A 57,671-nucleotide genomic window follows, 5' to 3' on the forward strand; every position below is an offset into this window, starting at 1 on the left:
AGATATTGATAAGCATCTAGAGCAGCATTGGCTGTCCCTTGAATGTGAACCAAGAAAACCTATTTGCTTTATTGATACCGAAGCATTGCCACCGAAAGAAACTTACCCTCGACACAAGAATTCTTCGATAGTACTGTTCTGGACAAAACTGCTGAGAGTAACGAGGAAGTTGGGAAGGCAGCCTCCGATTGTTATCAAGTATGCATAGTCACAACACACCACTACGCATTATACCCATAGTGTTAAATACAAAACGTCCAATTCTTATCCTGTTTTTCAACCCACTCACCTCCCAACTCTCGTCCAACTGCTCAATCCCTCACCAGCACACTAAAAAAGGAAACGGATTCCGCATTTACCCTAAGAAAAACAACGAAAAACGTTGCATTTTTCGGCGCTGAGAATAGCATCCAGACATTGATTATTTGCTGGGTTTTCGCGGCGTTTTTGCCTTGAAGATTGCGACTATCCAAGCCTCCTATTCCTATAAGAAGTATTCAACTCCGATGACAAGAAAAGCGCTCGTTTTGCTTTCAGCAGTCCTTTTGTCTGCTTGTTCGTCCGCGCCGGAAACACCACCGTGCGATTGCTCAACCCCACAGCCCCCGATTACCACCACCTCGCCAGACAAAGACCAAAAAGCGATTGCGGCGTTGTTTGCGTATTTGGCGAAAGAAGCCAAGAAAGAATGGGGAGACGATGAATATGTGGAATCAGGTAAGCACCGCTATGTGAAATACCTTGATGGGTATGCAACACGCGCACACATTGATTTTGATGCCGGTAAAATTTATGTGTCCACCATTTCCCAGCATCAGCCAAAAGAGAAACTGCAAAAGGCCATTGTTCAAACCTTGTTGATGCCTGCTGATGCAAAGTATGACGATTTATTTACTGACAAGAACATTGCCCTAAAAGGGAAGCCGTTCTTTCTTGGGCAAGTGGTCGATCAAGAGGGTAAAGCGATTGAATGGGAATGGCGTGCGAACCGTTTTGCCGACCATTTGATTGGTAACAAACTACAATCTAAAGCCATGAAGAAAGGCACGGCGTATTACGTGCAAATTGACATGGTCAAAGATCACCTTGAGCAGCGCGAATACCAATACGCGCACATCGTGCGTGATGCCGCGAAACGCTACAACATTCCTGAAGATCTGATTTACGCGGTGATCAAAACCGAAAGCAGCTTTAACCCTTATGCGGTAAGCCATGCGGGTGCGTATGGATTGATGCAGGTGATTCCTAAAACGGCGGGTGCCGATGTGTTTAATCTGGTGAAGAAGAAACCCGGCATTCCCACCAAGGAATACCTGTTTGATCCTGCGAACAACATCGACACTGGCGCGGCGTATTTACACATTCTGAAAACCCGTTACCTGCGCGAAGTCACCAACCCTTCTTCTCGCCATTTCAGCATGATTTCGGCGTATAACGGTGGCACGGGCGGTGTATTGGCCACCTTCCATTCAGATCGCAAACGCGCAATGGTAGAGCTAAACCGCAAATCGCCGAAACAGGTGTACGACGCACTGACAACCCAACACCCGAAAGGGGAAGCACGCCGTTACTTGCAGAAAGTGCTCTACTTCCAGAAAGACTTTAAGGAAGGCAAGATTTAAACGAAAACGCCCCAGACAATGCTGGGGCGTTTCTTTTGATGGGTAGCGTGTCTTCGCTATGCTGCTGGCATGGACACTTTCACGCCTAGGCCGGGTGACGCATGATGCAAGCTGATCGTCCCGTGGTGTAGCCCTGCAACGGCTTTTGCCAAAGAGAGCCCTAGCCCTAAGCCGCCGTCAGTGCGGCTTTTGTCTACGCGATATAAGCGCTCGAACACACGCTCCATCTCCGCCTCTGGAATGCCAGGGCCGTTGTCTTCCACGCGCAGCCACACGTCGTTACTTTCGTTATCCAAACCACAGCTTAATGTGATTTTGCTGCCCGCAGGGCAATACCTCAGGGCGTTTTCAATCAAGTTAGCCACTTGTTGAATTAGCAACTCTCGGTCGCCTTGAATCATCAAGGGTTGCGACGGTTTTTCTACCACCAGTTGCATCTCGGCATCTTCGGCAACATCGACATAAATTTCTGCCACCGTATCGACGATTTGCGTCAGATCGGTGTCAGTAAATCGGCTGCGTCGTGCGCCAGACTCAATCTGGGTGATGCGCAGCAAGGCATCAAAAATAGACGCTAACCGTTGCGAGTCCACCAGCGCCTGATCTAACTCTGCGATCAAGCTTTCATCCATGCCGTTTTCCGAATCGTCTACGTCTTGACGGAGCGTCAGCAGGTTATGGCGAAGGCGGGTGATCGGGGTTTTGAGTTCATGAGCGATGTTGGCAGAAATGTCGCTCATGGCGGCTACTGAGCCTTCAAGGCGAGACAGCATCTCATCGACAGACACGGAAATACGCGCCAAATCGTTATAGGTGTGCATCTCGCCCGTTCGAGCGGAAAGATCCCCTTCTGCTGCCGCGCTGAGTACCCGCTCAATGCGAGAGATGCGCTGCTGACTCAAGCGACTCATGCCGATGACGATCGCGGTGGTGAAAATGGACACCAAGACACCCGCCAGAATAAAGCCCGACGTTAACACTGCAAGAATCTCATCATCTTCGATGGGATCTTCATCGATATCATGTTCAACACCAATCGCGAGTTGCTTGGATTCTTTGACGATTTCTCGGTTTTGTTTGCTCAGTTCATAATCCACGTAAAGAATGGTCACGGTCGCCATCAACACGAGGCTAAACACAGAGACAAGGCCAAACATGATGCCCTGTTGAATGGCCGAGCTTTTCAATTTGGTAGGAAGGCGATTCAGCAAGTAATGCATTGAGAACTTGCGCTGCCATGCGTCTCTCAGCATTTGCTTCATTTAGCGCCCTCACTGGTGCGGTGTTCAAGTTTGTAGCCCGCGCCGCGAACGGTTTGGATCAGGGAGTCGCCGAACGGCTTTTCTACTTTGTTTCGAAGGCGGCTGATGTGCGTTTCTACCACGCTGGTTTGGGGATCGAAATGAATATCCCACACATGCTCAAGCAACATAGTACGTGTAATCACACGGCCAGGGTGGCGCAAAAAGAGCTCAAGAATACGAAATTCCTTGGGCTGTAAATCGAGGAGTTGCCCTTGTCGGGTGGCGGTGTGCTCAAACAAATTCAATACCAAATCGCCAAACGATAATTCCGGTTTCGTTTCGGTGGAGGTCAGCACAGCGCGGCGAGAAAGCGCCGTTACGCGGGCAATCAATTCAGAAAATGCAAAGGGCTTGGTGAGATAATCGTCGCCCCCCGCTTCTAGGCCTTCCACGCGATCATCAACACCGCCGAGGGAGGTAAGAAACAAAATAGGTGTACCAATTTGTGCAGCGCGTAGTGCCTTCACTAACGACAAGCCATCAAGGCCGGGCAGCATGCGATCGACGATCGCCACATCAAATTGTTCCGTCATGCAAAGTGTCAACGCGTACTTGCCGTCGTCGGCGACTTCGACCTGATGCCCCGCTTCTCGCAGGCCTTTTTCAACAAAACTGCTCAGACTGACATCATCTTCAACCAGTAACACGCGCATGTCGGTTCTCTCTTCTAAAAAAACGCTGCGGCTTACGCCGCAACGATTGGATCATTTGGTGCGCTTTCTTCCGTTGGGTTAGCAACATCATTTTGCGCCGCTTTGCGTTGTTGCCATTTCATCATGATGATCGCGGCAACACCGGCAAGTAAACATGCTCCTAGTGTAACCAGTCCCATCATAAAAAACAGAGAGAAAGCAACAACACCGCCTAAGGCTTGCAATCCATTTTCACGCACGTTTTTAGATAGGTTTTTTGCACGTTTCCACATATTCGAATACATACTTGATTCACTCATGGTCTTCTCCTTAATGGGGTGTTTGAAAGCACACCCCGTTTTATTGACTTGGGTCGTTCGCATTTACTCAAACAACGGGGGATTATTTCGCCACCGCCATTGCATCAATTTCAGTTTCTACCGTGCGACCGTTCGCCGTCACCAGTTTCACTTCGTACACGTAGTTGCCGCGGTGCTCGTCGATTTCAACGCTGTAAGCTTTGCCGCTCAGTTCTGCTTCCGCTTGTTTAACCACGTCTTCTAGCGATTGGTATTGGCCGCTGTTCAGCCCAGACAACCACAATGCATTTTCAAGCTGGTCATCGCTGTCATGGTGATCATCATCGTGCTTGCGGCGGTTGTTACTGTTCAATATCACTTCGCCAGTGTTGCTGTTGATCACGGTGTAGAAGGATTCGCCATTCTTACCCGCCAGTTCAATCTCATAGAAAGATTGGCCCATTTCGACATCACGCTCGACTTCCATTGGGACGCCGCCTGTGTTGGTTTTTGCCAACTCAACCGCTTGCAGCAAGGTGACGGAATCTTCGGTCATGGATTTTGGTGCGTCGTCACCGGCATACGCAGTGCCCATGACCATTAGGGTGCTCACACCAAGTAGGGTAGACATTGCAGCAGGCTTAAACATTGATGACTTTTTCATGGTGGTTTCCTCGTTATTGGTATTAACCAGACAAGGTGATGTCCCTGTCGATGTGTTCACTTTACTCAAGTCATCTTGCGAGGAGTTTTCCTGAACTATACATTTTTGTAAGGTTGGCAGCGGTCTGTCATTTTCAGACAAACGTGGTAGTTTGGTGGCATCACGATCACGCGTCTTAACCGCGCGATTTACATTGTAAAAACTGCTTTTTAAACACAAACGGAGCCATCAAATGCACCCGGTCACCCTCTCGCCCCTTTCCATGGATGATTGTGATGCGTTGTTGGATTTTGAATGCCGCAATAAGGGGTGGTTTGAACAACATATTCCGCCCCGACCATCGCGCTATTTCGACCGCGTAGGGCTCACCGCTGCAACGCAAAAGCTCGTGCAAACCCAAGGTGACGAGTCCCATTTAATGTATGTGGTCTACCAAGGCACGGAGATTGTCGCGCGGGCGAACATTCATACAATCCGCCCTGATTTTGTCGAAATCGGCTATCGCGTTTGCCAATCGCACATTGGCAAAGGCATCGCTACACAAGCTGTCGCAGCATTGCTGACTATCTGCAGACGTCAATTGGCGACGCCTTACGTGCTTGCCAAAGTCACCACAGAAAATCATGCCTCTCACGTTGTATTGAAGAAAACCGGATTCACCCTCACTCGCAAAGAGAAAAACGGCACTGTCGTAAAGGGGAAGCATCTTTCGCTTTGTCACTATGAATACCATTTTGAATGACCATGTTTTTGACCAAAGGCAGGCCGCTTTAAAACGTTTAACCTCAACAAACTAGACATCGACATGCTATGTGTTGACGACATTCGCAAGCTTGCACCTCAAATTCGTCTCTCAGCGCGTAAACCGTTACCCTCGTTTACTTCTACATACACACGCATGTCGCAAGGAGCACAAACATGGGTAGCGAATTTTTCATCGCCTCTGTCCTTAACCTTTCCATCAACCTGATTTACACCATCATTTCCCTGCTCGTGGGCGTTTACGCTCTGCTGTGGGTCGACAAAAAGCTGCTGAAAAGCGTGGATATCGAAGAGGAAATGAAAAAAGGCAATGTGGCTGTGGCCATTTTTGCTTCGACCATTTTGATCTTCGTTGCCGTGATTGTGGCCTTCGGCTTTCGCTCTTAAACCATGGGAATGGTCAAAGTCTTTCCCCTCGTCGCCGGACTGATTTTTCTCTCGGGTTATCTGCAAGAGAAGAAAGATGCGATCAGCGAAGAAACCAAGAAGTTGATGGCGAAATCTCAGAGCACATTGACTGAAAAAGACGTGGCGTTTTCTGGCGAGCGAGGCGAGCTAAAGGTGATCCCGAGTAATCGGTACATCACGCAATATCAAATTCAGAAATGGAAAAACGAGCTTAAAGGCAAGTACGCGATTTACAGCTACCGTGAACGGGGAATTGGTGAATTTACGTCGCTCGCGCCCGACATCAACGGCGACTTTCACCTGACGCACAGTTACCTCGAAGGTTATCTTCCCTTCAAGGTAGATAACCCGCTCATCCCCATGCTCACCATTGCGCGTAAAAAGAAATACCAATATGACCATGAGCAGTACAAAGGGAAGATGGAAATCTGGCAAACAAGCAAGCAGTCGTATTTCTACCCCTCGGGGGATTGCGAAGATCATGCGATTTTGTTGGCCGACTGGCTGATTGAATTGGGGTATGACGCACGCGTTGCCATTGGCGATTATGATGGCGGAGGCCATGCCTGGGTAGTCATGCTGTATAAGGGAAAACAGTATGTGCTGGAGGCAACGCAAAAAAGCGGTTTTGGGCGACAATATCCTTTAGCGTCAACCCTGCCGAAATATCACCCTACGGCGATGTTTAACCGTGAGCATTACTGGGTCAACCAAGGCTCTGCCTTAACCACGAATTACGAATCATCGTCATGGCGATTGATGAGTCGATACACACCGATATCACCATGAGTTCAGACGGCTTGTTGTAGCTGACCATGGTTTGGTGCTCAGTGAAAAAGGTAAAACGCCAGCACGTTGAAGTTGCTGGCGTTTTTTGTCGGTTCCAGACATGAAAATGAACAGACAAATCTTTTTAGTGCATAACACAAAGCATGTGTCACGCACCCTATTTGGTTAAGGGCGCATTGATGCGAAATCTAGCACCTTGCCCTCTTTTTTCAGCGCAAAGAAGAAGGTCTCGCCGCTGCTGTCATCCACACCGTCATTATCTGTCACAGCAAACGCACGACCGTCTTTGGTGATGGCAAAACCTTCAATCTTGTCGGTAACGTAACCGCCTTGCGCTTTCAAATCGGGTAAGAAGTCATACACCAAGTCTTTGCGTACCGTCGGCAGCTCGCCGCCCAAAGGTGCAGGCGTTGCATCGGCTAAAATCACACGCGTCAGTTGCTTCACTTTCGCCGCATCGCCAATCTGGTTATCGCGTTCGATGATGTAAAGCGCCCCTTCATGAGCGGTGATTTCAGATAACCCAACCCAACCTGTTTCCGCTTTCTCGGTTGGGTAACGCACAGCGCCCCACGCGCCTGATTGGGTGTTGTACTGCACCAGTTTCACCATGTTTTCAGGGTCATCTTTCCAACCACGCTGAATCGCAATCCACAGATTATCGCCAACACGGGTAATGCCTTCCGCACCATAGCGTTTTTCAACGGCCATTAACTCAGCAGGGAAGTTGACCGTCTCAATGATGTTGCCGTTTGCATCAGTGCGGTAAAGCGCATGGGCGATGCCTTTGTCAGCGCGACCTTCAGACGCGAGCCAAAAGCCGCCTTTGCCGTCTGTCGTGATGCCTTCAAGATCGAGTTTCTTCGCCGATTCACCGTCTTTCATCACAGGAATGCGTTTCGTGATTTTTGCTGGCGTCGACGCTGCATCAATCACAAAGATGGAAGGCTGTGCTTTGTAGAAACTGTCGTTCACTGCGTAAAGCGTGTTTGCCTTGTTTGGATCTGCCACCAAACCCGACAACGCGCCCCAACCGATAGGTTTGCCGTCGACCATCACAGATTCAATCTGCGGGTAAGCAGGTGCTTCATTGCTGATTTCATACAGCATGACGTGCGCACGCGCGCCGCCATCTTCAATCAAATCTTTCTCATTCGCCGTGGCTAACAAACCTCGGCTTGGCATCGCTGCCGCAGATTCTGGTGAAATGCCCGATGGCAGCAGCTGAACAAATTCTGGTGCTGCGCCTGTATCACGATAAACGCCCACCACTGAGCCACGTTCTGACATCACGAAGATATAGCGCTGACCGTTATAGGTCGCCACTTCCAAGCCTTCAGGTTCTGCGCCTTTGTTGCCGGAGCGTTTTTCAGGGTAATGTCCCGCCAATGCCACGCGGTATTCAAAATCAAGGCCGGATTCAAACAGCACTTTGCCGCGCTTGTCGAAGATCGTAAAGCCGCGAGATCCGCCTTCGTAATCCCCTTCATTGGCGGTAACAAAACGCGCATCGTCGAGCCATTTCACAGCATCCGGTTCGCGTTTTACCGCCAGTTTCGTGCCCGCGAACGTCAGTGCGCGTTCTTCGTCTAGATCCACATTCTTAAGGTCTACTGCGCCAGCACTGAAGTCAGCCATCACTTCGCCTTTCATGCCGTCCACGAGGACGATGTGGTTGTTCTCTTGCAGCGTTACCACCACTTCCCCAAGGCTGTTTATGTCAACAAACTCTGGCTCTGGGTCGTTCGGTGCAATGTCCGACAGGCCAGTCATTGCCACACGCGTTAGGTTGTCACAATCCAGCACGCCGTTTTTCAATGGCACCAAAGACAAATGCCCCGCTGGGAATTGCGGCAACACACCGTCGTTTAAGTCTTCATCGCGTTCGTTTTCAATCGCCACGGCCACAAAACTGCCGTCTTTTGCCACGGCCACGGAATCAGGTTGCCCGCCCAAATCACATGTCGCGAGTGATTGGCTGTTGTTTACGTCACGCTGAGTAAGGTAGCCCGACGGTTGGGTATAGCTTTCAGAGGTGTTGATGGCGGTAACAAAGGTGTTGCCAACAACATCGATGGATGTCGGTTCGCCGTCAAAGGTAATGAAACCCTTACCTTGCGGTTTTTTCGGGTTGGTGATGTCGATAATCCCAACGCCTTTCAGCGGGCTGTCTGAGTAAACAAGCGTGTTGCCATCTTCACTCGCGGCAATAATTTCTGCCGAGCTTTCATGCGTTTTTTCAAGATGGGGAGGAATGTTGTTTGCCGTCGAAAATGCACTTATACGATGAAACGACGCCGCGTCAGTAGCATGAACACCTGCGCTGACAGATACCGCCAGCAATGAAAATAGTAGAGAGCGTTGTGTACGCATGAGGTTACTCCATTAACTTCCGTTGAGGGTCGCTACTTTTCCGATTCAAGGTGACATTGGCATGACATAAACATGGCAGTTCCGTTATGGCATTGAATTGTGGATTCAATGAAGCATTCAGCATGGATAAAACCGCGCTTTTTCCCTATCTCGATACGCAATAACGGCTTTTCACCCAGAAATCACTGTATTTCAAAGCAGACACATAACAACAAAAGTCGTCTAATTTTCTCAACGAAACGCAACACACGAAGTAAAAAAATCATCATTCCTCATGAAGAAAAGTACTTTTCTACACCGCTTTTATTCACTCTTGCCTTTTTTTGTACTTTCATTGTTGCACAGATGTTAATTACCCCTAGTCAACATCTTCTTAACCATGAGGAACTAAAAATGCTGTCTACAAGGAAAACGTTAACTGCCTTTGCTGCATGCTGTACCGCCCTCTCTATGTCTGCCAATGCGGCAACAGAATTGACCATTGCCACGGTCAATAATGGTCACATGATCGAAATGCAGAAGTTTAGCGAAGTATTTGAAAAGCAAAACCCTGACATCACGCTCAACTGGGTGACTCTAGAGGAAGGAGTTCTTCGCCAACGTGTAACCACAGACATCGCCACCAAAGGCGGCCAATTTGATGTCATGACAATTGGCATGTACGAAACCCCCATTTGGGGCAAAAAAGGCTGGTTGAACGAAATCAAGACCGATGCTGCCTATGATGCAGATGACTTACTCCCAGCGATGCGTGCAGGCTTGTCTGTGGATGGCAAACTCTACGCCGTGCCTTTCTACGGTGAAAGCTCCATGGTCATGTACCGTAAAGATCTCGTAGACAAAGCCGGTATGACCGTGCCTGATCGCGCAACATGGGGACACATTCGCGATGTTGCGGCTGCCATTCACGATCCTGACAACGGCGTTTACGGCATTTGTTTACGTGGTAAACCCGGTTGGGGTGACAACACGGCGTTCGTGACCACCATGGCAAACTCGTTCGGTGCCCAATGGTTCGACGAAGATTGGAAACCACAACTTAACTCGCCAGAGTGGAACCATGCTGTGAGCTTCTATGTTGACCTTCTTAACAGCTACGGCCCTCCAGGCTCAAGTTCAAACAGCTTTAACGAAATCCTCGCCCTGTTTAACGAAGGCAAGTGTGGCATGTGGATTGATGCCACGATCGCTGCTTCGTTCATTACCGATCCTAAGCAGAGCAAAGTGCATGACAAAGTGGCGTTCGCGCAATCGCCAGTGGCCGTGACTGACCGCGGTGCTAACTGGTTGTGGGCGTGGGCACTCGCCGTTCCGTCTGCTTCCAAAAATTCAGAAGCCGCTGAGAAATTCGTGAAATGGGCAACGTCAAAAGAATACATCCAGCTGGTAGCTGAAAACAACGGTTGGGCAAGCGTACCAACAGGCACCCGTCAATCCACTTACGCAACACAAGCCTTCCTGGATGCTGCATCCTTCGCAGAAGCAGAACTTGCTGCGATTAACTCTGCCGATCCAAGCAACAGCACCCAGAACCCAAGCCCTTACATCGGTGTTCAGTTTGCTGCCATCCCTGAGTTCCAAGCCATCGGTATTGCCACCGGTCAGCAGCTTTCCTCTGCACTGGCAGGCAAAACAACCGTAGAAAAAGCACTGCAAAGTGCCAACAAGTCTGCAGACCGCGAAATGCGTAAATCAGGCTACTACAAGTAAATCCCTATCGCCGGACAGTGCGCTGTCCGGCTTCTTATCTTCCGTTATTGGTAGTCGCTCATGCAAAAATGGTTACCTCGACTGTTGGTTGCGCCCTCCTTTGTCAGCTTGCTGCTCTGGATGATCGTTCCTCTCTCCATGACGATCTATTTTTCAACCATCAGATATAACCTGCTGTATCCCGGAGAGAACGATTTTATCGGGTCAATGAACTTTGAGTTCTTTTACACCGACGATGCATTTTGGCCCGCATTGATCAACACACTGACGCTCGTTGGCATGGTGTTGGTTGTCACCGTGGTTGGTGCCTTGCTGATTGCTATTGCATTAGACAAACCGTTTTTGGGTCGCGGCATCGCACGCGTCTTGTTGATTTCACCCTTTTTCATCATGCCCACCGTCAACGCATTGATTTGGAAAAACATGATGATGCACCCCGTTTATGGCGTATTGGCGGCGTTGTGGGAAAGTGTAGGGTTGGAACCCATAGATTGGCTTACCGCCTTCCCGCTCGGCTCGATCATTACCATGGTGAGTTGGCAATGGATGCCCTTCGCCTTGCTGATATTTATCACGTCATTGCAATCGATGGACCACGAACAGAAAGAAGCAGCGCTGCTTGATGGCGCGACCGGATGGCAAGTGTTTCGTTATCTCACCCTGCCCCATTTGGCGCGCCCGATTGCGGTGGTGATGATGATTGAAACCATCTTCATGTTATCGATCTTTGCTGAAATCTTCGTGACCACGGGCGGTGGCCCGGGCTACGAATCGACCAACTTAGCTTTCCTCATCTTTGCGCAAGCGTTAATGCAATTTGATGTGGGTGTGGCTTCCGCCGGTGGCTTAATTGCCGTCATTCTCGCCAACATCGTTGCGTTCTTCTTGATACGTGCGATTGGCAAAAACTTGGTGGCATAGGGAGGCATCATGGCTAAAGACGTTTCACTTATCGATCAAACAGGTTGGTTGCGCCCCATCATTTGCTGGGCCATTGCGCTGATTGTGTTCTTTCCCATTTTGATGATGCTGATCACCGCGTTCAAAACCGAACAGCAGGCGATCTCCGTGCCACCGAGCTTTATCTTCGAACCGACCGTGGAAAACTTCGGCATTGTGCAAGAGCGCAGTGACTACCTGAAGTTTGCGATTAACTCGGTGATCACCGCATTTGGCTCGACCATTTTGGCGCTGATCATCGCCATTCCTGCGGCCTATTCCATGGCGTTTTACCCCGCCAAACGCACGAAAGACATGCTGCTGTGGATGCTGTCCACCAAGATGCTGCCTGCGGTTGGGGTGTTGGTCCCCATCTATGTGCTTTGCCAGAAAACAGGATTACTCGACACCACCTTAGCGCTGACCATCATTTACACGCTGATCAATCTGCCGATTGTGGTGTGGATGTTGTTCTCTTACTTCAAAGATATCCCGCGTGACATCTTAGAAGCTGTCCGTCTTGATGGCGCAGATACCTTGGGAGAAATCCGACATGTGCTTATTCCTCTGTCTTTGGGAGGTATCGCATCCACCGCGCTGCTCTCAATTGTGCTGAGCTGGAACGAAGCATTTTGGTCAATCAACCTGACCTCTGCCAATGCGGGTACGCTCGCGACGATGATTTCGACTTACTCAAGCCCGGAAGGCTTGTTCTGGGCAAAACTGTCCGCCGCATCGACGCTAGCCTGCGCACCTATCATCATTCTCGGTTGGTTCTGTCAGAAACAACTGGTTCAGGGATTAACCTTTGGGGCTGTTAAATGAGCTACTTACAAGTCAAACATTTATATAAAAAGTACGGTGACGTCCTTGCACTCAAGGACATCGATTTTGAGATTAAAAAAGGCGAATTCGTTGTCTTTGTCGGCCCATCCGGTTGTGGGAAATCCACGTTACTTAGAACGATTGCAGGCTTAGAGTCATCCTCAGAGGGCGACATTCAATTGGACGGTGAGTCGATCATAGAAACCCACCCGTCCAAGCGCGACGTGGCAATGGTGTTCCAAAGCTACGCGCTTTATCCGCACATGTCGGTGAAAGACAACATGTCTTTCGCGCTAAAGCTGGCAAAACGCCCGCAAGACGAAATAGAACAAAAGGTCGCAAAAGTATCGAAAGCACTCAAGCTGGATGCGCTGTTAGATCGCAAGCCCAAGGCGTTGTCAGGCGGTCAGCGCCAGCGTGTTGCCATTGGACGTGCGATTGTGCGTAACCCGAAAGTGTTCCTGTTTGATGAGCCTCTCTCAAACCTTGATGCCGCGCTTCGTGTTGAAATGCGCATTGAGCTCTCGCGTCTACACCAAGAGCTTCAAAGCACCATGATTTACGTCACCCACGATCAGATTGAAGCCATGACGCTGGCGGATAAAGTGGTGATCATGAGCCAAGGTGAAGTCGCACAAATTGGCACACCACTCGAGCTCTACCACCAGCCTGCGAACCGCTTTGTGGCGACCTTTATCGGCACACCAAAAATGAACGTATTGCCCGTCAACAAGGTGGTGGCGTCGGGCGAAAACGTAGAAATAACCTTCAACGAAGATGCGCGCACTACGCTGCCAGCAGCCATGTTTGATGAGCGCGCAACCGCATCGGCGTCTATCGGTTTCCGCCCGGAATCCCTCTCTTTCTGCAGCGCAGATGAAGGCGATGTGAAAGGCGATGTCGAGGTCATCGAGCAGTTGGGCAGTGAAACTCTCACGTATATCCGAACCCTGAGCGGTGAAACAGTGGTGGTGCGTGCCGATCCTAAACACACGCCCGAGTTGCGACAAACTATCGGCGTGAAACTGGATACACAGCGTGTCTATTTGTTTGATGACCAAGAACAAGCATCTAACATTTACGGTGAGGTAAGCCATGTCTGACCATAAACGACTTGTTCATTTTGGCATTGGTGCATTTCACCGAGGCCATCAAGCCTATTACCTTCAGTTACTTAACGACACGCTGCCAGAAAGCGATCGTTGGTATTACACAGACGTGAATTTACGCAAAGAGACACGCGTCATTCCGGATGCGCTGCGGGCTCAAAATGGTCAGTATCACTTCAAACGCATTGCCCCGAATGGGGATGCCGAATACATCAAAATTAGCAGTATTGACCGTGTAGAGGACGCGTCTGCAGACCCTTCAGTGATTAGGCGTATCTTCAATGACGACAAGGTAAAAGCGTTAACGATTACCGTAACGGAAGGGGGGTATTATCTTAACGACAATGACGACGTTAACCTCTCACACCCGGAAGTGGCGCATGATGTTGGCGTGATCCAACAACAAAACGGACAGCCAAAAACGCTGTACGGTTTTCTCGCGCTTGCATTGATTGCACGCCAGAACATGGATGGTGGAGCCATCACCGTCGCGACGTGCGATAACCTTCGCAACAATGGCAATCGCCTCGCATCCGCATTTGGTCAGTTTATTGAGGCCGCTCAACTCACCACGCTCAAACAATGGATGGCAACGAACGTCACTTTTCCGTGCTCCATGGTTGATAGGATCACGCCAGTGCCGCCATCAACCTTGTCTGACGAGGTAAAACAGCAACTTGGGGTTGATGATGCGTGTCCCATTTTGGGCGAAGATTTCGAACAATGGGTCATAGAAGACCAATTAGCCAACGAATTTCCGGCACTCGATACGGTAGGCGTGACGTTCACCAAGAACGTTCATGCTTTTGAAGAAGCAAAGATCCGCATCTTAAACGGCGGGCATTTTATGTTGTCTTACGTTGGCGCACTGCGCGGTTACCAAACGTTTGACCAAAACATTCATGATGACGAACTCAACGGATGGCTAAAGGCTTACCATCAAAAAGATGTCATTCCGACCATCGACGATCGCCCGTTCGATTTAGAAGCCTACCGACAAATTATTATTTCCCGATTCAGCAATGGCTACATCGCCGATTCCATAGAGCGGATCGCCATGGATAGCATCAGCAAGTTTCCACAGTTTATTTTGCCCACGGTTAGGCTCAACCTCGAACGTGGACACTTCCCAGTGTCAGCAATCATATTGATTGCGCATTGGTACTGTTTTTTATCCCTGAAAATTAGGGGGCGTATCGCGTTTAACTATAAAGATCCTTATCTATCAACCGCCGAAATGTGGATGCATCAACAAGATCCTGTTGGCGCTTTTCTCCATGAGCCTGATATCTGGCAAGGTCTCAATAAACAATATCCAGAATTTGGCGAATCCCTTAAAAAGCAAATCACCATCACGATGGACGCATATCAGGAGCGTTACAGATGACAATGTCACTAGAGCTTCACGGCAAGCCAACACTCGAAGGTAAAGTCGCATTATTGACCGGCGCAAATGGCGGCATTGGGCTTGCCGTCGCTTATGCATATCTCGCCAGTGGCGCACGGTGTGTCATTGCTGACCTGCCTGTTGAACCTTCTGTGGGTATATCCGCTCTTCTTGATAAGTTTGGCGATAACGTAACTTACCAACATGGTGACATCACAGACGCAGAGACACGCAGACGCTTAGTGTCCTCAACACTCACGCAATTCGGCAGTATTGATGTCCTGTTCAACAACGCCGCTATTTTTAATATGGCCCCAATATTGGACGCCTCAGAAGAAGAATTTGATCGCGTGTTTTCCGTGAACGTCAAAGCCATGTTCTTTTTGATGCAAGATGTCGCGAAAGCCATGATAGAAACAGGGAAAGGCGGAAAAATCATCAATATGGCGTCTCAAGCAGGCCGTCGAGGAGAAGCGTTAGTTGCGCATTACTGCGCCACAAAAGCCGCCGTCATCAGCTATACCCAATCAGCAGCGCTCGCTCTGGCTGAGCATGGCATCACGGTGAACGGGATCTCCCCCGGCGTCGTGGATACTCCGATGTGGGACAGTGTCGATGCCTTGTTTGCCAAATACGAAAATCGCCAACTTGGCGAGAAGAAAAAATTGGTTGGCGAAGAAGTGCCATTAGGCCGTATGGGTGTGCCGAATGATATTGCGGGCATGGCGCTTTTCCTTGCCTCTCCCCTTTCTGACTATATTACCGCACAGACGTATAACGTCGATGGCGGCAATGTGATGAGTTAACCCATGAATACCTATCTAGGTATTGATATCGGGACGTCTGCCGTCAAAGTCCTATTGGTCAACATTGATGGCGACGTACTGGATAGCCAGTCGGTGTCTTACGGTACCGACTCCCCTCAAGCGCTATGGAACGAACAAAACCCATCTGTCTGGTGGCAAAGCACGCTCAATTGTTTTGAAGCGCTCCGTGAACGCAATCAATCCCATTGGCAGCGAGTGGCCGCCATCGGGCTATCTGGTCAAATGCACGGCGCGGTTTGCCTTGATGAGGAACGAGAGCCTGTCTACCCCGCCATTTTATGGAACGACGGACGTGCCCACAAAGAAAGCGCCGATCTCAACCGTTTATGCCCCGACATTGGCTACAGCGCGGGGGTGCCAGCCATGCCAGGCTTTACTGCCCCAAAGCTACTGTGGCTGCACGACAACGAGCCGGATATCTTCGCGCGAATAGATAAAATTATGTTGCCCAAAGATTACGTGCGCTTAATGCTAACAGGAGAGTGTTGCACTGACGTCAGCGATGCAGCAGGCACCTTGTGGCTAAATGAAGCAGCGCGTGATTGGGATGATGATCTGCTCAGCGCCTGTCACCTCAAGCGCAAGCACATGCCAACCCTGCTTGAAGGCAATCAAATCAGTGGCACGCTGTTGGCGGAAATTGCAGATCGTTTGATGCTTCCTGATGGCATTCTCGTCGCAGGCGGTGCGGGTGATGCTTCTGCGGGCGGCATTGGTATTGGAGCCGTCAATGAAGGTGACGCGTTCCTCTCCCTCGGCACGTCAGGGCAAATCTTTGTCGCCAAAGAACAGCACAGTGCCAATCCTCAAGGGTACATTCATGCTTTCGCACATGCCTTGCCTGATCGCTGGTGCCATATGGCCTGTTTGCTCAATGGTGCCAGTCCCTTGCTCTGGTTCTCATCCATCACATCAACCCCTATCGACGTGTTACTTTCAGAAGCAGAGGCGGCAAACGACCAGCACCGTGGGGTATTTTTTATGCCCTATCTAAACGGTGAGCGCACCCCTCATAACAACCCCTTTGCAACGGGCAGTTTTCAAGGGCTGACGGCCCATACATCGCGAAATGAAATGACACAGGCAATACTAGAAGGGATTGCATTCAGTTTTCGCGATTGCTTACTCGCCTTAGAAAGCGCCAATACGTATTTATCTTCATTGGGCGCGATTGGCGGAGGCGTGAAAAGTGATTACTGGCTACAAATGCTTTCAGACGTATTAAATCTGGTGATCCATAAGTACGACGGAGCAGAAACAGGACCGGCGTTGGGTGCAACTCGGCTGGCCATACTCTGCCATACAGAACGCTCGATTGAAGCGGTGTGTCAGTCGCCAGCAATCGAAAAAACATTCATGCCCAATGCAGAAAGGCATGCGTTCTACGCCGATAAACACGCGCAATTTTCGTCACTATTTAAGGTACTAGAGCCAACATATGGATAATAACCGTACGATGTATAAGCCCCTACCCGAGGAGCATCTAATGTCAGAGCCGAGTACGAAAGACCCCGTTTGGGAGTTCATTCAAATCAATGATGAGTCGGTATACTACAAAGAACATGGGGTTCCTCATCACAGTATCCATTGGCATGTCCATGAGCAGTATGAACTTCATTTGATTGTGAAGACAAATGGTAAGGCCATGATTGGTAACCATTTAGGGCCTTTTTCACCCGGCCAGCTCACGCTTGTTGGCCCTTGGCTTCCTCACAATTGGGAGAGCACGCTGCAACCCGGTGAAACCCATGAGTTACGCGATATGGTGATTCTGTTTAAACCTGACCTTTTTTATACGGCGGCAAAATCGTTTCCTGAACTGGCGCAATTCGCGCGCATTTTAGAGCAGGCCAAAATGGGGATTGAGTTTCTTGATGTTCCTTTTGACAGTGCCGTGGATTATTTTCGTAAAGTAAGAGAAAGTGAGGGCGTGACTAAGCTTGTGCATTTTCTTTCTTTTATCGACTACCTCAGCAAGCGCAATACCCGCGTGCTCTCGAACATGCCTGCATCTGAAATCAAAGAACCAGGCACAGTGCAAAGCCGAATTAACGAGGTGGTCGATTACGTCATGCAAAACTACCAACACCCCATTCGACTCAAAACGTTATCAGACAAACTGGGTATGACTGAATCGTACTTCTCACGGTTTTTCCATCAGGCGTCAGGCCATAGATTTACTGACTTTGTAAACCGCGTGCGTATTCAACGCGCTTGCGTCTTGCTGAGTGATACCAGCGATACTATCGCCGACATCAGTCAAACGGTGGGGTTTCATAACCTCGCGAATTTCAGCCGCCATTTTCGGAGAATTAACGGATTAAGCCCTCTCGCCTACCGCAAGAAACATGCATCGCAAACCTCAATGACCTGAATCGTTGAGTGAGACAAAAATGAGAAAACCCATAAAACAGGGGGACTCACAAGTGTCAAACGCGAATCTAGCAGACAATATGTTGCTAGAATTCTGAAATAGAGTGGTTTTTATCTACCTTCATTCCCAATTCCGACTGCAAATTGATGTTGTATCACTGACACCTTCGATTGATTTCACGTGATGAAGGTTTAACCACAATTTTGACAAGTGTATTTTTTAGAAAGCGCCTTTGATCTCAATGAAATAGCGCGCGTTCCATTAAGATGGATTCAGTCAATTAGCAGAGGCATTGCGGTTGCCAGTTCGGGCACTTGGACGCACCGCATTGGCCATATCACCGGAGTGCACCGATGCATCAACACGGCAAGATCAATTACGTTGAGTTTCCAGCCCGCGATTTACTCGCTACCAAATCCTTTTTCTCTGAAGCCTTTGGCTGGACATTCACCGACTATGGTCCAGATTACACCGCCTTTTCTGATGAAGGTCTTGATGGGGGCTTTTACCGCGCAGACATGCACTCAGAACCAAGCCAAGGCGGCGCATTGATCGTGTTTTATAGTGATTCCCTAGAACAAACGGAAATCAACGTTCGCCAAACCGGCGGCAAAATTGTGCAAGCAATCTTCGATTTTCCCGGTGGAAGACGCTTCCATTTCGTCGAGCCAAGCGGCAACGAATTTGCAGTGTGGTCAGATAAATAGTGGCCAGATAAATAACAGTCAGTCATGGACCATAGGTGCCCTCTCGGTCGAAGGCACCTTCTTTTTTATGCGTGACGTTGCTGTTCATGACTTTCATGCATTCACTCCTCACTCTCCAATCACCGCTTCTATCAAGGGCATATTCCATGCGATAAAGCCTTTTATGAATGATTAAGAAACACCCTACCCTCGCAATATTCCCCGACATTTTCTTCATTACATTTATATCTTTAAATTAAAGCCAAGCATTTAACCCTGTTCTTTTTCCATGCTGTTATAGCGCATATTCCATATCCGATTTGTGTATTAGATACACCTCAATAATAATTTCACCATATTGATTGAGAACAAAAGGGTGAAGTCATGATCAATTTAGATTCGTTAGTATCTGTTGTGCATTTAAGCGTGGCTAATGCTAATCAGAAATTACAAGATCAAAACCAAGAACTGTTTCAGCATTTTTTTGATCAGATCCCAAATGAAAATGGAAATTTACAAGACAGCGGAAACCCTAACGCAAACCAAACTGATAACCGCACATTATATCGACCTAAATATGTGACGATTGAATACCCTTATGAAACATCGGATGGCATTAAAACAGTGGGGGTCGATGTTCCTCTTCTTACTATTGTCCCTGTTACTGCGCCAAGAATAAGCGAAGTGAGATTTAAAACAGAATTAGAAGTGGGCGTAAAAGAAGATAACTCATTGGAAATTGCCTTCCCAAGCACTAAAAAATCCGGATTATTTAATGCCGATAAATCTTCCCATTCATTGGCTGAATTAGAAATTGTCATTAACGCCGATGAACCACCAGAAGGCCTCAAGAAATTAATTGAAGGCTATGACAGAGCACTCAGAGCACAGATCCCAGGATAGAGGATTTTTGCTGGCGTTACCCCTAGACACTAAACCACAATCAGGAGCAATATTATGCCAGAAGTAAGCAACGGCCCAGCCCTCGTCTCAATGGCCCAACAATTTGCCGGCCTTCCTATGCGTTCATTGATTGGCGGCCCGCTGAATGCGGCGGCTCAAGCCAACAGTATGATGGCCGTCACCCAGACGAAATTCATGTTAGATACTTGCTTTAATAAGAACACGGACACGAAAGATGAAACCTCTCTCACCCCTATTATGGTGACAATGCAAATTACCCGTGGGGTTATTGCTGAAGGGGAAGCCAAAGACGGTGAAAAACCTGATGTGAGTATCGAACAAGTCACGACTCAATTTGATGTGCCACTCCTTACCATTATTCCATTAAATTCTTTGGGTGTGGAAACAGTGCAAGTTGATTTCGAAATGGAAGTGAAATCTAGCTATTCTGATGAATCTTCTCAATCGTCATCAAGCAGCACCAGTGAACAAGGAAGTTTCGACGCTAAACTCGGTGAAGGCTGGTGGTCGGTTGAAGTAAAAGGCAGTATTAGTCATGACAGTCAATCGGCTTCAAGTCAAAAGTCCACGTATCAAAAAAGCAATAATGCAAAATATACTGTGAGTGTTGGTGCAGGGCAATTACCATTACCACAAGGTGTCACCACCATTATTCAAGCTTTCTCGAACAGTATTAGTCCAATTACACTCGGCTCCTCAAAAAAAGCTGAAGATGCATAATAAACAGGTCAAATTTATCTATTCAACTTTATAAAAATATATTGCCCGATTTAATAACAAAAACGTCAAAACAACGTTATTAATTCGGGCTGTTTTTAAGGAATATTATCATGAAGAATCAAATACCTTGCCCAGATTGCAACGTGAGCATTTATTTTGATTTGAATTTACTATTGGCTGGCCGCGCATTTAGTTGTCCACGGTGCAATGCATCTATCAGTTTGCATCCCGCAAGTCAGCCTCAATTAAGTAAAGCCGTTGAAGGGTTCGCTGAGTTACAAAAGCTGAATGAAAAAGCGAATGCCGCGTCGGCGAATGCATTAGGAGAACAGTAAGATGACACACTTCAATCATTCGATGCTGAAAAAAGCCCTTATCCCCACTCTCATTCTTTCTATTTTGGGCTGTAACGGCCAAACCGGGTCATCCGTGTCCGCCGACGATGCGCTTTTGGGCGCGACATTAAAAACCGGATTAGTGATCCGAGCAGGCCAATGCAGCGCAACCGCGTTTAAAAACGGGAGTGGTGTGCATGTTGCCGGTGATGGCGACACCATTTCAGGACTGAGTGTTAACTGCACCACGGTGACCAGTGATAAAGCGAAATACGGCAATTACCTCACGGGCATCGGTGGATACGGTCAGTATTGTGTTTCTACCGTCGTGGGGCTCAACAAAATTGGGGCGAAAGTGGTCACGGACCCTCTTCCCAACAATGCAGACCACTGTTTACTCTCAGGGAAAGCGAGCAAAATTGCAGGCAAGTTGGCAAAGTATCCTTAGTCTTCATACCAAAGCGACAAGCCACTTGAATCTTATAAGATTCAAGTGGCTTGTTTGTTTTTAGACGCCATCAACATACCGTGTTAACAAGAACCCGCAATCGCCGCCCAGCTCATTAATACGCTGTTAAAGCTGCTGTAAAACCCACAACGGCTGTAAACAATCCCAGACCAATTACCGCGTACGGATTCAGGAATGGGCTCTCCTGAAGCAGTGTGTGTTGCCACTATGGGGTCAGAAACATTGCGGATAAACGCATACTCAAGGCCCGCGCTTTCTGCTTGATGGGCAATCACCGCATCATCCATCTCCAGAAAGCAATAAGGGCTGCTGCGTTCGGTTTCTTCTATGTAGTAAAAATCAGTGGTCAGCAGAGGTTGGTCCTTAGCCACTTTGATTTGAGCTTGGGTGAGATTGTCAGGAGAAAGCGGTGCGTTGATCAAATCCGCATAGTGGTAGGCGACATTCGATGCGCTTGTGTTGCTCGTATCTGGCGCTTCATCCGCGTCATCATTCTGGCCCTGATTGAGTTCCTCAATGGCGTCGGCAATAGTGTCTGTATTCCAAACTTGGTCCATCGCAAACATCAAGGATTGCTGCGTTGAGGGGTAAAGCGCCTCTGAAGGGAACCAGGTCTCACAGCGAAACGTTTGATGGTTATACCCACAGGTGTCATTTTCAGGTTTCTCTAAATCAATCTTGGCCATGTTCGTCACGATGGCCGCCCCTAACATGTCAGTGATAGAGCCGCCTCCCGCCGTCCCTGTTGACACAATACGTTTCGCGCCCGAGTGCGCGAACAAGGTATCAAGCATGGATTCCAACCCTGCAATCCAAGGGGGATGCGCCAAATGCACCTGCGATTTCACCAACAACACCCGTTGTTGTTCACCCAGCGCGTTGGTAATGCCAACCAGTTGAAAGTGAAACAGCGGATCGCTGGTTGAATCTTCACTGTATGCATTAATCGTGTTGTCATTGAAATAGCTAAACCATTTCTGACGCCATGCAACATCGTCGGAAGCACGTGGCGTAGCGCTGTTTAGCATGACATGATCAAGTGCTGACCATTCAGCCGATGTCCAAGTGACAAGAATCATATCGGCGTGAGGGAGACCATTAGTAGATAAAGAATGGGTATCGATGTCACCCTCAAGCGGCGTTGGCGCGGTTTGACCAATCGCTTGCCAGTTCACCGCAGGTAAAGGGATCTCAGCGCAGGCTGAAGGCGGCGTCGAAGCAACAGTCGGGGCTTTAACAGGGGTAATATTGGTATCAGTGTAACGAGACAACATAGACGCTCCTTATTTGTTTTGACACAGCAAGATCAGCACTCTTTCGGGCAGTTGAACCGTATGACGCAGAGAACTGTCCGCAGCCTGTTGGCAAGTGAGTGCCACTTTCCAGCCGTCACAATCACCATCAAATCGATTAAACGTCATGCTTCCATCAGGCTGGTAGGTATAGAAATACGGGGCATTGTTAGTGTCATAGAAGGTCTGTACATCCGTTAGCCCTAACATGAGTGGCGTGGCCGATTCATTCAGCACGGGATGAGAACCCAGATTGATGCTGTCCATGAAATGATCGATGTTCACCTTGCTGTATTTTTCGTTGGTTTTAATGAAGAAGTTTTCTCCCCCTAAACGAAAGAAGGCAAACCGCGTCCAGCCTTGCGCCCAAGTAGCAGACCAACTCACCTGACAATAAAGCGGTGAATAGGCTGGCGACATCATTTGATACTTCGCCACGGCACCCGTGTTTTTGTTGTAGGCCACAAAAAACACGTCGTTGCGATAGTAAAGCGGGGCGATGGTCGTGAACCCTGTCCCTACGCGCGTCGCGACCACTTTCTCTAACGTCAGATCTGCTGTGTTGATTCGGTAACATTGCGAATATTCAAAGTCCGAGTGATAGCAGATAAGCCAGGGTTGGTCGCCAAAATAAAAGCCTTTTAACGTTTCAACGGGGTGCTCAAGCGTGATCGTCCTGTCTTCGACAAAATAGGCATCAGAGGAAGCATCATAGCTTTTACAGAGAGTAAGGCTGACTGCATCCTCTTGAATAAATATTGAATATGACTGTCCATTGATACCAATACTGGTGCTCGCGATGGCATTATTACAAAAAGCGGGGATGTGTACATCGGACAAAGATTTCAAAGAAATTGAAGTATCAGGTAATACCGTCACATCAACCAGTGTGCTTTTACTCATAATTAACTCCTATTCATCATGACATTAAAGAACGATTAAGGGGATTACGCACTGTGATATTTCTTAATTGGCCATCATTAAATCCGAAATCAATATGAAACAATATTAAGATCGGAATTTAATAACATTAAAATAAAACGATCGTGTTTTTTATTACGTGTTAAAAACCATTACGGTGATAAGCGAACATCGAGCGCTTGACCTGAAGTAACATTTATTCCTGGATCGTTTTTGCAAAAAAGTGTGTCAACGAAAGTGAGGTGATGAAACGTTTTCAACGCCAATGTGCTTTGCATTCGCGTTAGCATTTGAACAATATCGTGTGGAAACTCTGCCGCACTCGCGGCGAACCAGAGCACCCCATATTGACGCCGAAGCACGGTGATGATTTCAACGGTGTTCGCGTCATTTTTTAGGGTGTCAGCACATAACCCCAGCAGTTCTGTCGCATTGAGCGAGTTATCCCCTTCCGCCCATTCCCAAATCATCACCCCTACATTTAATATTTTCCAATCAATGGCTTGACCAGAAAAATAAAAGGGGACGTTCCATTTAAAAGAGGCATTCCCTTGATAAATAATGGGAAAATCAGACGTACTCGCAGGGATGTCTGTTGCGGAAAAATTGAAGACGGTACTGTGAAGCGCACCGTAAGATCGCCCCGCAACGGAACCTTTGCTGGCTGCTGTATAAACATCTTGGGAAGGATAACCGACCAATGCCACTTCGTCAGGCAAGGCAGACAAACGGGATGACCCAGCGTGCGGAACAATGGACGGATAGTACATATTCAGACCCATAGGGGTCATCAGTTGCACGGTGATAGGAATAAATATATCCCCAAGTTTTTTCAAGAAGCCATTAATATCGTTGCGGTACAGTTCATTGCGATAACCTTGCCATATACGAATTCCATCCGGTGTTATTTTATTACTCATGGTTACCATCAATCCGACATAACAGTGTATGCTTGAGTATGGAGAGCATAAGTAAAAGTGACAAGTCGACTTTGTTATAGCCCTTATAACAAATTAGATTTTCAATTTTCCATTAAAAGAACAAACATTAAACTCCCTGCGAAAACGTATTGATAGGGGGTAAAATGTTCAAAAAAACCATTATAAACAACACAGAGTGGTGCATTATTGTCACGTTACTTCTTGGCAGTGACAGTGAAAAAAGACCACAAGTATCAGAAACAAAAACATTTACTGTAAAGGCATTCAATTCGGTTCAAATAGAATATGGGAATCTAAAAAATGGCTTTATTAATGGCATTCGAATTCTGAGCGATATCGGTGATCGAAAAGTGGACATCACTCAAACCATTCGCGATGAAAATCAGGAACTTGATGACATGCTGAATAACAGCTTTGCCTTAGAAGTGAATTCATTGAACCCATTGAAAATCCAAAAGATCAGCTAGGCAACTTTCTTACATTCAAGAAAAGGCGGTATTACCATGATGCATTTGGATCCGAAGCTGTTTAGGGCATTTAAGGCTGTCGCGGAATCACGAAGTTTCAATGATGCCGCTGACATTGCCGCCATGACACAAGCCAACATCAGCAAACACATCAAAAGCTTAGAAGAGCAAGTGGGCTATGAGCTGTTTGTTCGCACCCCCAAATGCCCCATCATCACGGATGCGGGCAAAAAATTACTGCAACACATCAAAAACCTCGAAGATTTGAACAGCGATTTTTCTCTGGAAGTGAAGAACGACTACCACCAGATAGAAGGCATCGTGTCCTACGCCATGCCGCCCTCTTGCTTGCTGTCGCCGCACTTTCCCATGCTTTTAGAACGTCGGCTCAACTACCCCGAGCTCGAAATAGACCTCACGCTCACACACAACAAACAGGTCTTTGAGAAAGTGTTATCTGGGCAGGTTGATTTTGGGTTCGTCACCGAGAAGGTGGATCACCCACGTCTGAAATACTACGAATTCTGTCAGGAGGAGTATGTCATGGTGGGCGCGCCAATCACCGACGTATCTGGCTTAAATGAAAAAAGCATGCTCAATTACAACTACATCGAATACCCCGGCATGGGGGTGTATTTCAATTATTGGCGTCAGCATTTCTTCCCGCAACTCGATTCAGTCAACGACCTCTCCGTTCACTTTGCAGGCCGTATCAACAGCATCGAAGGCGCTATTTTGATGGTTCTGGGTGGCCTTGGTATCTCCATTTTCCCCCGGCACTGCATACAGCAATACCTCGACAGTGGGCAAATGAACGAGTGGCATGTTAACGCTGAGGACTCGAAGCCATTATTCAACGACATTTACATTGTAAAACTGAATCCGGGCAGCGAGCCAAAACGCGTTGAGAAGGTCATTTCTTGGTTTATGGCGATATCTCAGGGAAAGCATTAACGCTTATCACAGCATCGCTTTTTGCTTGAGAAAGCATCACACGCCCTCGTTAGATAATCAGCCATGAATGCAGTAATCGGCCCGGCATGAACGCGAACGATCCAGCAACCACCAGCGCCATCACGTAAAGGATCACCATCGCATTACGGTGTTTCTTGATATCGCCTCGTCTTATCGCAAAGAACGCTTCTGGTACTGTGTACAAGGTAACGAGGCTGAGAATGTGAATATAGCCAAAATGGTAAAACACTTGTGGGCCAACTTGAGCGGGAATAAACAACGCTGACATGGCCGTTGCCAACATTAACAGCATGTATACCTTCCCCAATTGCTTGTGGTTTTGACTCCCTTTTCGCCTGATAAGCAAAAACGACCCAATACAAAACGATGCAACTGCCGTCATTAAGTGAAAGTAAACCAACCCCATGTTTTCCATTTCCGTCTCCGTCCCTCTTCGCCAGGTTTCTTCATCACCGTAACAAACGGGCCACAATCAACGAAAAGCAGCACCATATTTTTCGACAGATATCTGAAACGCACTTAGCAATAGCGGGGATTTAACGAAAATCACCGACGTCCAAGTTCGAGACGAGGGTTCTTAAATCGGCTGGTTGTTACTGGCAGGAAAGTGCTTCGGAGCAAAATACGTTTGCGTGTGCCTTTGCGTCGCTGAAACAATAAAAAAGGGCACCCATTAGGCACCCTCTCTTTCTGGTATTGCTCTGGCTTGCGCCACTCACATCATGCGTTCATTTGTGCATTCATTGAGGCATCAACCTGTATTGGCGCAGGTACGCGGAACAAGCGGCGACAGCGCTCTAGGAACACCCCGTAGAACATACCGAGTACACCAGACAGCAATGCGTTACTGGCAACAGCGGTCAGAATCTGGCTTGGGTCTGCACCCACCGTGAGCAAGATCGCCGCGTAAACCGGGGATTGAAAGGTCACGTAAGCGAAGAAATCAGCCACGCGCTTGGTTAAACGAGAGGCGAAACTGCGCTGTGCAAATTTGATCACGCTGTCGCGGAAAACACCATAAGGCCACGCGATCAGAATGTTGACGGGAATAGACAACAGACGCGATGCTAACGACTGTTCTAACGTCATACCAGACACGAAAATCTCGATCATCATGCCAGTAACAAAACAAAACACTACCATGGCAAACATGTCAGCCACGACACTCCGAACGCGGGAAGCGCCTTTCATCTATCTCACACCCTCAAAATCGCAATCAAAACAGTGGCAAAGGGGCCACGAAATCGATCACTATTAAAACAAAACATGGGTGGAGTTAGGCGCTATATTTTAAAATATATCCAGTTATTTATTCTTATTTGAACCCAAAAAATAGCCTCATGAACTATTAGAATTATCACAATTAAAGACACTGATTATGAATTGTTCAATCCTGCTTTCTATTGAGGTCTCTTGCCATGATAAGCGCGAGGCCAAAGACTTGAAGGAACAATGCGAGATTTCGATAGGCAGAGATTTTGCGGTTAAATTCGTACTGATTTTCCGCCATTTGGAGGTTATCCAGATATAGCGTGTCTATCTTATTTCTTAGGAGATCCTGCTGGTCATTAATTTTAGCCATGATGGACGGCATATTTTCACGGGTGAGCGGGGTGTCATTCATGTCCGTGAAGGCATCTAACAGTGTGACAGCCACAGACTCGGACACTCGGATGTCGGCAGGGGTTAACGCGAGTACAACCAAGATCGCCTCTCTGCGTCGCTCTAAGGCGTCTGCTTGTTGCCAACTGAGCTGAATGAGTTGGTTGTTATTGGTTTGACGCTCCGCCACCGCAGTCGCTTTCTCGCCTAAATCATCAATCACAAAGTTTGTCATGAGTGCCGCTGCCACGTTCAGCACTAAGCCTGTTGCCACAATAGCCCATGTGGGTATTGGTAATCGCATGTCCTTCATCCTCTCAACGTCCCTTCACACCGCTTTTTAAAAGTGGCATGCACAATGACCCGACATTCGACCCTTTTCTTCATTGCTTACTTACATTTATAGCTCAACATCACATTCCACTTGGCTTCGTGAAAGAAAACGCGGTGCCTGAGATACCCAAGTCACCGGAAGAGATTAGGCTCCAAAGACAAAAAAGCCCGCGAGGGCGGGCTTTTGGATTGGATATCGCGTCGTGAGTTATGCGCTTTCAGCAACCGGAACGACATGAGCGATTTTGAGGTAGGCATGCAGCTCGCCATTTTTATATTCGATCGCGGAGTGAATGTTCACGGCTTTGTTGGCAATCACTCGACTGCGATACGTGTTTTCGCCTTTGGTGATGTCGAGATCAAGCACACCTTGTTCAAGTTTCCATGACCCTTTGGTCGGCAGTCGATTAAAGAGTGTGAATTCTTCGAGGGTGCCATCGTGGTGCAGGAACAATTCGGTGACATACCCTGCACTGCAGGATTTTATCCAACGTTGTCCGCTCACTTCTTGATGAGTAAAAGGGCGTTTTCCAGACATCCAGTCAAACAACGCAATGGCGTCGACATCAGACATGTCAGGAAGTTGTTCAATATCGAGCAAAGCTGCCGTGCTCGACTCGCGCATGAAAAGCTGTAAATACGAACTATTGACCTGTTTTTGCATAAGTTGTGTCGTTGTCATTCCCTGAAAGAGATGAAGATAACGCCTACTTTTTCTGTCATCACCTCTCTTTTCGCAGGAATGTTAACCAACGCTGACTTTGTAACCAGTTTCGTGACCTTCTCAAAAATTGAACGGGTTCGACAATGAGAATGCAGTCTCAGTTGAGAGGCGGTAAACCGTAGACTATCTTTAAACATACGGTCACTACGCTAGGTCAAGATTATGCGCTACCCCCTTGTAAAATCGATAGTATTTGGCATCGCGCTTCTTCCAGGAATGGCCTCAGCAGAAAAAACTGAGCTTGGGGAAGTCGTCACTGAACGCAACGAGTCTATTTGTAAGCAAAAATTCACACAGGAACTGTTCACGCAGCAGCGTATTTTCAGTTCAACCCGAAACGGACCTGATAAACGACGCATTGCAGAGCGAAAGATTGCGGCATCACGTGAGAAATACAGCCTCACTGCAAGCTATTGCGATGCCTACGACGTGATCATTACGTTTGAACCTGAAACACTTGATCGCCGCCCAGGGGATGCGCAATTCGATTAATTGCCACCGCGAGCCCTCTTTGTCAAAGCATGACGCACGCCCAACTCCACCGGCGTGCGTTTTCATTCTCTACACTTTTATCGCCTGTTAGTGCGGCAAAATGTGTGCTCGGTGCGTACCCGCATCGAAGAAATCTTTGCCTTATCACTCACTTTTCGGTGACTCAGACTTCCACTGTGCAGTCTTTGTTTTTCCGATGGATGGTTTTTGTCGAATCATTGTGAAAATTGAAAGAGATATGACAACTTAAGCCACCACTGTTACAGTGCATTGTTACTTCATTTCGATAGGTTTTTAAGGTTATGTTGCCACGCTCAATGATTGATTCATTCAAAACTTATGCGCGCCCTGTTTTTGCGGCTACCGTTATCGCTTTGACTGTCTCGGCTTGTTCCGACGATGAAGTGGGTGACGTAAGCTTGGGCTTGTTCACCACCAAAGACATCAAGATCCAAATTTTCAACGATCCTGAGGTGCCAGGGGTGACCTGTCACATTAGCCATGTGAAAGCAGATTTGGATTTTTCAGACCCTTCTGACATGGGCATTTCATGCCGTCAGACCGGTGAAATTACCGACGAGATGATCGCGAACGTTGACCGTTCAAAATCAGGTGAAGTGGTGTTTACGGCTTCGAAAAGTATCTTGTTCAAATCGATGAAGATCCGCCGTATTTTCGATGCTCAAAACCAAACGCTGATGTATTTGTCTTACTCAACCAAAGAAACACAAGGCAGCCATAAACACAGCTTGTCTACTGTGCCACTTTGGGGAACCAAGGCGTGGAAAGCGCCAACCGAGGTTGAGTAATACCCCTTTTCGCGCCTTTCATGAAGAACCTCCTGTCTTCGTGAGAGGCGCGAATCCTCTCTGAAAACCCCGCCAACATTTCACCTAGCACGGTAATTTTCGCTCGTATCTGCCCACGATATAGGTGACGTAACCCACTTTAAACACGCCAGCCAATACGATGGTCATGATGTGTGCAATGGTTTGATGGGTGATGGAAAATGCATCTGCAAAGGGAAAACTCACCAGCAGAGAACCAATCATCATCAGCGCTGACAAAAACATGAGCACACCACCGACCTGCGTTACTCGCTTAAAATCAATACCTTGAGGGTTGTCTAACATCACTTGTGTCGTCATTATGCTTTTCCTTTTAAAGATGCATTTAAAATACACTTTAAAAGATCAAATGACGTTATTCAAGAGAAATGCGAATGATTTTCAACCAGCGCGGTTTCAATACATCAGATGCGAGAGGCGATTTTTAAGGAAAAACAGTCACTTCGTTACCCCAAAATAAACGAAGAATAAACACGAGGTAATCGTTGGGTTTCCCAGGTTACGCCGTTAAGATACCCTGTCTCAACAATTCAGGATCTACCCATGACATCCACACACACTGCTTCTCTTCAAGACGTAGAAGCGCAAACAACAGAATGGCTAGAAAACGTCGTTATCGGCTTGAACCTCTGCCCTTTCGCTGCAAAACCACAGCGCAATAAACAGATCAAAATCGAAGTGTGTGAAGGAAACACTGATGAAGCGGTCATGGAGAGCTTGCTGACGGAACTGAATCTGCTAGAAAGCAGCGACGTGGCCAATCTTGAAACCACCTTGGTCGTGACACCGAATTACTTTCAAGACTTTGATGACTACAACCAGTTTTTGGATGTCGCAGACATGATCATCGAGCAATTCGGCTGGCGCGGGATTTATCAGATTGCCAGCTTCCACCCCGATTATTGCTTTGCGGATGTCGAGCCTGAAGATGAAAGTAACCTGACCAACCGATCTCCGTATCCGGTGTTTCACCTGATCCGTGAAGCCAGCATTGAAAAGGCATTGAAGTATTACGGCGGCGATGCCGATGCCATTCCTGACATTAACATCGACCGCGTCTGTTCTTTGTCGAATGACGAGAAGAAAGCATTATTCCCGTATCTGTTCCGCGCACACGGGTAATTTCTCACTCACCATTGCACGACATAGCGATTTACGCAGACACTTCACAGCGACACTGCGCTAAAACGTCACCCGATAAGGTTAAGGTCAGCACATCGCCATCATTGAGCTGACCAACGCCTTTTGGCGTGCCTGTTAACACGATATCTCCCGGTAGCAAGGTAAAGTACTGACTCACATGACTGAGCAGAGTCAGCACTGGCGTGATCATTAAGGCGGTATCCCCGCGCTGACGCGCTGCGCCATTGATGTCTAGCCCATACTCCGTGCCCGCGAGATCGTGCTGATACGGTACGAAAGGGCTTTGTACGCAGCTACCATCAAACGCTTTTGCCAACTCCCATGGCAGCCCTTTGGCTTTCAGTTCACTCTGTGCTTCTCGCCGCGTTAAATCGAGCGCAACGCCGATGCCCGCAATGGCATCTTCCGCTTGTTCAGCAGTAGCCTTCGTTAACGGTTTTCCGATGAGAATCGACAACTCCGCTTCATAGTGAATAGGCGCTAACTGTTCACGGAGTAACAGAGGAGCATCGGCACTGACCAAGGCTGTTGACGGTTTCAAAAACAACACAGGCTCATCAGGGATTGGGTTGTTCAGTTCTTTCGCATGTTCTGCGTAGTTGCGCCCAATGCACACCACTTTTCCTACTAACAACAGTGCGTTATCACCTGTCTTCCACGTATGTTGGTACATGTGCCACTCCTTGTGCGCTAACCCTTTGTTTCACTTTTGATAAAACTCGATCTGAGATCGGTTTTTTCGTTCCTAAAGGGAAGATGGTAAGACCTAGATAGCAAATTGCCAAATGCCCCGTTGTTGTAATTGCTAGTCAGGTTAAGGATTACAGTATCCCACTCTGCTAATAAGGTTGGCTGAACGCAAATGAATGCCTTTGACTACGACGCCCCCCTTTCCTGCGTGATCTTCGATTGCGACGGTACACTTGTGGATAGTGAAGTGCTTAGCCAAATGGCGATCGTTGAGGTGTTTGCACACTACGGGGTTGTTCTTGATTTACAAGAATGTATGGACAATTTCCAAGGCGGAAAACTGGCAGATGTCTTACTGCAAACGTGTGAGCGTCACCAACTGTCCATATCCCTCGATGAGCTAGAGCCACTCTACCGTGAAAAGAGTGCCGCCTTGTTTGAACATCACCTCAAACCCATTGAAGGCGTGCCTGATTTATTGCACATGCTTGAAGGTGAAGGCGTGGATGTCTGTGTCGCATCAAATGGCCCTGTCAGTAAGATGAAATTGACCCTCGAAATGACAGGTTTACTTCCTCATTTTATCGGACGCCTATTCAGTGCGTTTGACACCAACAGTTGGAAACCTGCGCCCGATCTTATCCATTACTCAGCCATGAACATGGCAACGCCTCTCGACCAGTGTTTATTTGTGGATGACACCAGTCTCGGCGTTCAAGCGGGCATCAATGCAGGTATTCGCACAATTTATTTCAACACAGGCAACAAGGCGAATATCGATCACCCTTTGGTGTTATCCGTCTCGTCGATGCAGGAACTTCGCTCCTTGATGAAACAACTGCCGCTGTCGAACGGATGGATGTAGCAGACGCTAACGCGTTTTTGAGGAATGAAAAAAGGGACGCCATGGCGTCCCTTTTACGTTCTGTTTTATGCTTTCAGCATGCAGTGCCCAGCATGATGGGTTAGACGTTTACGGCAGTGTTTTTAGGCTCTGCTCGTAGTCGTCGAATGTCGTCATCACGCGCTCGCTCGCACCGCCCGTCAGCTTGCTCACAAGGATGATTGAAACACCTGCCAAGATAAAGCCAGGGACGATTTCGTAGATATCGAAAATGCCACCTGTCAGCTGTTTCCAAACCACCACGGTAATGCCGCCCACTAACACACCCGCCAGTGCGCCGTTGCGGTTCATGTCTTTCCAGAAAAGGCTCAAAAGCAATGCTGGGCCAAATGCCGCACCAAAACCTGCCCACGCGTAAGACACAAGGCCAAGCACGCTGCTGTCAGGGTTCATTGCCAGCATGAGTGCCAGAATTGAAATACCGATAACTGCCACACGGCCGACCATCACCACTTCGCCCGTTGATGCTTCTGGACGGAAAACTTGCTTATAGAAATCTTCGGCCAACGCGGAAGAAGACACCAACAGTTGCGAATCGGCTGTACTCATGACTGCCGCCAAAATCGCCGCCAGCAAAATACCTGCGATGATCGGGTGGAATGCCGCGTTAACCAAGATCATGAAAATGGTCTCGCCATCCGCCAGCTCGCCACTCAAGTGGGTATCCACGTACAAAATACCGACCAAACCGATCATCACCGCGCCAGCCATGGAGATTGCACTCCAGCACACGGCGATGCGACGTGCCGTGGTGATGTCTTTGTTGCTGCGGGTTGCTTTAAAACGCGCCAAGATATGAGGCTGACCAAAGTAACCCAAGCCCCACGCCACCAGCGAAATGATCGCAATCGCTGAAAGCGGCTCGCCTTTCGCGTCATTCCAAAGCGTCAGCAATTCCGGATTTTTCGCTTCCAGTGCCATAGCAACATCAGAGAACGACCCTTCCATGGTGGCAATGGGCACGATCAACAGCGCTGCCGCCATCAACAAGCCTTGCACCAAATCCGTCCAAGAAACCGCAAGAAAACCACCGAATAGGGTGTAAGACACCACACACACGGTGCCGATAATCACGGCGGTGCTGTAATCCAAACCGAACACAGCCTCAAACAATTTACCGCCTGCAACCAAACCTGAACTGGTATAGAAAAGGAAGAAAAGCAAAATGAAGAAAGCAGAAATCGTTTGTAATGCTTTTGACTTGTCATCAAAACGGCGCGACAAGAATTCAGGCAAGGTCAGTGCGTTATCCACTTCGATACTGAACGTACGAAGCCTTTTTGCACAGATTAACCAGTTTAAGTAAGTACCCGCTAACAAACCTGCTGCTAGCCAAAGCGATTCAATACCGGCCGCATACGCATAACCCGGCAAACCAAGGAGGAGCCAACCACTCATATCAGATGCACCTGCTGATATTGCGGCAGGCCAGGGGCCTAAAGAGCGTCCACCTAAAAAGTAATCTTCTGAATTGGCGGTTCGCTTATAGGCGTACACACCAATGCCTAGCATCAGTACCAAATACACGATAAACGTGGCGCTGATAGCAAAGCTATTCTCAATCATTCATTTTCCCTCAAAAAAAAACTGAGCACCGCTCTCGGTGCTCATATCCGGATTGTTTTAATGTTCACCACTGCCGAGTTCCAGAAGTGTGGCATTGCCACCCACTGCAGTGATGTTGATGGTTCTCGTTCGCTCCGTAATGAAACGAAGTTGGTACGCTGGCGAAGCAAGTAGCGGTAAGTGAATGCCGTCGCTCTCCGCGACAAATTGCACCAACACGCCGTCTCTTTCGGCCAATTTTCGGTTCATTGCCACTAGCACATCGGCCTCGGCAACGGCTGCAACGCCTTTCAACGGTGCAGTTTCAATCACATCGTTAAGCGCATTTTCATCTAATCTCTGAGCCAAGCGGCTTGGGGCGCTGGCTTTTACAAGATCAGACAACAGGGCATCTGCGGTGTCGTTTAGCCCAGAAGGCACAACAACCAAGGCAGCATTGCCCGCCACTAAAGACGCAGTAAGCTGACCCGCTAATGACACGGCAGACAAACTGTCATCGCCCGTCACCAAAAACAGTCCGCGCCCTGCGATATACAATTCATTCGTTTCGCCCGTCGGCCCCGGCATCAGGTGCACAGGTGCAAGCACCTCACCGGCTTGCTTAACCTGATAACGGATCATGTTTGCAGCAGCGTTAAACTCTCCGCCCCGTGCCGCAACGATATCGGCCCACAGAGACAGCACAGCTTGACGCCCTTCCACCCCTGCGCCGTTCCATTCTTCCCACACCGCTACACACTGAGAAGCAACACGCTCAACCTGCGTCATTTGATTGTTACCGTGATTGAAGATCATGCCGTTACCTCCTTGTTCGCGACAGAATTGTCATTGGTGAGTTGCAGTTGTTCTTGAGTGAAGCGGTACAGATAGTGCGGACCGCCAGCTTTCGGACCCGTTCCCGAGAGACCTTGTCCGCCGAACGGTTGCACGCCAACCACAGCACCAACCTGATCGCGGTTGATGTAGCAGTTACCCACACGTGCTCGCGCATCAATGTGGCGATAGGTGCTTTCATTGCGGCTATGTACGCCAAGGGTAAGGCCAAAGCCTGAGTGGTTGATGTCATCAATCACGGCATCGAGCTCATCGGCTTTAAAGCGGATCACATGAAGGATCGGCCCAAAGTGCTCTTGGTCAAGCTGGGAAATGCTGTCGATTTCAAATGCCACAGGCGTGATGAAGGTGCCGACGCGGGTATCGCTTGCCATCGGCACTTTGGCGATAAAGCGCCCTTCTTTGAACAATTGGTTGATGTGGTTTTGCAGCTTCGCTTGCGCAGCTTCGTCAATCACAGGGCCAACGTCCGTTGAATGCAGATACGGCAAACCTACGCTCATTTCCGCCATCGCACCTTTCACCAAATCCAACACACGATCAGCCACGTCGTTTTGTACGTAAAGCACACGCAGGGCTGAACAGCGTTGGCCAGCAGACGCAAAGGCAGAACGCAGCACATCACGCACCACCTGTTCAGGGAGCGCAGTGCTGTCTACAATCATCGCATTCTGGCCGCCCGTTTCCGCAATGAAGGGAACAGGTAAGCTATCTCGTGATGCCAAGGTTTGGTTAATGCGCTGCGCGGTCGGCGTTGAGCCGGTAAACGCGACGCCCGCGATGCGTGGATCGCTGGTAAGTTTCGCGCCAACCGTCGCGCCGGTTCCCGGAAGAAGATGAATCACCCCTTCTGGGATCCCTGTTTCCAGCAGCAACTCAATGGTACGGAAAGCAATCAGTGACGTTTGTTCCGCAGGCTTTGCAACAACGGTGTTACCCGTGACGAGCGCAGCTGAGATTTGGCCAATGAAAATCGCCAGCGGGAAGTTCCACGGGCTAATACAGGTGAAAACACCGCGACCCGCGCGCGTTAACGTGACATGTTCACCGTCAAAACGTGGGAAAGTTTTTGCTTCTGCCATCATGGCGTCAGCTTCTAGCGGATAGAAACGCAAGAAATCGACGGCTTCGCGCACTTCATCAATGCTGTCGTGAATGGTTTTACCCGCTTCACGGTGACACAGTGCTACCAGCTCGCCCATGTTCTCTTCAAGCTTGTTCGCCAGCGATAGTAGGTACTTACCTCTTTCTTTGGCTGGCAGTGCTTGCCAAGCATCCACACTGTCATGTGCTGCTTGCAATGCGGCATCGACATCGCTTTCGGTTGACCAATTGATGGTGCCTACATCAAGGCGATGATCATAAGGCGCAACAATGCGGTGTTCTTCGCCCACTCGGCGCTCGCCATTGACGATGGGGCCCGCTTTCCAGTTGGACGCCATGAACGTTTGTACCGATTGATTGTACGTTTCCCATTCGCTTTCAATATCAATCGCAACGCCTTTCGAATTCGGACGATCTTCGCCAAAAATCGCACCCGGCAGTGGGATATTGGTGTTGTGTAACGTTGGACGTGACAACAACACATCGACTGGGTGTTTGGTCAAATCTGCAATCGGACAACGTGCATCTACAAGGCGGTGAACAAACGAGCTGTTCGCGCCGTTTTCAAGCAGACGACGAACCAAATACGGCAGCAAATCTTTGTGATTGCCCACAGGCGCGTATATGCGCACCGGGTGCTCAAACATTTCTTTCGCGTGGTAGTAAAGCGAATCGCCCATGCCATGAAGACGCTGGAACTCGTAAGTATCGTGTTGCGCCATGGCATAAATTGCAGAGATGGTCTGAGCGTTGTGGCTGGCAAATTGCGGGTAAATCAACCCCTCAACATGCTTTGATAACAAGAAACGGGCACACGCAAGGTAGGCCACATCAGTGCCTTCTTTACGGGTGTAGACCGGATAACCTGGCAGGCCGTTTTGCTGTGACAATTTGATTTCGCTGTCCCAATACGCGCCTTTCACCAAACGCATCGGCACAACGGTGCCGTGTTCTTTGGCCAGCGCCGCTAACCACACCAATACGGGCAGTGCGCGCTTTGAATACGCTTGAACCACAAGGCCAAACAGCCCCCAGCCTTTAATGTCTGGATGCGTGAAAAGCTTCTCAAACAGTTTGAGTGACAGTTCCAAACGATCCGCTTCTTCCGCATCAATGGTGATCGCCACGTTTAATTCACGTGCGCGTTTGAGTAGCGTTAAGACCGTATCAAACATTTCTGTCATAACACGTTCTTCGTTCGCCACTTCATAGCGTGGGTGCAATGCAGAAAGCTTGATCGACACTGAAGGCGCTGGCCCGTTGCCGACAGATAAGTTCTGTCCCACGGTTTCAATCGCTTCGATGTAGTCGTTAAAGTATTTTTTGGCGTCTGCTTTGGTCAGCGCCGCTTCGCCCAGCATGTCGAACGAATAGGTGAAGCCGCTTTCGCGTGGCTTTTTGCCGTTGTCTAGTGCTTCATCAATGTCACGGCCCAGCACGAACTGATGCCCCATGATCTTCATGGCTTGGTGCATGGCTTGACGAATAACAGGCTCGGAGAACTTGTTCACCAAACGGTTCAATACCGCTGTCGGACGACCCTCTTCGCGCTCATCTACGTTCACGACCTTGCCAGTTAGCATCAGTCCCCACGTAGAGGCATTCACGAAGAGTGAATTAGAGTTTTTGAGGTGCGCTTTCCAATCCGCGACGCCCAAACGATCACGAATGAAAGCATCCGCCGTTTTTGCATCAGGAATGCGCATCAGCGCTTCTGCCAAACACATCAGCAAAATGCCTTCGCGGGTATCAAGGCTGTATTCCAGCAACAGGGCATCAATCATCTGCACGGCTTTCTTATCAGCGCGTACACGCGCAATCAGATCCGCCGCATGCTTTTCCGTTGCAGCACGTTCAGATTCTGATGGCGTCGCCAACGGGATCAATGCTTCAAGTACCTGACTTTCGTCCACACAGTACTGACTTGAAATGTGTTGCCAAAGGGATGCTTTCGGTTGCTCAAGCAGGCTTGGCACCAGTACATCGGTCGCTTTGAACATAAGCAGATTCCTCTTCTCTTACCCGGCAAATTAGTGGCATATGTTACGTGTATGTTAGATTAACGACCGATTCTATGGACGATATGCCGGAGAGTCTTTCAAAATCCTGCGGCATTATTGCAAAAAACTCCGATGATTAACAAACAGAGAACCCTAACTTCCAACGCACCAAACAATTGTTTTCATGATTTTTTTCCAAACCGCCTGAAAATGCAGGAATTAACCCGATTTGTCGGAGTTTTGGCGAGAAATGCTTAGCGAAAATAGCGTGAAATTCGTGAGAAACAGGGCTTACTGAAAATAAGGTCGGCGTTTTTGACAAAAGAAAGGCAGAGGAAAAAATGCAGCGTGGTTAATTTTTTGTGAAATAAAATGAAGCAGTTACGAAAGGAAGGTCTCGCTAATACCCAAGAAAAAACATCACGCGAAACCGGAGGAAGAAACCGATCAGTGATCGTGGCGATACCGAGAAGGTGAAACACCGAAGTAGCGCGAAAAGGCAGAGGTGAACCCACTTTGGCTGGAAAAACCACAGCTGTCGGAGATTTGAGCAAGGTTCAATTGGCTGGTGCTCAGTAGCTCTTGCGCGAGCTCGAAACGCTTTTTCAGCACATATTGATGAGGCGTTACGCCAACTTGCGCTTTAAAAAGCTGATGGAATTGGCTTTCCGCTAGAAATACCGAACCTGCCATCTGGGCGACGCTGATTTTTCTGCTGATGTGCTGACGAATATACAGATCGATAATGTCCATATTCAGTCGGTGACCTTGGCGACGGGGAGCGAGTTGATCCCTAAAATGACGCTCCATCACACACAACAAGGTGTCAGCACATGCTCGACCTAAAATCACATCGTGCGGATTCGCTATCATTTCGCCAGTGAGGGCTTTTACCAAGGTTTGGGCTTGCGCATCGAGTTGGAAGTAAACGTCTCGCTCAAAGAGCGCTTCCACTTTTTGCTTCATTGATGACTCACCAAGCAACACAGATTCTGGCAAGTTAATGACGAGAATTTCATTTTGACCGATACCAGAGAAAGCATGCAGCTCTGCTTCAGACACCAAGCACCCTTGGCCCGGGCCAACCAGACTGCCACGTCCAGATAGCTCAAACTCGGTTTGCCCTTGCAGCCCAATCACAACCTGACGGTAATCGTGCGCATGCAACGACGGGTGATTAGGTAAGGCAATAACTTGTGAATGTGTAAACTCTGATGCCATACAACGACTAGTGTCAAACAACAAAATGAAAGAAGGCATTTTGCCACGCGAAGAAGCTATCGCGAAGTAAAATAACCTCGGAAACATGATCAAGAGTAGGCCAAACTACGGCCGACGTCATTTTGAACCTAAAAATGTGCAAGATCTCAACGTCTGATGGCTAAAATTTGACGTAGTCTTGAGAAAACGCATCGCCCTTCGAAACCATGATTCACTCAAACCACTGTTTTAAATGATTAATTTTAAGTTCTGAATCGATTTACATCATTCGATGACACTTGATCATCTTTCCGAGCGTTTAACAGCAGGATCATTCCCTGATCATCGTTCCGAGGAAAAGGATCGTAAAGGCGATCGGCAAGAAAACAGAAAAAACGCTGTAGACCAGTAAAAATGGGATGCTTAAGAAAAAACGCTTTTGATAATTCACCACGATCCAACCGAAATACACGCAAAATTACCGATGTAAATTGAAAAGGAAAAGGCGTAAATGGCATGGAAACGTGCCGCTTCCGTTGAGACTCATTAATATTTCCCATGGCTCGGTTGAAAACATAAAAAGCGTCAATAATATGTCGCCAAATATTAATTAACGTCAAATAATTGCTATTTTCTTTGCACACCTATCATGAGTAAACGTTATTTTCATCGATAAAAAGAGATGAGCTAAAATAATTGAGTAACTTATCAAAATATGGCATTTGAATAATAACGATAAGCATCAAATAATTAGTATCATGGAAAGGCCATTTGGCATTTACGTGTTAATCTAGTTATTTGGGACAACGCTTTTCTATTGGAATTCTGAGAATAAGCAAGGGACATATGAAAAGTAATCGCATAGCTGCGTTAGCTTTCGCGTTAACACCGATACTTCTTAGTAGTCATGCACTTGCCAATGACACCACAGCCGCAACGGATGATCCGGTTGTCGCTCTGGAACAGAAGCTTGCAGATAAAAGAAGTGAAATTGGCAATCACGCTGAAAACCTTCAAACGCAAAGAGATAAATTGGACGCATTATTAGCTGAACGTGAAACGTTAGCGAATAAAGCAATGGAATTAGAGAAACGACGCACACTGGCTCAAGAGCGTCTGGATGAACAATTCCGCCGTCTTATTGAAAATCCTGATACAGACCTCAACCAGTACAAAGACGATTATCAAGCGGCTTGGCAAGCAGTGAAAGATAATCAAAAGTCCACGCTTCAAAATGACCAAGCTGTCGCAGAGCAACAGCGTATTGTCGAAGGCGAAAATCGCCAGAAACAATTGCTCGTAAGTGCGATGGAAAACCTTCAAGAAGCGAAAAAAGAGGCGCGTGTTAAACGTCTTCGTCAGGAACTTACGTTCTCAGATTCAATTGAAGTCGTGCATACCATTACGTGTAGCGAATCAATGACGCTGGCTGCGTGTTCAAATCAAGGCAAAACCCTGACCATGCAGAAAGCCGTTAATACCTTCCAATCACACGTGCTGGACAAAGTGACAGAATCAACCACGGCGAAGCTGAACGCGAACCGTGTGTCATTCAATATTCATGTCATGAACAGCAATGTGGTCGACAGTGGCTTCAGTGGTGATAACCGCTACATTACTCGCCTACAGGCAGAAATGAAGAGCCAACCAGACGAAAACGCGGCGTGTAAACTCCTCGATTTTGCTGAACGTTATTGTGTTGAGAAGTCGTTCACCACGGCCAAATCAACCCCTAAACAGCAGGCTAAGCGCTGGGTCAATGTAAAGATCCGTTCGAACCGCTACGAAGACAACGTGACCATCAATGGTGTGACCTACGGTTCAACACCTGTTGAGATCATGCTGCCAGCGGGTCAGCATCAGCTTACGGTTGAAAAGTCAGGCTTCGAACCGTACAGCCGTCAGATGTTCATGAACAAAGATTCCGTTGTTTGGGCAAACCTGAGGGAACAGGAGAACCGACCTAAACCGGGAAAGCAATTCGCTGACAAACTCTCTAACAACCGACAGGCACCACAAATGGTCGTCATTGGTGCGGGTCAGTACCGCGTTGGCTTTGAAGCCAAACAGCCTGTTGTTGTAGACCAACCTTTCTCTATCGCTGCAACGCCAGTCACAGTGAAGCAATTTGGAGAGTTTGTCGCTGCGACTGGGTACGTCACAGAAGCAGAAGAGGGACAAGGTTGTACGGCGCTGGATAACGGTGAACCGAAACAGCTGCTCAACCACAGTTGGCGCAAGCCAGGTTTTGAACAGGCGGATAACTCCCCTGTTGTTTGTATCACCCGTGATGATGCCAACATGTATTCAAAATGGTTAAGCACCCAAACCGGCTTCAACTACAGCCTTCCTTCTGAAGTGCAGTGGGAAGTGGCAGCACGCGCAGGCAGCGAATCAGACTTTTGGTGGGGCAACGACATTGGTGTGGGTAACGCAAACACCGGTTGGAGCGGCACGGTGTGGTCGAACAAAAGCACCTCCCCCGTTGCGAGTTTCCCAGCAAACCCATTTGGTATCTATGACACCGCGGGTAACGTTTGGGAATGGGCGGGCCACCAAACACCTGTTGCACGTGGTGGCGCATGGAGTTTCTCTCCAAGCAGCGCGCGCGTAGCAGAGCGTTTAGAGTTAAAATCTGACCTCAGTGCAAATTATGTCGGTTTCCGTGTGGTGCGAAATATTTAGTTCGAACTCTACTGAAATCCGTTTATTCAAACCCGCTTTCATGGCGGGTTTTCTTTTACCTGTATTCTTATCAATACACGATCAGCGTGAAGGGAATCTAAAACGCGATCTCTCTCTATAATAAAAAACAATGTTATCAGTTACATGCAAATTAGTGCATTCCCCCCCTGTCCGATTTTCTGGCAGCTATGTATAGTACTCAACGAACAGCGCATATTGCAGTATGTTGCTGTTTAATCACTGAAATTTACCTCGGTGAAACATCTGCTCTCATGGTAACAACCCTCGTGCCATGGATGTGGATGACCTCTTCTACACGTCGTACAGGAATTCGCTCTTTTAGAGCAAACTCTTGTCTTTACCGGCTCCTACGAGCCGGTTTTTTTCCCTTTGTAACGCCCAATTTGTGATACATTTCATGCAAACGGAATTATCGTTACAATACACTGTTAGTTATTTCCTTTATTAATCATTTTTATGAATAGCACACCCAAGGCCCCCCCTCCCACATGCACGCTTTTTGAACAACTCCCAGGTTGTTGGGGATGCAAAGACATCAATTCAAATTTTGTGTATGTGAATCAGAATTATGCCGATCTGGTGGGCGTATCTAGCCACCACGATTTAATCGGTAAAACCAACTTCGACATGCCCGGTCGTTTAACCGCGTGCGCTGAGATTTTTCAGCAACAAGACCAAACAGTGATGTCGAGCGGCAAGAAAATGCAGGTGCTTAATATTCATCCTTATCCCGATGGGGAGTGGCACGCGCATATTTTCACGAAGATGCCGTGGTATAGCGAAAGCGGTGAACTTATCGGTGTGATTTTTCATGGCCAAGCCATCAACGAATTTGCAGCCCTTGAAGTGGGGCAATGGATTTGCCGCGCCATTGGATCGTCGAAAACAGACCTCACCATTGGAAAAAAAACCAAACCGCATCCCCCACTTTCGCCGCGAGAGTCTGAAGTTCTCTTTCTTCACATGTATGGCAAGAAGCCCCAATTCATTGCCAATGCATTAGGTGTCTCGGTAAAAACCATTGAGAACCACTTTGCGAACCTTCGATTGAAACTCGGCGTGAAAACCAAAACAGATTTAACAGATAAAGCACTGGAGTTGGGCGTAGGCTCTGCCATTCCATCGAGCCTCATGAAACATCAACTCAGTGTCGTGTTGTCTGCATAAGCGAAAATACGGCGTCTCAAGCCAAGAAAAATGCAGCAGGGATCATTAGCACGAAAAAAGCAGCCATTGGCTGCTTTTTTGATGGTTCTTTTCACTCAACGCTACCTGGCGATAATAGACATTACGGCGCTAAGCGCTCGATATCCCATTGGCCTTTTTCTTCACCTTGGTAGATAAAGCGATCATGCAAACGGTGTTCGCCGCCTTGCCAGAATTCGAACGATTCCGGTTTCACGCGAAAGCCTCCCCAGAACGTCGGCACAGGGACTTCGCCTTTGTCGAATTGCTGCTTCAACTCCATGTACTTGCTTTCCAACGCGGAGCGCGCAGAAATGCGTTCACTTTGGCGACTCGCCCACGCAGCAAGCTGGCTCTCTTTTGGTCGTGATAAGAAATACTTCATCACTTCCATTTTACTCAGCTTGGTCGCTTCGCCTGTAATGTGTACCTGACGCTCGAGAGGGTGCCACGGGAAATGCAGGCTGATCTTTGCATTATCGGCCAGTTGCTTCGCTTTGCGGCTACCGAGGTTGGTATAAAACACAAAGCCACCATCATCGACATGCTTCAACAACACGATACGCTGAAAAGGCTGGCCTGTTTCATCCACCGTTGCCACTATCATAGCCGTTGGGTCTGGTAATTTGGCATCAATGGCTTGTTTGAGCCAGTGCTCAAAGAATTGAATAGGGTTTTCAGGCAGGTCTTTGCGTCTCAATCCACCTTGGTTATATTCTCTTCGAATATCAAACAAATCCATGTGTTGCTCCAATTAAGGTTTTTGCCATTTTGCGGCGGGTTGCGGCATTTCTCAAGTGAATTTCTTCGCTTCACGCCCTTCACACATCAAGGAACATATGCGCCGAATACAATTTCTAGCAGCGGTTTCCGCGATGGGTTTTGTCCTCACAACAGTCGTTGCCGCATTTACGTACTTTTCAGTGGAGAATCGATACACCAATGATATCCAAAATGATGTCTACCAACTTCACGAAAAGCTGTCTGCCGAGCTTGCTCGGTACAGCGAGATCCCTGTTGTCCTGTCTGCCGACCCTCGCTTAAAACGTCTATTACGCGTACCTAATAGCGAACGTTTGCTCGCCCAAACCAATGCCATTCTAGAAAGCTGGAACAACCGACTGAACAGCGACGTACTTTATCTGATGGACAAAGATGGCTTAACACTCGCAGCCAGTAATTTTGAGTCCAGTACCACCTTTATTGGGCACAATTACCATTATCGCCCTTATTTCCATCAAGCCATGGAAGGGGAAAAAGGGCAATACTACGCGCTAGGCGTTGTCTCCGATAAGCGAGGGTATTACTTCTCGTATCCGATTTGGGATCACGATGAGATCGTCGGCGTGTTAGTACTCAAGGTTGATCTCTCCATCATCGACAGGATCTGGGATCAACAACAATTCGACTATTTGATTGCCGATCCGCTCGGCGTGGTGTTTTACAGCTCACACAGTGATTGGCTTTACCAGTCTCTCGCGAAACTCACCGAGAACCAAAAGAACGCGATTCGCGACTCACGCCGTTACGGTGACAGTGCGCTGAACAGCCTGACGGAATACCAAGAACTCGACACGCTAAAGCCTTTGAACAGCTTATCTTTAGGCTTATCGACCACAGACAGAGATCGCGTATTGGTAGCCAGTACTGAACTTGGCAGTGCGGGCTGGCGTATCTATGGTTTTGTGCCTGTCAGCAAACTTTGGCCAATGGTGATGCAATCCGCGCTGCTTTTCGCCACCTTCTACGGTTTGTTGGTGCTGGTCATGACTGCGTGGTTACAAACCGTAAAAACCCAACGCAAACTCGCCTTACTCAACGATGAGCTCGAACAGAAAGTGGCCGCTCGCACATCAAGCTTGGAAGATACCAACGCCGCGCTACGTGACAGCATTACTCAATACGAGGAAACACAACGCGCGCTAAGGCAAACCGAATCGGAGTTAATTCAAGCAGCCAAACTCGCCATGCTCGGTGAGCTCTCCGCCAGTATTAACCACGAAATCAATCAACCTCTTGCTGCCATGCGCACCTACACAGAAAACAGCATTAAATTGATGGAGCGCGAACGGTATCAAGATGTGCGGAAGAACCTGGCCTCAATCCATGAACTGATCGGCTTGGTCGCTGATATCATCGCGCGCTTCAAGGTATTTGCCCGCAAGCAAGGGGAAGAGAGCCGACGCCTCGCTGTTCTCGATGATGTGATTCATGCCTCGTTGGTACTTTCAGAAGCCAGTTTTAACAAGAAGGGAATACACATCGAGTGTGTCATTCCCGAAAACAACATAAAGGTAAATGCCGACCCCGTTCAGCTCGAGCAAGTGATTCTGAACTTACTCAGTAACGCTGCGCATGCGGTTCGTGATACAGATAACCCCGCTATCGGCATCACAGTGTCAACACACCTTGATTGGGTGAATGTGCATGTTTGGGATAACGGCCCCGGCATGGATAACGACACCAAGAAGCACGTGTTCTCTCCCTTCTACACCACGAAAAAAGAGGGATTGGGATTGGGCTTAACCATTTGTCGCCGCATTATAGAAGCGTTCGACGGTCGATTACGCGCCGAGGATCACACGGGCGGCGGTGCAGAATTTATCGTCAGCTTAAAACGCCTTCAAGATGGAGACACATCCCATGACGCATGAAGTTTGGATCATTGATGACGAGCGTTCGATCCGGGACTCGCTTCAACAGACGTTAGACATCGAAGGCTACCAAGCCCGCGCATTTGCCTCTGCCCCGGAAGCCCTCAACGCCCTCTCCAATACATTTGAAGGCGTCATTGTTTCTGATATCAACATGCCAAAAATGAGCGGATTGGCGTTTTTAAAGCATGCGTTACAGATTGATGCTGAGTTATCTGTCGTCATGCTAACTGGTCACGGTGATATTTCTACAGCCGTTTCAGCCATGCGTGATGGCGCGTATGATTTTCTTGAAAAGCCCTTTTCAACCGACCACCTGTTAGATGTTATCCGCCGTGGCATTGATAAACGCCAGCTCGTGATGGAAAACCGAGAGCTTAAGCGAGAACTGGAAACACACAGCGCGCCCGGCCCGCGTATTTTGGGGAATTCGGAACAGATTAAACAGCTGCGCCGCTCGCTGTTCCATCTCAAAGATCTGGATTGTGATGTATTGATGCAGGGTGAACGTGGCACAGGCAAAGAGCTCGCTGCCCGCTTTATGCATGATCAAGGCACTCGACAAGACGAACCTTTTGTCGCGGTGAAATGCCGCCAAGTGCCCGAGGCGTTGTTGGAGCTGGAATTGTTTGGGCCAGAACAAACTGGCTTTTCCACCCATCCCTTTTATAAAAACAGCAAGCTCGCCGCGGCGGGGACAGGCACTTTGTTTTTAGATGGCATCGAAGCCCTTCCTAGCCATGTTCAAGCACGCTTGGCCAACATTATCGCCAGTGACAACACCTCGCCCCGACCAAGAATCATGGCATCGACCCGCGTCGATCTCACCAGCAGTGTTCAACAAGGCATGTTCGATCAAGATCTCTATGCTGCCCTCTCTGCTATCTCAGTACCCTTTTCGCCGCTGCGCGAACGCGGTGATGATGTGATTACTTTGTGCCAGAACTTTTTCCGCACAACCGCGTCCCGTTTTGGCATCGCACCACCCAGCCTTAAAGACGAACACAAAGCCACGCTGAAACAACACCAATGGCAAGGCAACATCACAGAACTTCGTAATTTTGCCGAACGTTGGGTTTTGATGGGCGAGCAACAAGCCATGCTGACCAATGTCAGTTTGCGGGAGAAAGAACACGACACGTTGTCGGAAAGAATGCAAAAAGTAGAGCGTGCGATCCTAAGCGATGCGCTAAATAGACACAGTGGAAGATTGAAAGAAATTCAGTCAGAACTGGGGCTTGCGCGTAAAACGCTATACGAAAAATTGAAAAAATATGGTCTCGATAAAGAGAATTTCAAGGCCTAGTCTCTAGGCCTCTTCCCTTCTAAGCCCCCGTCAGCTCTCGCATCTTACTGATTATCAACATTCTTATCACTGAGATCATGGACTTGGATCATCATCTGTAGACTGTCCGCGATTAGTGAATATCCGTTACTTAAACTACGCTTAGTAGAAAGTGTTTCGAAGTTTTTATAGTTGGCAAAACAATGAGAAAACGAGATAAATCTGCATCAACACTGCCAGCCAGTGAACATTTAGATTACATCGACGACAAAACCGCCGCCCTTTTGCTTTCAACGCCGAGAAGTGCGCGCGTGTTGTTATGGGTCATTATTGCGTTTCTAGTCGTGACGGCAGTGTGGGCGTCCTACGCCGAATTGGACAAAGTGACTGTCGGTCAGGGCAAGGTGATTCCCTCTTCACAACTGCAAGTGGTGCAGAACCTTGAAGGCGGATTGGTGAAAGAACTGTTGATCCGTGAAGGCGACATTGTCACCAAAGATCAACAGCTTCTGTTGATCGATGACACCATGTTCCGATCTGACTTCCGTGAACGTGTGCAAGAGCTAACAAGCTTGCAAGGCGATGCTGTTACGCTGAAAGCCCTCACCGATTCCGTTGTCGTTAACCCGGAAGTGCAAGTCAGTGACTGGAAGCAGAGCGTCACACTCTTTCGCAGCGAACTCATCTTTGAAGCTGATTTCATTAAAGAGCACCGCACCGTTGTGTCTCGTCAACGTGCCGCTTACAAAGAAAAACTCAACAACCTCGAAAACCAATTATCTGTGACATCTCAACAGATCCGTCAGAAAGAACAAGAAGTGATCGAGGTGAAAGCGCGCGTACAAAACCTGAAGCAAAGCTACAGGTATGCGCGTGAAGAATACAACATCACCAAACCCCTCGCCGATGAGGGCGTTGTGCCGCAAATTGACCTGCTCAAACTGCAACGACAAGTGAACGACACCAAACGTGAGCTTTCTTCTGCCGAGCTGTCTTTGCCTTCTTTGACCTCTTCGTTGCAGGAGTTTGTTTTCAAACACATCGATGTAGCACTGAAATTCCGCGCCGAGCAACAAGAACGCTTAAACGATATCGAAGATAAACTTCTTGCCATGACAGAAACGCGCGTCACCTTGGAAGACAGGGTCGAACGTACCGTGGTGCTTAGCCCTGTCGATGGCACCATCAAAAAACTGCACGTAAATACCGTGGGCGGTGTTATTCAGCCCGGCATGGATCTCGTCGAAATTGTACCTAGCGAAGACAACTTGTTAATTGAGGCGAAGATTGCCCCACAAGACATCGCCTTCCTTCGCCCGGGTCTCGACGCCATCATTAAATTTAGCGCCTATGACTTTACCGTGTACGGCGGCCTAAATGGCATTTTAGAAACCATCAGCGCCGACACGATTCAAGATGAAGAAGGAAACAGTTTTTACCTTGTAAAAATCAGAACCGAATCTAACAACCTCGGTGATGGATCTGAGCTTCCTATTATTCCAGGTATGACGGCATCTGCCGACATCATTACAGGGAAGCGCAGCGTGTTGGACTACCTATTAAAACCAATATTACAAGCGCAGAAATCAGCATTGCGTGAATAGAACACTTTTTGGGAATGTATTGCCAACCCATTGATGGGAGACGTATTTTGAACTGGAAAAAATGGATTGTTTTAACAACAGTCAGCGCCATTGCTGCGCCGACTTGGGCATTTTCTGTCGAACAGGCAGTCGCGACGACCATCGCGACTGACCCCGAATTGAAAAGTGCATTCAATGATTTTATGAGCTCTCGTGAGGACATTGAATCCGCACAAGGCGGCTACCTTCCAGCAGTAGACCTGAGCGCAGGTTTTGGATACGAATACGTCAATAACAGCACCACCGAGGCCTCTGGCGACAAGAGTTTTAACCGCAAAGACGCCACGTTGAGCCTGACCCAGCTCATATGGGATGGCACAACCAGCAACAACATCGAGCGTTCGGAGTTTGAAGCCGAAGCGCAGCGATTCCAATTATTGTCAGACGCGCAAGACAAGACTTTACGAGTCACTGAAGTCTATGTTGCCGTGCTACAAGCCGCACAATTGCTATCCTTGTCAGAAGCGAACGTCGAAGTGCACGAGAAAATTCTTGCCGACATTAAACGTCGTGCAGAATCTGGCATTGGTTCGACCGCGGATTTATCACAAGTGGAAGCTCGTGTTGCTCGCGCCTTTACCAACATGCTGGCAGCCCGCAGTAACTTAGAAGATGCAGAGACTGAGTTTTACCGTGTGGTCGGTGCAGAGCCGGTGAATACCGTCGACCCAGAAGTAGATGAGCTGTCTCTACCTACAACACGCGATGCCGCTTTGGAGCGCGCCATTGAGCTCAACCCTGTGATAAAGCTCGCAACGTATGACATTGATGCTGCCCGCGCACAGTATCGATTAAACAAAGGCAATTTCTACCCCACGCTGTCGTTTGAAGCCAGCCAAAACTGGAGTGACGACGCAGGCGGTGTGGAAGAACAAGTCGACGAATTTAGCGCCATGCTGCGATTACGCGTCAACCTCTACAACGGTGGGGCAGACACTGCCGACGTTCGCAGAAGCGCATACCAACTCAATAAATCGAAAGACATTTTTGACAATGCCTATCGGTTATTGGAAGAGAGCACTCGCTTATCTTGGAGTGCATATCAGCTGACGGAACAGCAAAAAATCTACTTAGCAGAGCACGTTGATGCGGCATCTGAAACGGTCATTGCTTATGAGAAGCAATTTCGTATCGGCCGACGCACACTGCTCGACTTGCTAAACACTGAAAATGAGCTGTTCGAGGCACGTCGTTCGTATCTAGATGCTCATTACGCGAATATCACCGCAAAGTACCGAGTACTGAACAGTACAGGCTCGTTATTAGATGCACTTCGCGTGGACGTACCTCAAGAATGGCTCGAACCTGTAATAGATGGTGAGGGTTAAAAATGAAACATCTCTTGTTACTCGGTCTTCTCGTATCGGTTGGTGGCTGTTCGCTGTCTGCCGAGCCTCCTGCCTTGGCCGAGCAGCGCTCAGATTTAATGGATGATGATAACGACGGTGTTATCAACGCACGCGATTTGTGCGATGAAACAGAAGCCAGTGCTGTTATCGATAATGATGGGTGCCCAACGTACCTTTTAATTGAAAGTGATAATTCTCTCAGGATTCAGTTTGCAAACGACTCGTCAATTGTGGCACCCGCTTACAGTGAAGAACTGGACAAAATGGCGGAATTCCTTAAGCTCTATCCTGAAACCTCTCTTGAACTTCAAGGACATACAAGTTCTCCAGGCTCCAACGACTACAACAAAAACTTGTCTGTTCAACGTGCAAAAGCAGTCAAAGCGCAATTGGAACAAAGAGGCATTGATGCCGATCGTCTCACTCTCGTTGGATTGGGTGAAGACGACTTAATACTGACCGATAAAACCGAAACACCACAACTGGTGAATCGTCGTGTTGTTGGTCGTGTAAAAGGATTTAAAGGAGATATTGAAGAAGCATGGACCATCTTTACCCGACGGGAACAATAGTTATTGAGGTCGCCTAATGCAAAAAAGGGCAACACTGTTTCTACTGTTCTTGTTGCCGTCGATCGTTACGTTTGCACTCACTGGCACTGATGCACAGTGGGTGAATAAAGTATCAGCATTTTACGGAGAAAGAGCTGGGAAGCGCGTTACCGCTTGGAGAAATGTGGTTGCGGAATCTAGCAACCTCTCCGAGCGGGAAAAACTCGCTGCTGTAAACGCTTTTTTTAACCAGCTTTATTTCGTTAACGATATCGACCTATGGGGCAAGAAGGATTACTGGGCCACGCCACTCGAGTTTTTGGGCAGCGCGGCGGGCGATTGTGAAGACTTCAGCATTGCAAAGTACTTCACATTGCGTGAACTAGGCATCGACGATAAGAAATTGCGATTGGTTTATGTCAAAGCCATCAAACTGAATCAATTTCACATGGTTGTTGCCTACTACCCAACCGCATCTTCGGAGCCGGTGCTTCTCGACAATATCGACCCTGAAATCAAACTGGCATCAAAACGACGTGACCTCCTGCCTGTCTACAGCTTCAACGGTAGCAGGCTTTGGCTTATGAAAGAACGCGGTAAAGGTGAACTGGCTGGGAAGTCTTCACGCTTAGGATTGTGGAATGATCTTAGAGCGCGAATGGGCACAGTGAAGCTTAAACGACCGATCAAAAACTATGATGGGTAAATCTCTATGACTCTGTACCGGCAACTGTTTACATGGATGTTGGCAATTTTCTTTCTGTTGATCATCGCGGTCACAGGGATTGAATTGAACACGACACGTAACTTCCTGCTGACTCAGCAAACTGCTGAGGTAAACAATACGATCAACTCGATGGGTCTTGCATTAGCCCCCTATCTCGAATCAGACGATAAGGTTGCGACGGAATCCGTCATCAATGCCCTTTTCGACGGCGGCTTCTACCAAGAAGTGCGCCTAAAAATGCTGTCTGATGGCAGTGAAATCATCCGCCAATATCCGGTGACGGTGGACGGTGTTCCCGATTGGTATATTGGTCTCGACCTCTTCCCTGTGATCACTGAAGAACGTACATTCACCAGCGGTTGGTTACAACTTGCAGAAGTGGTGGTGGTGTCTCACCCAGGCTTTGCTTACAAGGAAATGTGGAGCGCCACGATTCAACTCGGTGTGTGGATTGGTATTTTGTTTGCCATCGCCATGTTCATCATTGGTTTGCAACTCAGCCGCTCTTTACGCCCCCTTGCGTTGATCACCACGCGAGCCAAAGACATTGCGCGTAATAAGTTCGGTGAACCTATTCCTTTGCCTCCAACGTCTGAACTAAAAACCGTTGTTAAAGCCATCAACCAAATGAGCAAGCAGCTTGAAGATTACTTTGAGCAGCAAGCCAAAGAAGCAGATCGCCTCCGTGAACATGCCTACCGTGACGCCGTGTCAGGCTTAGGTAATCGCAGCTTCTTCGTCGGCCAATTGAAATCTTGGTTAGCGGAATCTGCAGTCGGTGGTTTGGTCATGGCGAAAGTGGACTTGATCACTGACACCTACAAGAACCAGGGTTTTGAACAAGGTGATAGCCTGGTCAGCCAGTTCGCGAAAAAACTGAATACCACGATCACCGATGCAGATTACACGGCATCGCGTATTTCTAAAGATGAGTTTGTCATCCTCGCACCTAATGCGACAAACGAAGACATGCGCATAATTGGTGAAAGCTTGTTAGCCATCGTGACTGACATGCAGCAAGACCCTATGGGCATCAGCCCACCAAAAGTCGCGATTGGTTTAGTCGTGAACGGCGCAGGTAACCGCGATGCAAGTGTGGTGCTCGCACAAGCCGACAACGCGTTAACCCAAGCGCGCAACTCGCCCAATCATCCTATCTCGATGCTGGATCAAGCGGCCAATGATTCTTCGATGGGCAGACAGCAATGGAAATCGCTTATTTTGGATGCCATTGCACACGATTGGTTTGTGTTTAAGCTCCAGTCTGCGTCTAACAGCGACAAGTCCGTTATCCACCAAGAGGTGTTCTCTGCCATCGAACGCGGTGACGAATACTTTGGCGCAGCGCACTTCCTCGGCGCGGTTGAGCAACTGGAACTGGGCGAATCGTTTGACCGTTATGTGGTGTCCCACATGATTGGCAAGCTTTCTGATGACCCAGAGATGGGTCCGATTGCTATCAACTTGACCCAAAACAGTGTGACGGATGCGTCTTTCATTCGCTGGCTAACGACAGTCATGCAGAAGAACCGCGCACTTGCAGGACGCTTGTTCTTTGAAATCCCAGAAAGCGTGTTTGTTCGTTACCCAGATCATGTGGGTCTTCTGACGGAGCAAGCGCACCGATTTAACTTCGGTTTCGGGGTGGATAACTACGGACGAAACTTCCAGTCGCTGGATTACTTGAACAAATTCAAGCCTTCATACGTGAAGATCGACTTCGCATATACCAGTAACTTAGACGACGAAGCACAAACCCATGTGCTAGCCTCAATATGCCGTACGGCACACAACTTGAATATCACCACAATCGCCACGCGTGTCGAAACCGAAGCACAGCTCAATAAACTGTCAGAACTCTTTGTTAACGGTTTCCAAGGGTTCATCTTCGAGAAAAAAGTAGAGCATCATGGTTAAAGATCCACTATTGCAATCTCTGGTCTACGTAAGCCGTTACTTCGGTCAAGCAAACTCGCCGGATGCTTTGGTATCTGGATTGCCGATTTCTGACGGCTACCTCTCCCCTTTCCTCTTCCCTCGCGCAGCGGAAAGGGCGGGTATTGTCGCCAAAGAAGCAAAAATGGATATCAGTGAACTCTCTTTGCTTCTTTGCCCTTGCATCATGTTACTCAAAGGCAATGAAGCTTGTGTCCTGCTTAGCATTAGCCATGAAACAGGCGAAGCTGAAGTCGTTACACCGCACACTGACACAACCACGAATGTGGTAAAAATTGAAGACCTGAAAGAGGATTACCTCGGACGGGTTTTCTTATTGAAAAAGCAATTCCGTTACGACGAACGCTCACCGGAGATGCTAAAAGAACGCAGTGGTCACTGGTTCTGGAGTACCTTGTGGGAATCACGTTCTATTTACCGTGATGTATTGCTCGCCTCAATCTTCATCAATGCTTTTGCCATCGCAACGCCGCTGTTTTCACGGATTGTGTATGACAAGGTTGTTCCTAACCTCGCCTTCGATTCTCTTTGGGTACTCGCGAGTGGTATTTTTGTCATCTTCATCTTTGACTTAATACTCAAGCTGCTCCGAAGTTACTTCATCGACATCTCCGGCAAAAAATCTGACTTGTTGATTTCCTCGCGCATCTTCCAAAAAGTCATGGGGATCCGTATGGAAGCGAGACCCCCTTCGGTGGGGGCTTTCGCGAGGCACATGCAAGAGTTCGAATCGATACGGGATTTCTTTACGTCAGCATCGGTCTCGGCGTTAATCGACCTCCCGTTTGCGTTCTTCTTCCTGTTCATCATTTGGATTGTGGCAGGTCCGCTGGTCATCGTGCCCATCGTGGCGGTTGTTTGCTTGATGATTCACGCCATGATCATTCAAAAGCCGCTGCGACACACCATCGAAGAAGGCTCTCGTTTGTCATCGCAAAAGAACGCCAACTTGATCGAAAGTTTGGCCGGCCTTGAAACCATCAAGTTGTTTGGTGCAGAAAGCCAGTTCCAATACCGCTGGGAAGAAGCCGTTGCTCACATGTCTAACTGGGGCATCAAAACGCGCCGTTTAACGGATTCGGTTCAAAACGCTGCGGGCTTCATTCAACAGTTTGTGTCTGTCGCCATGATTGTGTTTGGTGTGTATTTGATTGCAAATGGCGACCTCACCATGGGTGGCTTGATAGCTGCATCTATGCTGAGTTCACGCGCTGTTGGCCCAATGGTTCAACTTTCATTGCTGTCGACACGCTACAACCAAGCCAAATCGGCTATGGCCATCATCGACCAGTTGATGAACATGCCATCTGAGCAAGAAGATGGGCGTCGTTACATTCACCGTCCTATCATGCGCGGCAAGATTGAATTCGACCGTGTGAACTTTAGCTATCCCAATACTGACGTCGCGGCGCTGCGTGATATTTCATTCACCATCCTTCCAGGTGAAAAGGTTGCCATCATCGGCCGTATCGGTTCAGGTAAAACAACATTAAGCCGTCTCTTAATGGGTCTGTATCGCCCCACAGCAGGTTCTGTGCGTATAGATGAAACAGACATCTCCCAGATCCACAACATCGACATACGACGCAATATAGGCTGTGTACCGCAGGACCCGACGTTATTCTTTGGCTCAATCAGAGATAACATCACGCTAGGACGTCCGCTTGCTGATGACCGCGACATTTTGGATGCGGCAAACCGTTCAGGTGTCACCACATTTACACAGCGCGACCCTTCAGGGTTGGAGCGTCAAGTGGGTGAAGGGGGCAATCAGCTGTCTGGTGGTCAACGACAAGCCATTGCGATAGCGCGAGCCATGTTAGGTCGCCCACCCGTGCTGTTGATGGATGAACCCACCAGTGCGATGGATAACCGTTCCGAGCAATACATTAAGCAGCAACTTGCTTCAATGCGTCGCGATGAGACCCTTATCTTGAACACACACAAAACGGGCATGCTCGATATCGTAGACCGCATCATTGTGGTTGAACAAGGCAGCATTGTGGCTGATGGTCCTAAGCTTGCGGTGCTTCAAGCGCTGAAAGAAGGCAAGGTGCAAAAAGCCGGTTAGCCGCTAGCCAAAACCATTACAATGATCGCCAGATCGAAAAAAGCACCCTGAGGGTGCTTTTTTATTTGTTTCAAGGGTATAACGAAGAACGCGCATACCTTCATATTTACACTGTAAAGGCCAAGGTTAAGATGAAGGCCGCGGCATAAAATGGAAACAAGAAAGAGAAGGTTACAAAGGCTCTGGGTACACTTCCTTGCCATTCGTCACAAGACGACAGGCACCAAGTTCATTCGTAACGGGTAACGTCGATTCACCAATCTGGCAATACACGCCCGGGAAACAATGCTTCAACACATCAATCGTATGGCTACGATACAAAGAGTTCAATTCAGATGACGAGGAGTCCATCTTGGCTTTGATCTCTGCAATGCGTTCAAAGTGATGGGTTTTGGTCCACGCAAGGCGCTCAATCAACGCCTCAGGGCGTTTATTCGCAGGTTGCTGGAGCAACTTCATCTCAGCGTCTTTCACCTTCATCAGTTGCTCATGCTCGCTCTCCAACTCTTTACCCAGCTGGATCGTTTCTGTCATCATGGCTTCTAGGCCAGTAAAGGCATGAACACGCGTCACCACACCGGAGGTCGCCCCCAAGGTCACCACTTTCACGCCACAGCGTGCAACGTGATTGCCCCCTGTTAACGTTCCTGTGCGCTGGGTTTGATCACAGATGTAGAGGTTACTGTTAGTGCGCGTTGTACAGTGCATCGCATGTTGGCTGATGATGATGTCACCCTCAGCTTCAATGTGTGCATACTGCGCAAATTTCACAATCACCGAGCCCTTTGCCCGCATTCGCGTTGTGATTTCTTGGTCGCCCTGAAGCTGCTTACCCAAAATACCGTTATGAATGATGATGTCGCCACCGGCTTCAAGAAACGCGGTTTCTACCACACCACCCACAGTGATCGAACCCGTTGCGCTCACACGCATGCCCGCATTCACATCACCGTTAATGACCACGCTACCTTCGAAGTCGACATGGCCCGTCGCCACCGTCACTGACTTCATGCACAACGCGTTATCCACTTCCACACCTTCGGGGTGCAAAATAGGCATGCCGGACGTTGTCGCAATAACAATGTTTTCATCGTTACTGCTGAAATCACTTCCAGGGAAAAGACGCAATGGAATATCTTTACCAGGCGTTGTAGGTAGTACTTTCCCGTCTACACGGAAACCTTCAATGCCTTTTGTTGGCGGAATACGTTTCGCGAGAGGTTGACCTTCTGAAACCGTGACCATCTTACCGAGATCACGCATATCTACCGTGCCATCTTCGCGCTCTTGCGGGCGCAAGATACGCGCTTTACTGTCTTGAACGAGGTAAGCCAACTTCGAATCTTCGCCCGGAATGGGCCACTTACCCGCAGCGATTGGCGCTTCAAGATATTCACCCGGTTTGAGTCGCGCGGAGGCGGTGAGAAGTTTTTGAAGCGTTTGCTTTTTCACACCACGAACAATTTGAGCTTCCTTCAACGAGGCAAGCAAATCACTTCCTTTAATAGGGTTACCACCACACGCACCATTTACACGAAGAAAGGCTGTCATTTTCTGCTCGTCAAAACGTGCGCTTACCGTCGCATCGCGTCTTTCGGCAATCACAACATCGTCAGGCTCACCTTTCCATTCGTCATTGGACGCATTGATTTTTTCCAGCACTTTAGCAATGGTATCTTCAAAACGAAAAAAGCTCGCGACCTTGTGGTCGATCAACCATTCTACGATGTGCTTCTTCTCAATCTGGGGTGTATTTTCGTCTGCCTTCGGAATGACGGTCATATAAACCCTGCGACCATCACTAGACAGCCGCAAAAGCTGTTGCAGCATGTAATCCCCTAAAATAGATCATTAAAAATACGAACCAATATCACACTTACATTCTACATAGATAAATGCTGTCTCATGCCTAATAGTCGGCTCAAGTTGGATACAGATCGCATTAAATTACTGACTAAAATCTCAATAAAGACACTACGTCATATAAATGAATTATAGAGAGTTTTACTTAATATGCCGCACTCGCCCGCGGATTAATTGAACTTCGTTTAGAGAAAAGTAACGCAGTAAAATACTGCGCTATTAAAATCAGTGTCTTAAAGAAGAGAAAGGTTATACAGACAAGCGTTGATGATTCTCTTCAGACAGCCATTCATCAAGACTAAAGCCATATCGATACTGACCGTCAGCTTCTTCGTTACGATAGATGAGCGTGCCTTGTACTGGCGTCAAATTCACAACATGTAACATGCAAAGCGAATCCAGCGCTAACTCGTCATGACAAAGAAGTCCAATGCCACTTCTGCTGACATCACGAATGATGACCTTATGGCCAAAATCATCATCTTCA

Annotated in this window: 54 protein-coding genes (1 of these 54 only partly in view); 33 read left to right on the forward strand and 21 right to left on the reverse strand. The window is 48.3% G+C overall.

The window, feature by feature from the left end:
- Positions 1 to 506: 506 nt before the first annotated feature.
- The gene (gene mltC, locus EQP46_RS11795) at positions 507 to 1,622 is read left to right on the forward strand and encodes a membrane-bound lytic murein transglycosylase MltC (RefSeq protein WP_129493842.1); all 1,116 of its coding nucleotides are present in this window, start codon (positions 507 to 509) and stop codon (positions 1,620 to 1,622) included.
- 56 nt (positions 1,623 to 1,678) lie between these two features.
- Here the strand turns inward: mltC and EQP46_RS11800 are convergent, their stop codons facing one another.
- From EQP46_RS11800 to EQP46_RS11815, 4 genes are all read right to left on the reverse strand, one after another.
- The gene (locus EQP46_RS11800; RefSeq protein ID WP_129493843.1) at positions 1,679 to 2,884 is read right to left on the reverse strand and encodes a sensor histidine kinase; all 1,206 of its coding nucleotides are present in this window, start codon (positions 2,882 to 2,884) and stop codon (positions 1,679 to 1,681) included.
- On the reverse strand, positions 2,881 to 3,579 hold the full coding sequence (locus EQP46_RS11805; RefSeq protein WP_129493844.1) for a response regulator transcription factor: 699 nt from the start codon (positions 3,577 to 3,579) through the stop codon (positions 2,881 to 2,883). The genes EQP46_RS11800 and EQP46_RS11805 overlap by 4 nt, the downstream gene beginning before the upstream one ends.
- 32 nt (positions 3,580 to 3,611) lie before the next feature.
- Complete coding sequence (locus tag EQP46_RS11810; RefSeq protein WP_129493845.1) at positions 3,612 to 3,878, reverse strand: hypothetical protein; 267 nt, start codon at positions 3,876 to 3,878, stop codon at positions 3,612 to 3,614.
- Between the two features lie 82 nt (positions 3,879 to 3,960).
- The gene (locus EQP46_RS11815) at positions 3,961 to 4,521 is read right to left on the reverse strand and encodes a PepSY domain-containing protein (protein WP_129493846.1); all 561 of its coding nucleotides are present in this window, start codon (positions 4,519 to 4,521) and stop codon (positions 3,961 to 3,963) included.
- 232 nt (positions 4,522 to 4,753) lie between these two features.
- Between EQP46_RS11815 and EQP46_RS11820 the strand changes: the two genes are divergently transcribed.
- The 3 genes from EQP46_RS11820 (at position 4,754) to EQP46_RS11830 (ending at position 6,480) form a co-directional block, all read left to right on the forward strand.
- Positions 4,754 to 5,263 (forward strand): GNAT family N-acetyltransferase, encoded by a 510-nt coding sequence (locus tag EQP46_RS11820; RefSeq protein ID WP_129493847.1) that lies wholly within the window; start codon positions 4,754 to 4,756, stop codon positions 5,261 to 5,263.
- A 176-nt stretch (positions 5,264 to 5,439) separates the two neighbouring features.
- The gene (locus EQP46_RS11825) at positions 5,440 to 5,670 is read left to right on the forward strand and encodes a DUF350 domain-containing protein (protein WP_129493848.1); all 231 of its coding nucleotides are present in this window, start codon (positions 5,440 to 5,442) and stop codon (positions 5,668 to 5,670) included.
- A gap of 9 nt (positions 5,671 to 5,679) precedes the next feature.
- Positions 5,680 to 6,480: a transglutaminase-like domain-containing protein gene (locus tag EQP46_RS11830; RefSeq protein ID WP_240671717.1), complete on the forward strand. Its 801-nt coding sequence runs from the start codon at positions 5,680 to 5,682 to the stop codon at positions 6,478 to 6,480.
- Positions 6,481 to 6,645: 165 nt separating this feature from the next.
- Here the strand turns inward: EQP46_RS11830 and EQP46_RS11835 are convergent, their stop codons facing one another.
- Positions 6,646 to 8,853: an esterase-like activity of phytase family protein gene (locus tag EQP46_RS11835; RefSeq protein WP_129493850.1), complete on the reverse strand. Its 2,208-nt coding sequence runs from the start codon at positions 8,851 to 8,853 to the stop codon at positions 6,646 to 6,648.
- 393 nt (positions 8,854 to 9,246) lie between these two features.
- Here EQP46_RS11835 and EQP46_RS11840 point away from each other — a divergent pair, with 393 nt between their 5' ends.
- The 13 genes from EQP46_RS11840 to EQP46_RS11900 all read left to right on the forward strand — a co-directional run bounded on the left by EQP46_RS11840 (position 9,247) and on the right by EQP46_RS11900 (position 21,137).
- Positions 9,247 to 10,563, forward strand: a complete 1,317-nt coding sequence (locus EQP46_RS11840; protein WP_129493851.1) for an ABC transporter substrate-binding protein — start codon at positions 9,247 to 9,249, stop codon at positions 10,561 to 10,563.
- A 60-nt stretch (positions 10,564 to 10,623) separates the two neighbouring features.
- Entirely contained in the window at positions 10,624 to 11,484 is an 861-nt protein-coding gene (locus tag EQP46_RS11845) for a carbohydrate ABC transporter permease (RefSeq protein WP_129493852.1), read from the forward strand.
- A 9-nt stretch (positions 11,485 to 11,493) separates the two neighbouring features.
- Positions 11,494 to 12,327 (forward strand): carbohydrate ABC transporter permease, encoded by an 834-nt coding sequence (locus tag EQP46_RS11850; protein ID WP_129493853.1) that lies wholly within the window; start codon positions 11,494 to 11,496, stop codon positions 12,325 to 12,327.
- Complete coding sequence (locus EQP46_RS11855) at positions 12,324 to 13,430, forward strand: ABC transporter ATP-binding protein (protein WP_129493854.1); 1,107 nt, start codon at positions 12,324 to 12,326, stop codon at positions 13,428 to 13,430. Before EQP46_RS11850 ends, EQP46_RS11855 begins: the two co-directional genes overlap by 4 nt.
- On the forward strand, positions 13,423 to 14,823 hold the full coding sequence (locus EQP46_RS11860) for a mannitol dehydrogenase family protein (RefSeq protein WP_129493855.1): 1,401 nt from the start codon (positions 13,423 to 13,425) through the stop codon (positions 14,821 to 14,823). The genes EQP46_RS11855 and EQP46_RS11860 overlap by 8 nt, the downstream gene beginning before the upstream one ends.
- A complete protein-coding gene (locus EQP46_RS11865; RefSeq protein WP_129493856.1) occupies positions 14,820 to 15,629 on the forward strand; it encodes an L-iditol 2-dehydrogenase in 810 nt (269 codons plus the stop codon). Before EQP46_RS11860 ends, EQP46_RS11865 begins: the two co-directional genes overlap by 4 nt.
- A 3-nt stretch (positions 15,630 to 15,632) precedes the next feature.
- The gene (gene xylB / locus EQP46_RS11870; protein WP_129493857.1) at positions 15,633 to 17,096 is read left to right on the forward strand and encodes a xylulokinase; all 1,464 of its coding nucleotides are present in this window, start codon (positions 15,633 to 15,635) and stop codon (positions 17,094 to 17,096) included.
- 40 nt (positions 17,097 to 17,136) lie between these two features.
- On the forward strand, positions 17,137 to 18,024 hold the full coding sequence (locus EQP46_RS11875; protein ID WP_129493858.1) for a helix-turn-helix domain-containing protein: 888 nt from the start codon (positions 17,137 to 17,139) through the stop codon (positions 18,022 to 18,024).
- 353 nt (positions 18,025 to 18,377) lie between these two features.
- Complete coding sequence (locus tag EQP46_RS11880) at positions 18,378 to 18,731, forward strand: VOC family protein (RefSeq protein WP_129493859.1); 354 nt, start codon at positions 18,378 to 18,380, stop codon at positions 18,729 to 18,731.
- 363 nt (positions 18,732 to 19,094) lie between these two features.
- Positions 19,095 to 19,613 (forward strand): DUF2589 domain-containing protein, encoded by a 519-nt coding sequence (locus tag EQP46_RS11885; RefSeq protein ID WP_129493860.1) that lies wholly within the window; start codon positions 19,095 to 19,097, stop codon positions 19,611 to 19,613.
- A gap of 54 nt (positions 19,614 to 19,667) precedes the next feature.
- Complete coding sequence (locus EQP46_RS11890) at positions 19,668 to 20,354, forward strand: DUF2589 domain-containing protein (protein ID WP_129493861.1); 687 nt, start codon at positions 19,668 to 19,670, stop codon at positions 20,352 to 20,354.
- Positions 20,355 to 20,464: 110 nt separating this feature from the next.
- On the forward strand, positions 20,465 to 20,689 hold the full coding sequence (locus EQP46_RS11895) for a hypothetical protein (protein WP_129493862.1): 225 nt from the start codon (positions 20,465 to 20,467) through the stop codon (positions 20,687 to 20,689).
- 1 nt (position 20,690) lies between these two features.
- Entirely contained in the window at positions 20,691 to 21,137 is a 447-nt protein-coding gene (locus EQP46_RS11900) for a hypothetical protein (protein WP_129493863.1), read from the forward strand.
- An 83-nt stretch (positions 21,138 to 21,220) separates the two neighbouring features.
- Here EQP46_RS11900 and EQP46_RS11905 read toward each other — a convergent pair whose 3' ends face one another.
- The 3 genes from EQP46_RS11905 to EQP46_RS11915 all read right to left on the reverse strand — a co-directional run bounded on the left by EQP46_RS11905 (position 21,221) and on the right by EQP46_RS11915 (position 24,303).
- Positions 21,221 to 22,432 (reverse strand): hypothetical protein, encoded by a 1,212-nt coding sequence (locus EQP46_RS11905; RefSeq protein WP_129493864.1) that lies wholly within the window; start codon positions 22,430 to 22,432, stop codon positions 21,221 to 21,223.
- Between the two features lie 9 nt (positions 22,433 to 22,441).
- Positions 22,442 to 23,353, reverse strand: a complete 912-nt coding sequence (locus EQP46_RS11910; protein WP_129493865.1) for a hypothetical protein — start codon at positions 23,351 to 23,353, stop codon at positions 22,442 to 22,444.
- 170 nt (positions 23,354 to 23,523) lie between these two features.
- On the reverse strand, positions 23,524 to 24,303 hold the full coding sequence (locus EQP46_RS11915; protein WP_192545502.1) for a hypothetical protein: 780 nt from the start codon (positions 24,301 to 24,303) through the stop codon (positions 23,524 to 23,526).
- Positions 24,304 to 24,455: 152 nt separating this feature from the next.
- On the opposite strand from EQP46_RS11915, the gene EQP46_RS11920 reads away from it, so the two are divergent.
- Both EQP46_RS11920 and EQP46_RS11925 read left to right on the forward strand, forming a co-directional pair.
- Positions 24,456 to 24,779, forward strand: a complete 324-nt coding sequence (locus tag EQP46_RS11920; protein ID WP_129493867.1) for a hypothetical protein — start codon at positions 24,456 to 24,458, stop codon at positions 24,777 to 24,779.
- A gap of 36 nt (positions 24,780 to 24,815) precedes the next feature.
- Positions 24,816 to 25,733: a LysR family transcriptional regulator gene (locus tag EQP46_RS11925; RefSeq protein ID WP_129493868.1), complete on the forward strand. Its 918-nt coding sequence runs from the start codon at positions 24,816 to 24,818 to the stop codon at positions 25,731 to 25,733.
- Positions 25,734 to 25,782: 49 nt separating this feature from the next.
- Here EQP46_RS11925 and EQP46_RS11930 read toward each other — a convergent pair whose 3' ends face one another.
- The 4 genes from EQP46_RS11930 to EQP46_RS11945 form a co-directional block, all read right to left on the reverse strand.
- On the reverse strand, positions 25,783 to 26,169 hold the full coding sequence (locus EQP46_RS11930) for a DUF2306 domain-containing protein (protein ID WP_129493869.1): 387 nt from the start codon (positions 26,167 to 26,169) through the stop codon (positions 25,783 to 25,785).
- A 305-nt stretch (positions 26,170 to 26,474) separates the two neighbouring features.
- Positions 26,475 to 26,945, reverse strand: coding sequence for an L-alanine exporter AlaE (locus tag EQP46_RS11935; protein ID WP_129493870.1), 471 nt, complete (start codon positions 26,943 to 26,945; stop codon positions 26,475 to 26,477).
- 196 nt (positions 26,946 to 27,141) lie between these two features.
- Positions 27,142 to 27,660, reverse strand: coding sequence for a hypothetical protein (locus EQP46_RS11940; RefSeq protein ID WP_129493871.1), 519 nt, complete (start codon positions 27,658 to 27,660; stop codon positions 27,142 to 27,144).
- A gap of 237 nt (positions 27,661 to 27,897) precedes the next feature.
- Positions 27,898 to 28,353 (reverse strand): hypothetical protein, encoded by a 456-nt coding sequence (locus EQP46_RS11945; RefSeq protein ID WP_129493872.1) that lies wholly within the window; start codon positions 28,351 to 28,353, stop codon positions 27,898 to 27,900.
- A 222-nt stretch (positions 28,354 to 28,575) separates the two neighbouring features.
- Between EQP46_RS11945 and EQP46_RS11955 the strand changes: the two genes are divergently transcribed.
- Both EQP46_RS11955 and EQP46_RS11960 read left to right on the forward strand, forming a co-directional pair.
- Positions 28,576 to 28,905 (forward strand): hypothetical protein, encoded by a 330-nt coding sequence (locus EQP46_RS11955; protein ID WP_129493874.1) that lies wholly within the window; start codon positions 28,576 to 28,578, stop codon positions 28,903 to 28,905.
- A gap of 302 nt (positions 28,906 to 29,207) precedes the next feature.
- The gene (locus tag EQP46_RS11960) at positions 29,208 to 29,714 is read left to right on the forward strand and encodes a CreA family protein (RefSeq protein WP_129493875.1); all 507 of its coding nucleotides are present in this window, start codon (positions 29,208 to 29,210) and stop codon (positions 29,712 to 29,714) included.
- 84 nt (positions 29,715 to 29,798) lie between these two features.
- Here the strand turns inward: EQP46_RS11960 and EQP46_RS11965 are convergent, their stop codons facing one another.
- Complete coding sequence (locus tag EQP46_RS11965) at positions 29,799 to 30,053, reverse strand: hypothetical protein (RefSeq protein WP_129493876.1); 255 nt, start codon at positions 30,051 to 30,053, stop codon at positions 29,799 to 29,801.
- A 243-nt stretch (positions 30,054 to 30,296) separates the two neighbouring features.
- Here EQP46_RS11965 and EQP46_RS11970 point away from each other — a divergent pair, with 243 nt between their 5' ends.
- Positions 30,297 to 30,875 (forward strand): DUF1415 domain-containing protein, encoded by a 579-nt coding sequence (locus EQP46_RS11970; protein WP_129493877.1) that lies wholly within the window; start codon positions 30,297 to 30,299, stop codon positions 30,873 to 30,875.
- A 31-nt stretch (positions 30,876 to 30,906) separates the two neighbouring features.
- On the opposite strand, the gene EQP46_RS11975 is transcribed toward EQP46_RS11970, so the two are convergent.
- On the reverse strand, positions 30,907 to 31,569 hold the full coding sequence (locus tag EQP46_RS11975; protein ID WP_129493878.1) for a fumarylacetoacetate hydrolase family protein: 663 nt from the start codon (positions 31,567 to 31,569) through the stop codon (positions 30,907 to 30,909).
- A gap of 189 nt (positions 31,570 to 31,758) precedes the next feature.
- Between EQP46_RS11975 and yieH the strand changes: the two genes are divergently transcribed.
- A complete protein-coding gene (yieH, locus tag EQP46_RS11980) occupies positions 31,759 to 32,451 on the forward strand; it encodes a 6-phosphogluconate phosphatase (protein ID WP_129493879.1) in 693 nt (230 codons plus the stop codon).
- Positions 32,452 to 32,559: 108 nt separating this feature from the next.
- Here yieH and putP read toward each other — a convergent pair whose 3' ends face one another.
- The 4 genes from putP to EQP46_RS12000 all read right to left on the reverse strand — a co-directional run bounded on the left by putP (position 32,560) and on the right by EQP46_RS12000 (position 39,215).
- Positions 32,560 to 34,056: a sodium/proline symporter PutP gene (gene putP, locus EQP46_RS11985; protein WP_129493880.1), complete on the reverse strand. Its 1,497-nt coding sequence runs from the start codon at positions 34,054 to 34,056 to the stop codon at positions 32,560 to 32,562.
- Between the two features lie 57 nt (positions 34,057 to 34,113).
- Positions 34,114 to 34,851 carry a delta 1-pyrroline-5-carboxylate dehydrogenase gene (locus EQP46_RS11990; protein WP_129493881.1) on the reverse strand — a complete coding sequence of 246 codons (738 nt, stop codon included), beginning with the start codon at positions 34,849 to 34,851 and terminating at the stop codon, positions 34,114 to 34,116.
- Positions 34,848 to 37,994, reverse strand: a complete 3,147-nt coding sequence (gene putA, locus EQP46_RS11995) for a bifunctional proline dehydrogenase/L-glutamate gamma-semialdehyde dehydrogenase PutA (RefSeq protein WP_129493882.1) — start codon at positions 37,992 to 37,994, stop codon at positions 34,848 to 34,850. Before putA ends, EQP46_RS11990 begins: the two co-directional genes overlap by 4 nt.
- A gap of 447 nt (positions 37,995 to 38,441) precedes the next feature.
- Positions 38,442 to 39,215 carry an AraC family transcriptional regulator gene (locus tag EQP46_RS12000; protein WP_129493883.1) on the reverse strand — a complete coding sequence of 258 codons (774 nt, stop codon included), beginning with the start codon at positions 39,213 to 39,215 and terminating at the stop codon, positions 38,442 to 38,444.
- An 825-nt stretch (positions 39,216 to 40,040) separates the two neighbouring features.
- Between EQP46_RS12000 and EQP46_RS12005 the strand changes: the two genes are divergently transcribed.
- Entirely contained in the window at positions 40,041 to 41,879 is a 1,839-nt protein-coding gene (locus tag EQP46_RS12005; protein WP_129493884.1) for an SUMF1/EgtB/PvdO family nonheme iron enzyme, read from the forward strand.
- A gap of 477 nt (positions 41,880 to 42,356) precedes the next feature.
- Positions 42,357 to 43,067: a helix-turn-helix transcriptional regulator gene (locus EQP46_RS12010; protein WP_129493885.1), complete on the forward strand. Its 711-nt coding sequence runs from the start codon at positions 42,357 to 42,359 to the stop codon at positions 43,065 to 43,067.
- A gap of 121 nt (positions 43,068 to 43,188) precedes the next feature.
- Here EQP46_RS12010 and pdxH read toward each other — a convergent pair whose 3' ends face one another.
- The gene (pdxH, locus tag EQP46_RS12015; RefSeq protein ID WP_129493886.1) at positions 43,189 to 43,827 is read right to left on the reverse strand and encodes a pyridoxamine 5'-phosphate oxidase; all 639 of its coding nucleotides are present in this window, start codon (positions 43,825 to 43,827) and stop codon (positions 43,189 to 43,191) included.
- A 97-nt stretch (positions 43,828 to 43,924) separates the two neighbouring features.
- Between pdxH and EQP46_RS12020 the strand changes: the two genes are divergently transcribed.
- The 8 genes from EQP46_RS12020 (at position 43,925) to EQP46_RS12055 (ending at position 55,321) form a co-directional block, all read left to right on the forward strand.
- On the forward strand, positions 43,925 to 45,739 hold the full coding sequence (locus EQP46_RS12020; RefSeq protein WP_129493887.1) for a sensor histidine kinase: 1,815 nt from the start codon (positions 43,925 to 43,927) through the stop codon (positions 45,737 to 45,739).
- Entirely contained in the window at positions 45,729 to 47,045 is a 1,317-nt protein-coding gene (locus EQP46_RS12025) for a sigma-54-dependent transcriptional regulator (protein WP_129493888.1), read from the forward strand. The genes EQP46_RS12020 and EQP46_RS12025 overlap by 11 nt, the downstream gene beginning before the upstream one ends.
- Before the next feature lie 182 nt (positions 47,046 to 47,227).
- Complete coding sequence (locus EQP46_RS12030; protein WP_129493889.1) at positions 47,228 to 48,628, forward strand: HlyD family type I secretion periplasmic adaptor subunit; 1,401 nt, start codon at positions 47,228 to 47,230, stop codon at positions 48,626 to 48,628.
- A 47-nt stretch (positions 48,629 to 48,675) separates the two neighbouring features.
- Positions 48,676 to 49,995, forward strand: coding sequence for a TolC family outer membrane protein (locus EQP46_RS12035; RefSeq protein ID WP_129493890.1), 1,320 nt, complete (start codon positions 48,676 to 48,678; stop codon positions 49,993 to 49,995).
- Between the two features lie 2 nt (positions 49,996 to 49,997).
- On the forward strand, positions 49,998 to 50,588 hold the full coding sequence (locus EQP46_RS12040) for an OmpA family protein (RefSeq protein ID WP_129493891.1): 591 nt from the start codon (positions 49,998 to 50,000) through the stop codon (positions 50,586 to 50,588).
- A gap of 16 nt (positions 50,589 to 50,604) precedes the next feature.
- The gene (locus tag EQP46_RS12045; RefSeq protein ID WP_129493892.1) at positions 50,605 to 51,273 is read left to right on the forward strand and encodes a transglutaminase-like cysteine peptidase; all 669 of its coding nucleotides are present in this window, start codon (positions 50,605 to 50,607) and stop codon (positions 51,271 to 51,273) included.
- Positions 51,274 to 51,279: 6 nt separating this feature from the next.
- Positions 51,280 to 53,211 (forward strand): bifunctional diguanylate cyclase/phosphodiesterase, encoded by a 1,932-nt coding sequence (locus EQP46_RS12050; protein ID WP_129493893.1) that lies wholly within the window; start codon positions 51,280 to 51,282, stop codon positions 53,209 to 53,211.
- Positions 53,204 to 55,321: a type I secretion system permease/ATPase gene (locus tag EQP46_RS12055; RefSeq protein ID WP_129493894.1), complete on the forward strand. Its 2,118-nt coding sequence runs from the start codon at positions 53,204 to 53,206 to the stop codon at positions 55,319 to 55,321. Before EQP46_RS12050 ends, EQP46_RS12055 begins: the two co-directional genes overlap by 8 nt.
- A 171-nt stretch (positions 55,322 to 55,492) precedes the next feature.
- Here the strand turns inward: EQP46_RS12055 and EQP46_RS12060 are convergent, their stop codons facing one another.
- Positions 55,493 to 57,151: a DUF342 domain-containing protein gene (locus EQP46_RS12060; protein ID WP_129493895.1), complete on the reverse strand. Its 1,659-nt coding sequence runs from the start codon at positions 57,149 to 57,151 to the stop codon at positions 55,493 to 55,495.
- A gap of 282 nt (positions 57,152 to 57,433) precedes the next feature.
- Positions 57,434 to 57,671: the 3' portion of a PilZ domain-containing protein gene (locus tag EQP46_RS12065; RefSeq protein ID WP_129493896.1), read on the reverse strand. The gene runs 149 nt beyond the window's last position; the window shows 238 of its 387 coding nt (coding positions 150–387); the start codon falls outside the window, past its right edge; it ends in the stop codon at positions 57,434 to 57,436.

This window comes from Enterovibrio baiacu, from assembly GCF_004120195.1.
GTDB classification, from domain to species: Bacteria; Pseudomonadota; Gammaproteobacteria; order Enterobacterales; family Vibrionaceae; genus Enterovibrio; species Enterovibrio baiacui.

Excerpts from the sequence above, each read along its gene's own strand:
- EQP46_RS11850 (WP_129493853.1), top strand. The coding sequence starts at position 11,494 with ATGGCTAAAGACGTTTCACTTATCGATCAAACAGGTTGGTTGCGCCCC.
- EQP46_RS11815 (WP_129493846.1), bottom strand. The coding sequence starts at position 4,521 with ATGAAAAAGTCATCAATGTTTAAGCCTGCTGCAATGTCTACCCTACTT.
- EQP46_RS11825 (WP_129493848.1), top strand. The coding sequence starts at position 5,440 with ATGGGTAGCGAATTTTTCATCGCCTCTGTCCTTAACCTTTCCATCAAC.
- EQP46_RS11960 (WP_129493875.1), top strand. The coding sequence starts at position 29,208 with ATGTTGCCACGCTCAATGATTGATTCATTCAAAACTTATGCGCGCCCT.
- EQP46_RS11940 (WP_129493871.1), bottom strand. The coding sequence starts at position 27,660 with ATGCGATTACCAATACCCACATGGGCTATTGTGGCAACAGGCTTAGTG.
- EQP46_RS11910 (WP_129493865.1), bottom strand. The coding sequence starts at position 23,353 with ATGAGTAAAAGCACACTGGTTGATGTGACGGTATTACCTGATACTTCA.
- EQP46_RS11935 (WP_129493870.1), bottom strand. The coding sequence starts at position 26,945 with ATGAAAGGCGCTTCCCGCGTTCGGAGTGTCGTGGCTGACATGTTTGCC.
- EQP46_RS11925 (WP_129493868.1), top strand. The coding sequence starts at position 24,816 with ATGATGCATTTGGATCCGAAGCTGTTTAGGGCATTTAAGGCTGTCGCG.
- EQP46_RS11800 (WP_129493843.1), bottom strand. The coding sequence starts at position 2,884 with ATGAAGCAAATGCTGAGAGACGCATGGCAGCGCAAGTTCTCAATGCAT.
- EQP46_RS11830 (WP_240671717.1), top strand. The coding sequence starts at position 5,680 with ATGGTCAAAGTCTTTCCCCTCGTCGCCGGACTGATTTTTCTCTCGGGT.
- putP (WP_129493880.1), bottom strand. The coding sequence starts at position 34,056 with ATGATTGAGAATAGCTTTGCTATCAGCGCCACGTTTATCGTGTATTTG.
- EQP46_RS11905 (WP_129493864.1), bottom strand. The coding sequence starts at position 22,432 with ATGTTGTCTCGTTACACTGATACCAATATTACCCCTGTTAAAGCCCCG.
- EQP46_RS11975 (WP_129493878.1), bottom strand. The coding sequence starts at position 31,569 with ATGTACCAACATACGTGGAAGACAGGTGATAACGCACTGTTGTTAGTA.
- EQP46_RS11890 (WP_129493861.1), top strand. The coding sequence starts at position 19,668 with ATGCCAGAAGTAAGCAACGGCCCAGCCCTCGTCTCAATGGCCCAACAA.
- EQP46_RS11820 (WP_129493847.1), top strand. The coding sequence starts at position 4,754 with ATGCACCCGGTCACCCTCTCGCCCCTTTCCATGGATGATTGTGATGCG.
- putA (WP_129493882.1), bottom strand. The coding sequence starts at position 37,994 with ATGTTCAAAGCGACCGATGTACTGGTGCCAAGCCTGCTTGAGCAACCG.
- EQP46_RS12055 (WP_129493894.1), top strand. The coding sequence starts at position 53,204 with ATGGTTAAAGATCCACTATTGCAATCTCTGGTCTACGTAAGCCGTTAC.
- EQP46_RS11860 (WP_129493855.1), top strand. The coding sequence starts at position 13,423 with ATGTCTGACCATAAACGACTTGTTCATTTTGGCATTGGTGCATTTCAC.
- EQP46_RS11840 (WP_129493851.1), top strand. The coding sequence starts at position 9,247 with ATGCTGTCTACAAGGAAAACGTTAACTGCCTTTGCTGCATGCTGTACC.
- EQP46_RS11930 (WP_129493869.1), bottom strand. The coding sequence starts at position 26,169 with ATGGAAAACATGGGGTTGGTTTACTTTCACTTAATGACGGCAGTTGCA.
- EQP46_RS12040 (WP_129493891.1), top strand. The coding sequence starts at position 49,998 with ATGAAACATCTCTTGTTACTCGGTCTTCTCGTATCGGTTGGTGGCTGT.
- EQP46_RS11885 (WP_129493860.1), top strand. The coding sequence starts at position 19,095 with ATGATCAATTTAGATTCGTTAGTATCTGTTGTGCATTTAAGCGTGGCT.
- EQP46_RS12020 (WP_129493887.1), top strand. The coding sequence starts at position 43,925 with ATGCGCCGAATACAATTTCTAGCAGCGGTTTCCGCGATGGGTTTTGTC.
- EQP46_RS11920 (WP_129493867.1), top strand. The coding sequence starts at position 24,456 with ATGTTCAAAAAAACCATTATAAACAACACAGAGTGGTGCATTATTGTC.
- EQP46_RS11990 (WP_129493881.1), bottom strand. The coding sequence starts at position 34,851 with ATGATCTTCAATCACGGTAACAATCAAATGACGCAGGTTGAGCGTGTT.
- EQP46_RS12005 (WP_129493884.1), top strand. The coding sequence starts at position 40,041 with ATGAAAAGTAATCGCATAGCTGCGTTAGCTTTCGCGTTAACACCGATA.
- yieH (WP_129493879.1), top strand. The coding sequence starts at position 31,759 with ATGAATGCCTTTGACTACGACGCCCCCCTTTCCTGCGTGATCTTCGAT.
- EQP46_RS11875 (WP_129493858.1), top strand. The coding sequence starts at position 17,137 with ATGTCAGAGCCGAGTACGAAAGACCCCGTTTGGGAGTTCATTCAAATC.
- EQP46_RS11945 (WP_129493872.1), bottom strand. The coding sequence starts at position 28,353 with ATGCAAAAACAGGTCAATAGTTCGTATTTACAGCTTTTCATGCGCGAG.
- EQP46_RS11865 (WP_129493856.1), top strand. The coding sequence starts at position 14,820 with ATGACAATGTCACTAGAGCTTCACGGCAAGCCAACACTCGAAGGTAAA.
- EQP46_RS11900 (WP_129493863.1), top strand. The coding sequence starts at position 20,691 with ATGACACACTTCAATCATTCGATGCTGAAAAAAGCCCTTATCCCCACT.
- EQP46_RS11845 (WP_129493852.1), top strand. The coding sequence starts at position 10,624 with ATGCAAAAATGGTTACCTCGACTGTTGGTTGCGCCCTCCTTTGTCAGC.
- EQP46_RS12000 (WP_129493883.1), bottom strand. The coding sequence starts at position 39,215 with ATGGCATCAGAGTTTACACATTCACAAGTTATTGCCTTACCTAATCAC.
- EQP46_RS12010 (WP_129493885.1), top strand. The coding sequence starts at position 42,357 with ATGAATAGCACACCCAAGGCCCCCCCTCCCACATGCACGCTTTTTGAA.
- EQP46_RS12045 (WP_129493892.1), top strand. The coding sequence starts at position 50,605 with ATGCAAAAAAGGGCAACACTGTTTCTACTGTTCTTGTTGCCGTCGATC.
- EQP46_RS12050 (WP_129493893.1), top strand. The coding sequence starts at position 51,280 with ATGACTCTGTACCGGCAACTGTTTACATGGATGTTGGCAATTTTCTTT.
- EQP46_RS11970 (WP_129493877.1), top strand. The coding sequence starts at position 30,297 with ATGACATCCACACACACTGCTTCTCTTCAAGACGTAGAAGCGCAAACA.
- EQP46_RS12025 (WP_129493888.1), top strand. The coding sequence starts at position 45,729 with ATGACGCATGAAGTTTGGATCATTGATGACGAGCGTTCGATCCGGGAC.
- EQP46_RS12030 (WP_129493889.1), top strand. The coding sequence starts at position 47,228 with ATGAGAAAACGAGATAAATCTGCATCAACACTGCCAGCCAGTGAACAT.
- EQP46_RS11895 (WP_129493862.1), top strand. The coding sequence starts at position 20,465 with ATGAAGAATCAAATACCTTGCCCAGATTGCAACGTGAGCATTTATTTT.
- EQP46_RS11880 (WP_129493859.1), top strand. The coding sequence starts at position 18,378 with ATGCATCAACACGGCAAGATCAATTACGTTGAGTTTCCAGCCCGCGAT.
- xylB (WP_129493857.1), top strand. The coding sequence starts at position 15,633 with ATGAATACCTATCTAGGTATTGATATCGGGACGTCTGCCGTCAAAGTC.
- EQP46_RS11810 (WP_129493845.1), bottom strand. The coding sequence starts at position 3,878 with ATGAGTGAATCAAGTATGTATTCGAATATGTGGAAACGTGCAAAAAAC.
- pdxH (WP_129493886.1), bottom strand. The coding sequence starts at position 43,827 with ATGGATTTGTTTGATATTCGAAGAGAATATAACCAAGGTGGATTGAGA.
- EQP46_RS11965 (WP_129493876.1), bottom strand. The coding sequence starts at position 30,053 with ATGACGACACAAGTGATGTTAGACAACCCTCAAGGTATTGATTTTAAG.
- mltC (WP_129493842.1), top strand. The coding sequence starts at position 507 with ATGACAAGAAAAGCGCTCGTTTTGCTTTCAGCAGTCCTTTTGTCTGCT.
- EQP46_RS11835 (WP_129493850.1), bottom strand. The coding sequence starts at position 8,853 with ATGCGTACACAACGCTCTCTACTATTTTCATTGCTGGCGGTATCTGTC.
- EQP46_RS11805 (WP_129493844.1), bottom strand. The coding sequence starts at position 3,579 with ATGCGCGTGTTACTGGTTGAAGATGATGTCAGTCTGAGCAGTTTTGTT.
- EQP46_RS12060 (WP_129493895.1), bottom strand. The coding sequence starts at position 57,151 with ATGCTGCAACAGCTTTTGCGGCTGTCTAGTGATGGTCGCAGGGTTTAT.
- EQP46_RS11855 (WP_129493854.1), top strand. The coding sequence starts at position 12,324 with ATGAGCTACTTACAAGTCAAACATTTATATAAAAAGTACGGTGACGTC.
- EQP46_RS11955 (WP_129493874.1), top strand. The coding sequence starts at position 28,576 with ATGCGCTACCCCCTTGTAAAATCGATAGTATTTGGCATCGCGCTTCTT.